General features: G+C 43.4%; 49 protein-coding genes and 3 tRNA genes (1 of these 52 running past the window's edge). 12 read left to right on the plus strand and 40 right to left on the minus strand.

All coding sequences use genetic code 11. From position 1 onward, the window contains the following. Positions 1–151: 151 nt before the first annotated feature. The 20 genes from ACYVGZ_RS00005 to ACYVGZ_RS00100 all read right to left on the minus strand — a co-directional run bounded on the left by ACYVGZ_RS00005 (position 152) and on the right by ACYVGZ_RS00100 (position 15,186). Positions 152–1,126 carry an IS110 family RNA-guided transposase gene (locus ACYVGZ_RS00005; RefSeq protein ID WP_460749402.1) on the minus strand — a complete coding sequence of 325 codons (975 nt, stop codon included), beginning with the start codon at positions 1,124–1,126 and terminating at the stop codon, positions 152–154. A 381-nt stretch (positions 1,127–1,507) separates the two neighbouring features. Continuing rightward, complete coding sequence (locus ACYVGZ_RS00010; protein WP_460749633.1) at positions 1,508–1,924, minus strand: VOC family protein; 417 nt, start codon at positions 1,922–1,924, stop codon at positions 1,508–1,510. Positions 1,925–2,014: 90 nt separating this feature from the next. Next, a complete protein-coding gene (locus ACYVGZ_RS00015) occupies positions 2,015–2,341 on the minus strand; it encodes a hypothetical protein (RefSeq protein ID WP_460749405.1) in 327 nt (108 codons plus the stop codon). A gap of 66 nt (positions 2,342–2,407) precedes the next feature. Continuing rightward, positions 2,408–3,094 carry a helix-turn-helix transcriptional regulator gene (locus ACYVGZ_RS00020; RefSeq protein ID WP_460749407.1) on the minus strand — a complete coding sequence of 229 codons (687 nt, stop codon included), beginning with the start codon at positions 3,092–3,094 and terminating at the stop codon, positions 2,408–2,410. Positions 3,095–3,521: 427 nt separating this feature from the next. Beyond that, positions 3,522–3,609, minus strand: a tRNA-Ser gene (locus ACYVGZ_RS00025). Positions 3,610–3,693: 84 nt separating this feature from the next. Then, positions 3,694–4,260, minus strand: coding sequence for a nitroreductase family protein (locus tag ACYVGZ_RS00030; protein WP_460749410.1), 567 nt, complete (start codon positions 4,258–4,260; stop codon positions 3,694–3,696). A gap of 58 nt (positions 4,261–4,318) precedes the next feature. After that, positions 4,319–5,362: a quinolinate synthase NadA gene (gene nadA / locus ACYVGZ_RS00035; RefSeq protein WP_460749412.1), complete on the minus strand. Its 1,044-nt coding sequence runs from the start codon at positions 5,360–5,362 to the stop codon at positions 4,319–4,321. 37 nt (positions 5,363–5,399) lie between these two features. Continuing rightward, positions 5,400–5,475: transfer RNA gene (locus ACYVGZ_RS00040), tRNA-Lys, on the minus strand. 22 nt (positions 5,476–5,497) lie between these two features. Beyond that, positions 5,498–5,573, minus strand: a tRNA-Lys gene (locus ACYVGZ_RS00045). A 41-nt stretch (positions 5,574–5,614) separates the two neighbouring features. Beyond that, on the minus strand, positions 5,615–6,475 hold the full coding sequence (gene ybgF / locus ACYVGZ_RS00050) for a tol-pal system protein YbgF (protein WP_460749415.1): 861 nt from the start codon (positions 6,473–6,475) through the stop codon (positions 5,615–5,617). Then, positions 6,436–7,032, minus strand: a complete 597-nt coding sequence (gene pal, locus ACYVGZ_RS00055) for a peptidoglycan-associated lipoprotein Pal (protein ID WP_460749417.1) — start codon at positions 7,030–7,032, stop codon at positions 6,436–6,438. Before pal ends, ybgF begins: the two co-directional genes overlap by 40 nt. A 17-nt stretch (positions 7,033–7,049) precedes the next feature. Continuing rightward, positions 7,050–8,345: a Tol-Pal system beta propeller repeat protein TolB gene (gene tolB, locus ACYVGZ_RS00060; protein ID WP_460749420.1), complete on the minus strand. Its 1,296-nt coding sequence runs from the start codon at positions 8,343–8,345 to the stop codon at positions 7,050–7,052. A 2-nt stretch (positions 8,346–8,347) separates the two neighbouring features. Continuing rightward, positions 8,348–9,322 carry a cell envelope integrity protein TolA gene (tolA, locus tag ACYVGZ_RS00065; RefSeq protein WP_460749423.1) on the minus strand — a complete coding sequence of 325 codons (975 nt, stop codon included), beginning with the start codon at positions 9,320–9,322 and terminating at the stop codon, positions 8,348–8,350. Next, complete coding sequence (tolR, locus tag ACYVGZ_RS00070; RefSeq protein WP_460749426.1) at positions 9,322–9,750, minus strand: protein TolR; 429 nt, start codon at positions 9,748–9,750, stop codon at positions 9,322–9,324. Before tolR ends, tolA begins: the two co-directional genes overlap by 1 nt. Continuing rightward, positions 9,750–10,430, minus strand: a complete 681-nt coding sequence (tolQ, locus tag ACYVGZ_RS00075) for a protein TolQ (RefSeq protein WP_460749428.1) — start codon at positions 10,428–10,430, stop codon at positions 9,750–9,752. The genes tolR and tolQ overlap by 1 nt, the downstream gene beginning before the upstream one ends. 9 nt (positions 10,431–10,439) lie before the next feature. Further along, positions 10,440–11,453, minus strand: coding sequence for a Holliday junction branch migration DNA helicase RuvB (gene ruvB, locus ACYVGZ_RS00080; protein ID WP_460749431.1), 1,014 nt, complete (start codon positions 11,451–11,453; stop codon positions 10,440–10,442). Then, positions 11,450–12,052 carry a Holliday junction branch migration protein RuvA gene (gene ruvA / locus ACYVGZ_RS00085; RefSeq protein WP_460749434.1) on the minus strand — a complete coding sequence of 201 codons (603 nt, stop codon included), beginning with the start codon at positions 12,050–12,052 and terminating at the stop codon, positions 11,450–11,452. Before ruvA ends, ruvB begins: the two co-directional genes overlap by 4 nt. Beyond that, positions 12,049–12,606, minus strand: a complete 558-nt coding sequence (gene ruvC / locus ACYVGZ_RS00090; protein ID WP_460749437.1) for a crossover junction endodeoxyribonuclease RuvC — start codon at positions 12,604–12,606, stop codon at positions 12,049–12,051. The genes ruvA and ruvC overlap by 4 nt, the downstream gene beginning before the upstream one ends. A gap of 161 nt (positions 12,607–12,767) precedes the next feature. Then, on the minus strand, positions 12,768–14,537 hold the full coding sequence (gene aspS / locus ACYVGZ_RS00095) for an aspartate--tRNA ligase (RefSeq protein ID WP_460749439.1): 1,770 nt from the start codon (positions 14,535–14,537) through the stop codon (positions 12,768–12,770). A gap of 154 nt (positions 14,538–14,691) precedes the next feature. Then, on the minus strand, positions 14,692–15,186 hold the full coding sequence (locus ACYVGZ_RS00100) for a hypothetical protein (RefSeq protein ID WP_460749442.1): 495 nt from the start codon (positions 15,184–15,186) through the stop codon (positions 14,692–14,694). A 274-nt stretch (positions 15,187–15,460) separates the two neighbouring features. On the opposite strand from ACYVGZ_RS00100, the gene ACYVGZ_RS00105 reads away from it, so the two are divergent. Next, positions 15,461–16,198 carry a siderophore-interacting protein gene (locus ACYVGZ_RS00105; protein ID WP_460749444.1) on the plus strand — a complete coding sequence of 246 codons (738 nt, stop codon included), beginning with the start codon at positions 15,461–15,463 and terminating at the stop codon, positions 16,196–16,198. Between the two features lie 70 nt (positions 16,199–16,268). On the opposite strand, the gene cysN is transcribed toward ACYVGZ_RS00105, so the two are convergent. The 3 genes from cysN to ACYVGZ_RS00120 all read right to left on the minus strand — a co-directional run bounded on the left by cysN (position 16,269) and on the right by ACYVGZ_RS00120 (position 19,942). Then, positions 16,269–17,879, minus strand: a complete 1,611-nt coding sequence (gene cysN, locus ACYVGZ_RS00110; RefSeq protein WP_460749447.1) for a sulfate adenylyltransferase subunit CysN — start codon at positions 17,877–17,879, stop codon at positions 16,269–16,271. Positions 17,880–17,897: 18 nt separating this feature from the next. Further along, entirely contained in the window at positions 17,898–18,803 is a 906-nt protein-coding gene (gene cysD / locus ACYVGZ_RS00115) for a sulfate adenylyltransferase subunit CysD (protein WP_460749450.1), read from the minus strand. Between the two features lie 194 nt (positions 18,804–18,997). Continuing rightward, a complete protein-coding gene (locus ACYVGZ_RS00120; RefSeq protein ID WP_460749453.1) occupies positions 18,998–19,942 on the minus strand; it encodes a hypothetical protein in 945 nt (314 codons plus the stop codon). A gap of 159 nt (positions 19,943–20,101) precedes the next feature. On the opposite strand from ACYVGZ_RS00120, the gene ACYVGZ_RS00125 reads away from it, so the two are divergent. Continuing rightward, on the plus strand, positions 20,102–20,686 hold the full coding sequence (locus ACYVGZ_RS00125; protein WP_460749455.1) for a superoxide dismutase: 585 nt from the start codon (positions 20,102–20,104) through the stop codon (positions 20,684–20,686). 58 nt (positions 20,687–20,744) lie between these two features. Here the strand turns inward: ACYVGZ_RS00125 and ACYVGZ_RS00130 are convergent, their stop codons facing one another. After that, complete coding sequence (locus ACYVGZ_RS00130; protein WP_460749458.1) at positions 20,745–21,182, minus strand: tellurite resistance TerB family protein; 438 nt, start codon at positions 21,180–21,182, stop codon at positions 20,745–20,747. Further along, on the minus strand, positions 21,183–21,653 hold the full coding sequence (locus ACYVGZ_RS00135) for a DUF6942 family protein (RefSeq protein WP_460749460.1): 471 nt from the start codon (positions 21,651–21,653) through the stop codon (positions 21,183–21,185). A 120-nt stretch (positions 21,654–21,773) separates the two neighbouring features. Between ACYVGZ_RS00135 and ACYVGZ_RS00140 the strand changes: the two genes are divergently transcribed. Continuing rightward, positions 21,774–22,607 (plus strand): MOSC domain-containing protein, encoded by an 834-nt coding sequence (locus ACYVGZ_RS00140; protein WP_460749463.1) that lies wholly within the window; start codon positions 21,774–21,776, stop codon positions 22,605–22,607. 29 nt (positions 22,608–22,636) lie between these two features. Here the strand turns inward: ACYVGZ_RS00140 and ACYVGZ_RS00145 are convergent, their stop codons facing one another. Then, positions 22,637–24,223 carry an ABC-F family ATPase gene (locus tag ACYVGZ_RS00145; protein WP_460749466.1) on the minus strand — a complete coding sequence of 529 codons (1,587 nt, stop codon included), beginning with the start codon at positions 24,221–24,223 and terminating at the stop codon, positions 22,637–22,639. A gap of 243 nt (positions 24,224–24,466) precedes the next feature. Here ACYVGZ_RS00145 and ACYVGZ_RS00150 point away from each other — a divergent pair, with 243 nt between their 5' ends. Next, a complete protein-coding gene (locus ACYVGZ_RS00150; protein WP_460749468.1) occupies positions 24,467–24,958 on the plus strand; it encodes a cyclic nucleotide-binding domain-containing protein in 492 nt (163 codons plus the stop codon). Positions 24,959–24,990: 32 nt separating this feature from the next. On the opposite strand, the gene ACYVGZ_RS00155 is transcribed toward ACYVGZ_RS00150, so the two are convergent. The 10 genes from ACYVGZ_RS00155 to ACYVGZ_RS00200 form a co-directional block, all read right to left on the minus strand. After that, positions 24,991–25,341 (minus strand): RidA family protein, encoded by a 351-nt coding sequence (locus ACYVGZ_RS00155; protein WP_460749471.1) that lies wholly within the window; start codon positions 25,339–25,341, stop codon positions 24,991–24,993. Between the two features lie 105 nt (positions 25,342–25,446). Next, positions 25,447–26,055 carry a cob(I)yrinic acid a,c-diamide adenosyltransferase gene (gene cobO, locus ACYVGZ_RS00160; RefSeq protein ID WP_460749474.1) on the minus strand — a complete coding sequence of 203 codons (609 nt, stop codon included), beginning with the start codon at positions 26,053–26,055 and terminating at the stop codon, positions 25,447–25,449. Between the two features lie 16 nt (positions 26,056–26,071). Beyond that, positions 26,072–29,806, minus strand: a complete 3,735-nt coding sequence (gene metH / locus ACYVGZ_RS00165; protein ID WP_460749476.1) for a methionine synthase — start codon at positions 29,804–29,806, stop codon at positions 26,072–26,074. 104 nt (positions 29,807–29,910) lie between these two features. Beyond that, positions 29,911–31,599 (minus strand): hypothetical protein, encoded by a 1,689-nt coding sequence (locus tag ACYVGZ_RS00170; RefSeq protein ID WP_460749479.1) that lies wholly within the window; start codon positions 31,597–31,599, stop codon positions 29,911–29,913. 108 nt (positions 31,600–31,707) lie between these two features. Next, complete coding sequence (pepN, locus tag ACYVGZ_RS00175; RefSeq protein ID WP_460749482.1) at positions 31,708–34,341, minus strand: aminopeptidase N; 2,634 nt, start codon at positions 34,339–34,341, stop codon at positions 31,708–31,710. 3 nt (positions 34,342–34,344) lie between these two features. Further along, positions 34,345–35,178 (minus strand): DUF2797 domain-containing protein, encoded by an 834-nt coding sequence (locus ACYVGZ_RS00180; RefSeq protein ID WP_460749485.1) that lies wholly within the window; start codon positions 35,176–35,178, stop codon positions 34,345–34,347. Continuing rightward, a complete protein-coding gene (locus ACYVGZ_RS00185; RefSeq protein WP_460749487.1) occupies positions 35,178–35,456 on the minus strand; it encodes a YeaC family protein in 279 nt (92 codons plus the stop codon). Before ACYVGZ_RS00185 ends, ACYVGZ_RS00180 begins: the two co-directional genes overlap by 1 nt. A gap of 21 nt (positions 35,457–35,477) precedes the next feature. Beyond that, complete coding sequence (locus tag ACYVGZ_RS00190) at positions 35,478–36,341, minus strand: rhomboid family intramembrane serine protease (protein WP_460749490.1); 864 nt, start codon at positions 36,339–36,341, stop codon at positions 35,478–35,480. Positions 36,342–36,370: 29 nt separating this feature from the next. Further along, positions 36,371–37,252: an NAD(+) kinase gene (locus tag ACYVGZ_RS00195; protein WP_460749493.1), complete on the minus strand. Its 882-nt coding sequence runs from the start codon at positions 37,250–37,252 to the stop codon at positions 36,371–36,373. 133 nt (positions 37,253–37,385) lie between these two features. Further along, the gene (locus ACYVGZ_RS00200) at positions 37,386–38,324 is read right to left on the minus strand and encodes a 1-aminocyclopropane-1-carboxylate deaminase/D-cysteine desulfhydrase (protein ID WP_460749496.1); all 939 of its coding nucleotides are present in this window, start codon (positions 38,322–38,324) and stop codon (positions 37,386–37,388) included. A 168-nt stretch (positions 38,325–38,492) separates the two neighbouring features. On the opposite strand from ACYVGZ_RS00200, the gene ydiJ reads away from it, so the two are divergent. The 4 genes from ydiJ to ACYVGZ_RS00220 all read left to right on the plus strand — a co-directional run bounded on the left by ydiJ (position 38,493) and on the right by ACYVGZ_RS00220 (position 43,912). Further along, entirely contained in the window at positions 38,493–41,573 is a 3,081-nt protein-coding gene (gene ydiJ / locus ACYVGZ_RS00205; RefSeq protein ID WP_460749499.1) for a D-2-hydroxyglutarate dehydrogenase YdiJ, read from the plus strand. 86 nt (positions 41,574–41,659) lie between these two features. Continuing rightward, positions 41,660–42,403, plus strand: coding sequence for a spermidine synthase (locus ACYVGZ_RS00210; RefSeq protein WP_460749502.1), 744 nt, complete (start codon positions 41,660–41,662; stop codon positions 42,401–42,403). Positions 42,404–42,531: 128 nt separating this feature from the next. Continuing rightward, positions 42,532–43,677: a Na/Pi symporter gene (locus ACYVGZ_RS00215; RefSeq protein WP_460749505.1), complete on the plus strand. Its 1,146-nt coding sequence runs from the start codon at positions 42,532–42,534 to the stop codon at positions 43,675–43,677. A 13-nt stretch (positions 43,678–43,690) separates the two neighbouring features. Beyond that, positions 43,691–43,912 (plus strand): hypothetical protein, encoded by a 222-nt coding sequence (locus tag ACYVGZ_RS00220; RefSeq protein ID WP_460749509.1) that lies wholly within the window; start codon positions 43,691–43,693, stop codon positions 43,910–43,912. A gap of 58 nt (positions 43,913–43,970) precedes the next feature. Here ACYVGZ_RS00220 and pgm read toward each other — a convergent pair whose 3' ends face one another. Further along, the gene (gene pgm, locus ACYVGZ_RS00225) at positions 43,971–45,608 is read right to left on the minus strand and encodes a phosphoglucomutase (alpha-D-glucose-1,6-bisphosphate-dependent) (RefSeq protein WP_460749512.1); all 1,638 of its coding nucleotides are present in this window, start codon (positions 45,606–45,608) and stop codon (positions 43,971–43,973) included. A 78-nt stretch (positions 45,609–45,686) separates the two neighbouring features. Beyond that, on the minus strand, positions 45,687–46,814 hold the full coding sequence (locus tag ACYVGZ_RS00230) for a beta-ketoacyl-ACP synthase III (protein WP_460749515.1): 1,128 nt from the start codon (positions 46,812–46,814) through the stop codon (positions 45,687–45,689). Positions 46,815–47,088: 274 nt separating this feature from the next. On the opposite strand from ACYVGZ_RS00230, the gene ACYVGZ_RS00235 reads away from it, so the two are divergent. Next, complete coding sequence (locus ACYVGZ_RS00235; protein ID WP_460749518.1) at positions 47,089–48,231, plus strand: patatin-like phospholipase family protein; 1,143 nt, start codon at positions 47,089–47,091, stop codon at positions 48,229–48,231. A gap of 74 nt (positions 48,232–48,305) precedes the next feature. Here ACYVGZ_RS00235 and aceF read toward each other — a convergent pair whose 3' ends face one another. Beyond that, on the minus strand, positions 48,306–50,192 hold the full coding sequence (gene aceF, locus ACYVGZ_RS00240; RefSeq protein ID WP_460749520.1) for a pyruvate dehydrogenase complex dihydrolipoyllysine-residue acetyltransferase: 1,887 nt from the start codon (positions 50,190–50,192) through the stop codon (positions 48,306–48,308). Positions 50,193–50,280: 88 nt separating this feature from the next. Beyond that, positions 50,281–52,947 carry a pyruvate dehydrogenase (acetyl-transferring), homodimeric type gene (aceE, locus tag ACYVGZ_RS00245; protein ID WP_460749523.1) on the minus strand — a complete coding sequence of 889 codons (2,667 nt, stop codon included), beginning with the start codon at positions 52,945–52,947 and terminating at the stop codon, positions 50,281–50,283. An 804-nt stretch (positions 52,948–53,751) separates the two neighbouring features. Between aceE and nadC the strand changes: the two genes are divergently transcribed. The 3 genes in view from nadC to pta are tightly spaced (at most 26 nt apart) and all read left to right on the plus strand, a layout consistent with a single transcriptional unit that may run on beyond the window. Continuing rightward, positions 53,752–54,606 (plus strand): carboxylating nicotinate-nucleotide diphosphorylase, encoded by an 855-nt coding sequence (nadC, locus tag ACYVGZ_RS00250; protein WP_460749526.1) that lies wholly within the window; start codon positions 53,752–53,754, stop codon positions 54,604–54,606. Further along, positions 54,603–55,793, plus strand: a complete 1,191-nt coding sequence (locus ACYVGZ_RS00255; RefSeq protein WP_460749529.1) for an acetate/propionate family kinase — start codon at positions 54,603–54,605, stop codon at positions 55,791–55,793. The genes nadC and ACYVGZ_RS00255 overlap by 4 nt, the downstream gene beginning before the upstream one ends. Positions 55,794–55,819: 26 nt before the next feature. Further along, positions 55,820–57,671, plus strand: partial view of a phosphate acetyltransferase gene (pta, locus tag ACYVGZ_RS00260; RefSeq protein WP_460749531.1) — the 5' portion only. It continues 245 nt past the right edge of the window; the window shows 1,852 of its 2,097 coding nt (coding positions 1–1,852); it begins with the start codon at positions 55,820–55,822; its stop codon lies off the right edge, out of view.

The following is a 57,671-nucleotide window of genomic DNA, read 5'->3' on the forward strand; positions in this document are numbered from 1 at the left end:
TTGCCTTTATCCCTGATGAACTTCGCCGACTTGGTTCTAATCATTTTAGCGTTTTCAACGAAACGATGTTAGTCCCAGAATTTCCAAGTCACGGTCTTACCTATCTTGTCATCACTCTTCTTTTACCAAGCAAAACTTGGTGTATCATTTTTTAAACCATTTCAGCTTTATACTTTTGATCTCGTGCAAGTACTGCCCAAACAATCCTTACTAATTTATTTGCCAGTGCAACAATCACTTTGTTCCTATGCATTCTTGATTGCAAACTCATAACCCATTCGTAAAAAGGTTTACCCGGTTTCAAGTGCCTTATTACCGCTCTTGCTCCATGAATAAACATACGCCTCAGGTAAGAGTCTCCACGCTTACTTATTCCTAATAAAAGCGACTTTCCACCACTTGAATGTTGGCTTGGCACCAAACCTAACCATGCTGATAATTGACGACCTGATGTGAACTCTTTTGCATCACCAACACTCGCTACTAAAGCTGATGATGTTAATCTCCCAACACCTGGAATTTCTCTAATTGCTTGGCATTCGCTACTTTCTTGACTCACCCCATCAATGTAGTCATCCAAACTTTCAATGTAGCTTTCTAAATCAATCAACCGTAATTGCATCGATTTAACATGATGACACAACGCCTTAGGTAAATTTTCTTCGATTAGAGAAAAATCTTCTCTAAACCATATCCGTAAACGGTATCTCCCTGAAGGAATACTCACACCAAATTCTTGTAAACTCGCTCTGATTCTATTGATCAGAGCCGTTCTTTCTTTAACCACCCCATCACGTTCTCGATGGAGTAAAAGTAAAGCTTGTTGTTCTTCACTTTTAACTGACACGAAGCGCATATTTGGCCGACTTACCGCTTCACAGATTGCTTCCGCATCTGCGGCATCGTTCTTATTCGTTTTAACATAAGGTTTTACATACTGTGGCGGCATTAATTTTACAGTATGGCCTAATTTCTTTATTTCTCTTGCCCAATAATGAGAACTGCCACACGCCTCCATTCCTATCAAACAAGGCTCAAGATTACTTAAAAAACGAAGTACTTGGTTTCTACGTAACACCCTATTAATAATCTTTTTACCTGCTTTATCAGTGATATCCCGAGCCATGATAACAAAGGCAGAGGATTATTATTTAACAAGACAGCCATGCTTACAAGGGCCTATTGGCGGGAGCTGGCGTGTTCGTACACTTTATGGGAACTGCGTTCCCAGCGGTGCATTACGGCCTTCGGCCTAACAGCCCCCTACGGTTTGGCGTGTATTACTTTTTCGGTTTTAACAAGACAGCCATATTTACCGGTTTTAACAAGACAGCCATATTTACAATGACCAAATGGAGGGAACTGAGTTTTTCGCACATCTCATGGGAACTACGTTCCCTGAAGCAAAAAATGACATCGGCTGGAGGAGTATATTGCGCGATTATGATTCATTTTTACCTAAATGAGAGCGCCAGCATTGTAAATAACGCTTAAATTTCTTGTTACGCTACCTTTTTGCCATTGGATGGTCAGGGTTTAGTTGGAGCAGATCCCATAGGTTTCCATAGAGATCTTCAAATACGGCAACTGTTCCATAGTCTTGCTCTGATGGCTCACGAACGAAATTAATACCAATGGATTTCATGCGCTTAAAGTCACGCCAGAAATCGTCGGTATTTAAAAACAAAAACACTCGGCCACCGGTTTGGTTTCCAATAAAATCCCGCTGCTCAGGTTTAGATGCTTTGGCAAGCAATAGACTAACACCATGAGAATTAGGCGGAGCAACAACCACCCAACGTTTATCTTGCTCGGCTTGGTAGGTATCTTCAATAAGTTCAAATTTGAGTTTATTTATGTAAAAGTCTATTGCTTCGTCGTAGTCTTTTACAACCAAGGCTATATGGACAATATTCTGTTTCATCATATTCCTTATTGAAGGTTCGGGGCATAGCATAACGCCGCCAGCAGTGGGAAGCCTTGCGGCATCCCCCTGACTGGCCCTGTTCGATTTTTACTTAACTCTCTCCCAGAAAGACATGTTTACTGATTCTGGGTCGATAAACTCAATGTATTTCATTGTGTATTCATTCTGCATCCACTTGCCACACACTTCTTCAGCTTTTTCTTGGGTGGTAGCAAAAGCCACATCGGCATAGAGCCCATCCTTGCCTCGTAATACAACATGGCCTAAAAAGCCTTCTTCTTTTGACAGAAACATCTCATCTGCTGCTTGTGCAGCTTTCAACATCTCCAGTTCCGATACACCCTCTTTGAGTTTGAACATGCCAAACTCCATACCAGCAAACCCCTGAACTTTGGTTAATGCTTCTAAATTCATTCTGCTTACCTCAATTATTGTTAATGAAAGGTAGCAGTGTAAACACCTCTTACTGACAGCGTACTGTCAGCTAACATGAGCTTTTTTCAATCGATGCAATGCAGCCTCTAAATTGACTACATCAGTCGTTTCATATGTTTTTTTAGTTACAATATTTTCCATAATTCTATCTAGCCTGAAATCACGATAATCCTTCCTCAAGGAGCACCAACAGGCTAACGTCCATTTCCCACCCCAGTAAAATAAACCTAAAGGGAATATCTTTCTATCTGTTAGGTTACCATCAGGCGCTCGATAACGAATTTCCAATACACACTTGTTCTTTATTGCTTCGTAGCATTGCCCCCAAATTTCTCTTTCACTTTCTCGTATGGATAAATCAGGTGCGTAGACCACAGGGAAATGTTCATTTCTGACCTGCATTGGTAATACTGATTCAATTTTATTTGCAAGCGAACGCGCGCCTTCTGACAATGAGTCACCTGTCCAGGTACTGACCATTTTTATACCAAGGACTAAAGCATCAATTTCCTTTTCAGTTAGATTAAGAGGAGGTAATTCATAACTTTCATGAAGTTGATAACCTACACCTTTTGTTCCATAAATTGGGATTCCACTTACTGATAGATCATCTATGTATCTGTAAACTGAGCGTACTGACACTCCGAGTTCATGCGCAATGTCATCAGCGGTGATTGGTTGTTTTACGCGAATCAAATTGGTTAAGCGAAATAGTCTATCAGCTTTTCTCATATCTTTTTTTTCCCCTAGCGAGCGTAGCGAGAGTTAATGCGTTTGTTAGCAGTAATATTTCACTGTAATTTGTTTTTGACAAGTTGAATTCTAGTCAGCTACCTCAATAATTCTAACGCTCAACCTGTTCCATATTGACAGAAAGATAGTAGATCAGTTCTGTGGGGGGAGATGATGTATTTGGTGACTTTATGGGAACTGCGTTCCCAGAGGTGCATTACGGCCTTCGGCCTAACAGCCCCCTACGTTTGGTGTTTCTTATTTTCGTCAGTAAAATTAACAAGACAGGCGTGTTTAGGTATTTAAAAGGTGTATATTTTGGGCATAAAAAAACCGAATAGAGGTGATTCTATTCGGTTTCTATTGATGTACTTTTGAATGTACAAATTCTAAAATCACTCTGTAGCCCTTGATTTTAGAGGAATAATGGCGGTGAGCAAGAGATTCGAACTCTTGATGCCTTTCGACATACACACTTTCCAGGCGTGCTCCTTCGGCCACTCGGACAGCTCACCATATACGCATTGCGTAATTTGTGCGCGTATTCTAATGATGCTATAAGTTGTTTGCAACCTTTTTAAAGAGTTTTTCTTTAAAAATTAATCCCTTACCCATTCTATTCTTTCTTTCACGCCTGTGTCGTCGACAACTCGTTTAGAGCTAGTTGGAGTACCGACATATATTAGTCCTACCACTTGCTCGTCATCTTTAAGGGACAGGATGTTTTTAGCTTGTTGAGTGAAGCAGGCAGGGCCAGTGCGCCAAATACCGCCAAAGCCAAGTGACTCAATCCCTAATAAGACTTGCTGTGCAGCGGCAGCAACCGCCATGAGTTGTTCAAACTCCGGCACTTTAGGATGTTCTTGAATTTTGGCGTATACCAATAGCACTTGTGGAGCCCGTAACGCTTTATTGAGGAAAGATTCTTTCTTTTCTATTGGCAGTTCAGGTACCTCTGATAAGGCATGTTGCCAGTACAGCTCACCTAGTTGTAAGCGCCCTTCTCCTTCATAAATACGAAAACGCCAGGGTTTAAGTGCACCGTGATCTGCCGCGCGGCTGGCTGCATCTAATATGTTGAACCATTGCTCTTCATTGGGTGCTGGTGCTTCTACCTTTGGAGAAGAGCAACGCTGGCGCATAAAGTCTAATATTGAATGGGACATGGTTCTCCTTAATAAACGGCAGAACAAAATAAGCCGCTAAAAAGCGGCTTATTAAGAGTTAAACTTTAAAATCTAACATACGTTGTAATGGAATCAGTGCTTTTTGTCGGGTGTCTTCGGGCACATGAATTTCGCCACTGGTATTAAGCAAAGAGTCTCTGAGCATTTCAAGGCTGTTTAATGCCATCCAAGGGCAATGGGCACAACTACGGCAGTTAGCACCAGACCCCGCTGTTGGGGCTTCAACAAAGCGCTTCTCAGGAGAGGCCTGTTTCATTTTATAGAAAATGCCGCGGTCGGTCGCAACGATAAAAGTATCGTTAAGCATTTTCTTAGATGCATTGAGTAGCTGTGATGTTGAGCCAACCACATCTGCCACCTCAACCACTGACTCAGGGGATTCTGGGTGCACCAATACTCCTGCATCTGGATAAACTTGTTTAAGGTCTAGAATGCCTTTCGCTTTAAATTCTTCATGAACAATACAAGCACCGTCCCAAAGGATCATGTCGGCGCCTGTTTCACGTTGTATGTAGCCGCCCAAATGTTGGTCTGGAGCCCAGATGATTTTCTCACCCTGCTCTTTTAGATGTTCAACCACTTCCAATGCAATGCTAGATGTTACCACCCAATCAGCACGAGCTTTTACCGCGGCAGACGTATTGGCATATACCACGACTTTTCGGTCTGGGTGTTGGTCACAAAAAGCTGAAAACTCATCAATAGGGCAACCAATGTCTAAAGAACAAGTGGCTTCTAAAGTTGGCATTAGAATGGTTTTTTCTGGCGAAAGGATTTTCGCCGTTTCGCCCATAAACTTAACCCCGGCAACCACTAGAGTTTCAGCTTCATGTTGAGCGCCAAAGCGAGCCATTTCTAACGAATCAGCAATAACACCGCCCGTTTCTTCAGCCAGCTCTTGAATTGCGTCTTCCGTGTAGTAATGCGCAACTAGCACCGCGTTCTTCTCTTTAAGCAGGGCTTTTATTTCTGCTCGTAATTCAGCGGTATCTTGTGAGGTGTTTTTTAGGGTATCTTCTGCAGCAGCTAGATGCTTTTGAACCGTGTCCCTAAGTGCTACTTTGTCATAAACTTCAGGCATTGATGAACTCCTAAGAAACACAGAGTATAAGCAAATATGGTGGGTCGTACTGGATTCGAACCAGTGACCAATTGATTAAAAGTCAACTGCTCTACCAACTGAGCTAACGACCCATAGATACTAAAATTGTGGAGTTGGTGGGTCGTACTGGATTCGAACCAGTGACCAATTGATTAAAAGTCAACTGCTCTACCAACTGAGCTAACGACCCAACGGGTTGCGTATATTACAGCCCCCGTTGAGAAATGCAAGCTATTTGATAGTGCTTAGGTAATTTGTCGCTAATTTTGCAGATTTCGCATTAGGATAGCGCTGAATAACGTCTTGTAGGTAGGTTTTCGCTTGGCTATCTTGACCCTGTTGATGACTAACAATTCCTAGTTTATACAAGGCATCTGCTTCTTTATCGTGCCCTGGAAATTTTTTAATAACAGAACTGAAGTCTGCAATCGCCGCATCGGGTCGAGCTAATACTAGGTTTAATTCCCCAAGCCAATAGTAACCATTGCCAGTTAATTTAATATTTGGGTAGTCCACTATAAATTGCGAGAAAGCATCGTGAGCTTCTTCGTACTTTTTATCGCGAATGAGACTGTAGGCACTGGTGTAAGCTTGTTGTGCTTCAGGCGTATTAGGAGCCAATTTAATGGGGGCTACCAGTGGTGTATTCGTAGATACGACTGGGGTTGGCGCAGGTGCTGTGGTAACCGGTGTAGGGTTAGCAAACGCTGGTCCATTCACTTGGCTATTACTAGGCGCTGTCACTACAGGCTGTGAACTCGCCTGACTCGCTTTCGCCTGTTCAGCCATTACTAAAGAAATACGTTTATCTAAATCGATATAACGATCTCTTTGTTGTTGTTTGATCTTACTGAGTTCGTGTTGCTGCTCTTCAAGCTGGCCACGCAAACTTTGCACTTCTTGTTGTAAAGTTTCTAATTGAAACAATAGCTCTGCAGCGGCGTTCGGAGAAAGTGCGCTCGACGGCTGAGGCAGAGTATCAGCCATTGCAAATGGCGCTGAAAAAGTCAGCGCCATTGCAATAGAACGTAATCTCATCTTATGGATAAGCATTACTCGTAACGTACTTCCACGCGACGGTTTAGTTGCCATGCAGCAGAATCATGACCGAACGCTACAGGCACTTCTTCACCAAAGCTTACTGTTTCGATTTGAGAAGCAGCTACACCTTGAATAGTTAGGTAACGGCTAATCGCTTTAGCACGACGCTCACCCAATGCCATGTTGTATTCACGAGTACCACGCTCGTCAGCATGACCTTCAAGCACGATGCGTGCTTCTGGGTTAGCCACTAGGTATTGAGCATGAATTGCTAGAGACTCACGAGACTCAGGGCGAACGATAGACTTATCAAAGTCGAAGTAGAAAACAGTATCAGCAGAAGCTAATAGATCCATAGCTGCTTGCTTAGCGTCTGCTTCAGCTTGTGCCGCCGCAGCTTCTTCATCAACAATAACGCTTGTCAAAGAGCCATCAGAACCAGCGCCATAAGCAGCATCTGAGTTACCTGCTGCTTCTTCTGCTTGTTCAACAGCTGCTTCTTCTGCAGATGTTGAACTATCAGTTTCTGAAGCAGTTGTACTACAACCTACGATCCACGCTGCAGATAGACCAACTACAGCTAGTTTACCTAATTTATGTGCACTCATTATTTACTCCTGTTTATTTATTTGAAATACGGTGACCAAGCTGGCTCGCGTACATCGCCATCAGCTGATGGTAACCTATATTTAACCAAACCATCAACGGAAACAACGGCTAATATGCCCTTTCCTTGATAAGTTGTAGCATACATTACCATACTTCCGTTTGGCGCGATTGTTGGAGATTCATCCAAGTAAGTCTCCGTTAAGGTCTGTACACGACCGGTTTTCATATCCTGAAGGGCTACTTGGTAACGTCCGTCTAGCTTTTGAACCGTTACCAAATAACGACCATCAGGTGTCATTCTTGCTCTTGTGTTCAAATCACCTTCAAAGGTAATTCGTTCAACTTTTTTACTGTTTACGTCTAAGCGGTAGATTTGTGGGTTACCACCACGGTCCGACGTAAACACAATACCTTTACCATCTGGTTCCCAACTTGGCTCAGTATCAATCGCGTAGTGGTTGGTCATACGCTCAAGCTTTTGAGTCGCTATATCTAACGTGTAAATCTCTGGGTTATTGTCTTTTGATAAAACCAGGGCCAATTTTTTACCATCTGGAGACCAGGCTGGGGCACCATTCAAACCTCTAAATTGAGCAATTTGCTGGCGTTTTCCAGATGCCAATTCTTGTATAAAAATGTTAGGACGACGATTTCGAAACATTACATACGCAATATTACGGCCATCACTACTCCAAGATGGCGACAAAATAGGCTCATTAGATGTCACAACCACAATGGGTCTGTATCCATCTGCATCTGCCACTTGCAGCTTATATACTGGCGCATTTTTGTCCCCTTCTGCTGTAACATACAGAATACGCGTACTAAACGCACCCTTAATACCAGTAAGCAATTCGTAAACTTTATCACTAATATAGTGAGCCGCATCACGGAAATTGTTCGCACTTACATCTAGCGATGCATGTTTCTCAACCGCTTTTTGACCTAATACATTAAGTAATTCAAAGTTAATACGAAACTTACCATTAGTAAGTTTTTGTACATTACCAATCACAACGTAATCACTCTTTAACAAACGCCAATCGCGATAGAACACGTCTGCTTCTTTCGAAGGGCGACTTAACATGCTAGAGCGCGGTATCGCTTGAAACAAACCACTTCGTACAAGGTCATCTTGAACGATTTGAGCAATGTCTTCAGGAAGAGCATCGGTGCCTTGATAACCAAAGGGCACAACGGCAATCGGCAACAATTGATCTGAGCCACTGTTAATTTCAATAACTAATTGAGCCTGCGCAGTACTGGCAAACGTTAGTGTTAGAAATAAAATTGAAATCCACTTTTTTATCATGATTAATTTCTCAAATCGGTTGGGTTAAACAATAGCTCTACTTGTCTAAAGTTACGCTCAAAAACATATGAGTCCACTTCTTGTAATTCTTCTATCTGACCCACACGATTAACGGCATCCACTGCCCGCTGGTCAAATAAGTCATCACCACTGCGCTTAATAACTTCTACATTCAGCACTTCACCCGATGGCAGGAAAAATATTCTTAGAAGCGTTTGCATACCGTTTCTGGCATTGGCTGGGCGATTCCAGGCATTGACGATACGATTATTGATTATGCCACTAATCGATTGGACCATTTGTGCTTCTGCGGCTTGGCGTTGCCTTTGCTCTGCTTCCGCTGCGGCTTGTATTTCAGCTTGGCGCTGTTGCTCTGCTCGACGTTTCTCTTCGGCTTCTTGAGCGAGGCGTTGACGTTCAGCTTCACGCTCCCTCGCCTCTTGTTCACGTCTTTGCTGGGCGGCTTTTTCCGCAGCTGCTTTTTGTTTCGCTTCTTCTTGGCGTTTTTTCTCAGCTTCTTGCTGTTTGCGTTTTTCAGCAGCCGCTCGTTCAGCGTCTTTTTTCTTTTGTGCGGCTATTTTAGCCTGCCTTTCTTGTTCCGCCTTTTGCTCTGCTTTACGCTTTGCTTCTTGCTGCTTTTTTACCGCTGCTGCTTTTTCTTTCTTGGCCTGAGCTAGCTTGCGCTTTTGCTCTGCAAGGGCTTTTTTGTCAGCTTCTCGTTTTGCTGCTTGCTGCTGCTTACGCTTTTCTTCGGCTGCCGCAGCCGCTTGCTGGGCTTGCTGCTGCGCTTCACGTTTACCAATTATCGTTTGTGAAATGTCTAAGATCTTTGCATTCACAACCGGCGGGTGCTTAGGTGCGGGCTTTTTTTCATCCGAAAAGTCCACCGCAAAAGCCGCAACCGCTACTATGCCTAGGTGCAAACCTAAAGCTAAGGTAACTGGTAAACTGTAACTTTCAGGTTTAAGCCACTTCATTAGTTATCACTCGGCTCAGTAACTAGGCCAACATTCGGTACTCCTGCCCCTTGTAAAGCGACCATAAGACCAATAACTTCACCATAAGATACGTTCTGATCACCGCGCACTAACACAGAAATCTTCGGGTTCTGAGTAAAGACTTTACGCACTCTGTCTTGCAGCTCGGTTAAGCTAATGGCCGCTTGTTCGCCACCAAAATCTAAAAAGTATTGGCCTGATGCATCGATTGACGCCACCATGACATCCTCTTCAGTATCCTGAATTGGGGAAGCATTTGCACTAGGCAATTCAACATCCACTCCTTGAGTCAACATAGGGGCCGTGATCATAAAGATCACCAAGAGCACCAACATAACGTCGATATAAGGCACGACGTTAATTTCTGCCATTGGTTTGCGTTTGTTTCTTCGTTTGGAGCGAGCCACTATGCTACGCCTCCCTCTCTAACGTGAACTTTACGGTGTAAAATGCTACTAAACTCATCGGAAAAGTTTTCGTAGCTAGCACCTAAAGATTCAGCCACAGCTGAAAAACGGTTATAAGCAACAACAGCAGGAATAGCCGCAGCCAAACCAATGGCAGTAGCAATAAGGGCCTCTGCAATGCCTGGGGCAACGGTTGCCAATGTTGCTTGTTGAACTTCCGCCAAACCAATAAAGGAATGCATTATCCCCCACACGGTACCAAACAAACCTATGTAAGGGCTGGTTGATCCCACGGTCGCTAAAAAGGGCAAATGCTGCTCTAACTTTTCTTCTTCCTTATATAAGGCCACTCGCATTGCCCTCTCAACCCCTTCCATTACTGCATCAGGGTCGACATTTTGGCTTTGGCGTAAACGAGTAAACTCTTTAATGCCGGCGGTAAAAATATGCTCAACGCCTTTTACTGAGCGCCCTTCAAGAGTTAACTTACGGTATAGCTGGCTTAAATCGATACCTGACCAAAACTGCTCTTCAAATTGCTCTCGCGTTTTTTTAGCGACTTTTAGCACTCTGACTCGCTGAAAAATCACCACCCAAGATAATATGGATGCTGCCAACAGTGTTAGCATAACCAGTTGCACCACAATACTTGCACTGGCAATCAGTCCCCAAATTGACATTGTTAACCTCTATTTTAAATCTGACGGTAATTGGTAATTAAAATGTTCATAAGCACGCTTAGTTACCTGACGACCCCTTGGGGTGCGGATAATAAAGCCTTGCTGTATTAAATATGGCTCGATTACGTCTTCAATTGTGTCTTTGTCTTCTCCAACGGCGGCTGAAACACTGTCTAAGCCCACCGGACGCCCATCGAATTTCTCTATCATAGTCAATAACATACGTCGGTCAAGGTGATCAAAACCTTGGTTATCCACGCTCAGCATGTCTAAAGCCTTACGAGCGATGTCTTGACCTACTAATTCAACCCCTTCCACCTGAGCCACGTCACGAACTCGACGTAACAAACGATTGGCAATTCGTGGAGTACCACGAGAGCGCCTAGCGACCTCAAAACTGCCACCTTGGTCTAGCTGCATGTGCATTTTCCCAGCAGAGCGACTCACAATGGTGGTTAACGATTCAACATCGTAAAACTCCAATCGTTGCACTATGCCAAAGCGATCCCTCAAAGGAGAAGTTAACAACCCCGCTCTAGTAGTGGCTCCGACCAAGGTAAAGGGCGGAAGTTCAATTTTAATGGATCTTGCCGCTGGCCCTTCCCCAATCATGATGTCTAATTGATAGTCTTCCATAGCTGGGTACAGCACTTCTTCAATCGCTGGGTTCAAGCGATGAATTTCGTCGATAAACAGTATATCGCCATCTGACAAATTGGTTAGCAGTGCTGCCAAATCCCCAGCTCTTTCCAGAACAGGTCCAGAAGTGGTTTTCACTTCCGCCCCCATTTCATTACCAATAATGTTGGCAAGGGTTGTTTTACCCAAACCTGGAGGCCCAAAAATCAGCGTGTGATCTAAAGGCTCTTCACGTTGGCGAGCCGCTTGGATAAAAATCTCCATTTGCTCACGAACAACAGGCTGACCAATATAATCTTGTAAACTTTGTGGCCTTATAGCTCTATCGACCTGTCGATCATTTCCTTTAAGCTCTGGCGAAATAATACGATCTGACTCTATCATTTATTCAACATACCCTTTAGCGCCGCTTTAATAACCTCTTCGCTGGATGCACTGTCTATTGGCACTTTAGCAATGGCTTTGGCCGCCTCTTGCGGCTTATAGCCTAGTGCAATAAGAGCCGCTTCAGCTTCTTGACGAGGATCTGCTTTTACTTGTTTGAGCACTGCAGGTGCGGAGAAAAGATCTTGCTTGGCCGCTTGACCGAGTTTATCCCTTAACTCAATAATTAAACGTTCTGCGGTTTTCTTACCGACACCTGGAATTTTAGTGAGCGCGGTTACGTCTGAGTCTTGCACATAAGCAATGAGCTCTTCAGACGACATACTAGACAACACGGCCAGGGCCATTTTTGGGCCAATACCGTTTACTTTGATTAAAACGCGAAATAGCGCTCGTTCTGAACGATCAATGAAACCATAAAGGCTATGAGCGTCTTCTTTTACTTGTAAATGGGTATAGAGCACTACTTGTTGGCCAATGGCAGGCAATTCGTAAATGGTGCTCATAGAAGCACTCAGTTCGTACCCTACGCCTGCTACATCAACCAATAACTCTGGTGGTGATTTTTCTATTAGCTCACCAACAATACGTCCTATCACAGGGCCTTCCTTACATCTAATTCGCTCCAACGCTTAGCACTTCGTCCTGCACGTTTGCCTACGCCATACTCCAAGCCCTGGGAAGTGCGACTGTTAGCATGACAAATAGCAATGGCTAGAGCATCCGCCGCGTCCGCCTGTGGCGTCGAGGCTAAATTTAATAACATTTTAACCATGACCTGCACTTGAGCTTTATCTGCCCCACCTGAGCCAACAACCGATTGCTTAACTCGACGAGCGGCATACTCATTAACAGGTAAATCATGGGTGGCAGCAGCAACAATTGCCGCTCCTCTAGCTTGGCCTAGTTTCAAGGCCGAATTAGCATTTTTAGCCAAAAACACTTCTTCTATAGCAAATTCTTGAGGCTGATATTCCGCCAACAAATGGGAGACATTTTCAAAAATGGTTTTTAGTCTGACGGATAAGGCACCATCAGGAAGACGTATGCAACCACTGGTCACATAATGAATTTTGCCATTTATGATATCGATAATGCCAAAGCCGGTAATTCGAGAACCAGGGTCTATGGCCAACACTCTTGTTTTACTCACCAAATGTCCGCTTATTCATTTCATTACTGTACATTTCAACAGTCATTACAACAGTATGCAATATTAAAAATAAAAAAGGCCGCTATTAAGCGACCTTTTTACGGATATTTTTCAATCCCTTAACATTAGAAGCCGATATTTAGCTCCTTTTTGAACCAAGCTTATTCGGTAACAGGTTTTCTTACGCGGATGCTCAACTCTTTAAGTTGCTTCTCACTTACTTCACCAGGAGCTTGTGTTAACAAACACGTAGCACTTTGGGTTTTAGGGAAAGCAATAACATCACGGATCGATGCAGAATCAGTCATCAACATAACCAAACGATCAAGACCGAACGCTAGGCCGCCATGTGGTGGCGCACCAAATTTAAGCGCGTCTAGCAGGAAGCCAAACTTCTCTTCTTGCTCTTCTTGGCTAATCTTAAGCAGTTCAAATACGGTTTCTTGCATATCTGATTGGTGAATACGGATGGAACCGCCACCTAGCTCTGTACCATTCAATACCATGTCGTAGGCCTGAGACAAAGCACCAAGTGGGTTAGCTTTTAGTTCTTCAGGAGAGCAAGACGGTGCAGTGAATGGGTGGTGAATCGCAGTGATACCGCCGTCAGAAGTTTCTTCAAACATTGGGAAATCAACAACCCAAAGTGGCGCCCATTCGCAAGTGTAAAGATTCATATCTTCACCTAATTTACAACGCAATGCACCTAACGCTTCGTTTACAACTTTAACGTTATCTGATCCGAAGAAAATTAGGTCGCCGTCTTGAGCATCTAAACGCTCAAGCAATGCTGCACGCACTTCGACAGGTAAGAATTTAACAATCGGAGACTGTAGGCCTTCATTTAAGTCAGACTTGTCGTTCACTTTAATGTAAGCCAAACCTTTGGCACCATAGATACCAACGAATTTCGTGTACTCGTCGATCTGTTTGCGAGTCAGCGCGTTGCCACCTGGTACTTTAAGGGCTGCAACACGACCTTTAGGATCAACCGCAGGGCCGGAGAAGACTTTAAAGTCTACGTCTGCCATTAGGTCAGAGACAGTTTCGATGGTCAAAGGAATACGTAAATCCGGTTTATCGCTACCGTATTTTTCCATTGCTTCGCTGTATGGCATTCTTGGGAAAGAGCCAAGATCCACATTCAACAAATCTTTGAACAGACCCACGATCATTTCTTCCGTCATGGACATAATTTGCTCTTCAGACATGAACGACGTTTCAATGTCCACTTGAGTAAATTCTGGCTGACGGTCAGCACGCAAATCTTCGTCACGGAAACACTTAGCAATTTGATAGTAACGATCGTAACCAGACACCATTAGCAATTGTTTAAACAGCTGTGGTGATTGAGGTAGAGCAAAAAAGCTACCTTGCTGAGTACGACTTGGCACCAAGTAATCACGAGCACCCTCTGGTGTTGCACGCGTTAAAATAGGAGTCTCGATGTCCAAGAAACCATTGTCGTCAAAGTAACGACGTAACACAGAAGTCACTTTTGAACGAAAACGCATTTTTTGCTGAACTTCTGGGCGACGCAAATCAATAAAACGGTTTTTCAGGCGAATGTCTTCGCCAACCGCTTGGTGCTCGTCTAGTTGGAATGGCGGCGTTTGAGCAGCGTTAAGCACTTCTAATTGGGTACCTAAAACTTCAATTTCACCGGTGGCCATATTTGGGTTCACCGTCCCTTCTGGGCGAGCGCGAACAAGGCCAGTAAGCTTAATTACAAATTCATTACGCACACTGTCTGCAAGAGCAAAACTGTCAGCTCTGTCTGGATCAAAAACAACTTGGGTAATACCCTCACGATCACGAACATCTAAGAAGATAACGCCACCATGATCTCGACGTCTGTGAACCCAACCGCATAGGGTTATTTCTTGTGAAATATTTGAAGCATTTAACTCGCCGCAATAATGGCTGCGCATAATTTGTATCCTGTTACTCTAATTCGTAAAAGTGATCTTTTTTAATAATTGCTTGATGAGATCAAGCAATCGAAAATTTTAAGGCACGACATTATATGCGAACAAAACGTTCGTCACTAGGGTTAGTGTTAAAATTGTCTCTAAGTCCCTAAAATTAACAAAAATCCTCAATGTAATAGTCGCCTTCTTTGCCAGCAAAGGTCATGGCACATTCGTCCCCTCGCTCTCGCCCTATGAGTTTTTTTGCCACTGGGCTTTCAGGACTAATGAGCAAAACCGTAATTTGATCAAGTTCAATGCGCAGGCCACCAGCCCAAGGACAAATGAATAAATAACGCGATTGCTCGGGTAACTGGTTAGGCTCAATAGCAACCAGTGCCCCGCTGGTAATATGTTGATTTTGGGAAAGGTCGCCTACTTGCCACCCTCTGAACTCCTGACTATCAAGCTCAGCCTGCTGAACTCGAGCAGATTGACCATGAGCTAAATAAGAGGCTTCAAGGCCAAACGTATCATATTTGTTTTCAGCAATACTTTCCGTATTGGTAGCCGCTGCATGGGCCTGTAACGCTGCTTTTCTGGCCGTTAGCACTTGATCATCAAGGCACGACTGTATTTTGTTAAGGAGATTGGATTTCCATTCTAACACTGTTTATTTATCTCTATTTAATTTTATTAACATGCTATTGCTTGTATATAAACTAACACTCAATAAAAGTTGACATTATCAACTAAATAGCATAATTTATGATAATCATTTGCATTGTGTTATTCACAGTAATATTTTTATACAAGATGACGCCATTTCAACCAACAAAAGCAACCCGTATTAGCTGCTTTTTAAGCGCCCAATTGAGCTCCATCTTGATGCAGAAATGAACAACACCTCTATACATACACTTTAAATTCCATAGGTATCTTGCATGAACGCCCCAAAGACTCGCCAACTGATTGTTATAGACAAAGCTCAAATCACACCAAATATGATAAGAGTGACTCTAGGAGGGGATGAAATAAGCTCCCTACCAAGCAATCAAGAAGGCGGATACATCAAGCTGATTTTTCCAACGGATGGCAGTCGCATTATGCGCACTTACACCATACGCAGTCAAAGCCCAGACTCAATAGACGTAGACTTTGTCGTTCATAACGAAGCAGGCCCAGCCAGCAGTTGGGCCGCAAATTGCAAAGCAGGTGACAGCATCATAGTGGGAGGACCTGGCCCAGCTAAGCTGAACAACCCTGAAGCAGACTGGCACCTGTTAGTGGGCGACATGACCGCCCTACCTGCTATCAGTGTGAACTTAGAAGCTCTGCCCGATAACGCCAAAGGCTATGCACTTATCGAAATAATGACTGAGCAAGACATACAAACCATTAAGCATCCTGTGGGTGTCGAGGTTAAGTGGCTGATCAACCCCACTCCTGGCATTGATAGCCAATTTTTATTGAATAACGTCAAACAACTTAACTGGTTAGAAGGTCAGGCAAGTGTATGGGCTGCTTGTGAATTTAGCAGCATGAAGGCATTGCGCCCTTATTTCAAGCAAGAGAAACAAATCTCAAAAGACTATTTCTACCTTTCGAGCTATTGGAAATTGGGCATTAACGAGGAAGAGCACAAAACCGTTAAACGTATTGATGCCGAGCAATTCGCTTAATTAAAAAAGGGGCTCAACCGAATGGCTGAGCCCCTTTGCTTTTTACATTTGCATTTACTTAGTCAGGATATTAAAGGCGTACCTGCTCAACAATCAGCTCAACCGCTTCTTCAACACTGCCAGCCGAAATAACAGAGTCTGCAACATCGTCATTCGAACAAATTAAAGTGACACCTGTTGCTCTAATTAAATCAGCCTCATGCTGGGTAGCTTCTTTCGCCAAAGCCACTACACCTTGACTTAATAATAAGCGCTCTAATTTTTCTGACTGTTTTAACAGCTCCGAAGGCAAGGCTAATACTGCTGGCTTTTGACCAAGGCGAGCCGCGCGCTCTTCTGCACTTACCGGTGAATCCACAACTAGATCCGCCAGTGCCTCTTCAACCATTCCGGCACCCACCGTCACATTGGTCAAACGATCGATGACGATCAAAGCCCCTGTAAGGCGTACCTTTTGGTATTCGTCAAATGCTACTGGAGCGTCTAGCTGAACAACACAATCCGCAATACCATTCAACTCAAGTTCATTGATGGTGCTCTTTTCCAAAGTATTTACATCTACTTTGTGGTTAAAGTGGTGTACTTTACCTGGTACCGTTTGAGTACCAATCTTGAAGTCATAAAGCTTACCCGGTACTAAAGCCTGATCAGCCATCCAAACGACAGAGGTACGCAATGTACTAGCAATCAGTGGTACGTTATTTGGGTGCGCCAACATGTCACCACGACTTACGTCAATTTCATCTTCGAGGGTAATAGTTACCGCCTCACCCGCACCAGCCACAGACAGATCACCATCATAAGTAACAATACTTGCTACCTTAGACGCCTTACCCGAAGGTAACGCAATGACATCATCACCTGGTTTTACCTTACCTGCTGCAATCGTGCCCGAAAAACCACGGAAGTCTAGGTTAGGTCTATTTACATATTGCACTGGAAATCTAAAGCCGTCGTGCTTTACATCACGATCGATCTGCACCGACTCTAAGATCCCCATTAAAGGCTGACCCTGATACCAAGGAGTGTTATCAGACGCATTTACCACGTTGTCACCTAACAAAGCTGACATAGGAACAAACTGAATATCACCAGGGGCTCGCTCACCCAATTGTTCAACAAAGTTAAGATAATCTTGTTGGATTTCATTGAACTTGGCTTCGGAGTAACCCATCAAGTCCATTTTATTGATTGCCACAACAACATGCTTAATACCTAGCAAAGCAGAAATATAAGTATGACGCTTGGTTTGAGTTTGCACGCCGTAGCGAGCATCAATCAAAATAATCGCCAAGTCACAGGTTGAAGCGCCAGTGGCCATATTGCGGGTATACTGCTCATGTCCCGGGGTGTCAGCAATAATGAATTTGCGTTTTTCTGTAGAGAAGTAGCGATACGCTACATCTATGGTAATGCCTTGCTCACGTTCCGCTTGCAGGCCATCCACTAATAAGGCTAGATCAACCTCTTCCCCTTGTGTTCCAGACTTTTTACTGTCTCTTTTCACGGCATCCAAATGATCTTCATAAATCAATTTGGAATCATGCAATAAACGTCCGATCAGGGTACTTTTACCGTCATCTACGTTACCGCAAGTTAGCAGCCGCATTAAGTCTTTTTCTTCATGCTGTTTTAGGTAGCCAAGAATGTCTTGGCTAATCAATTCAGATTGGTGTGACATTGTCTCTTCGCTCCTAATTTAGAAATAACCTTGTTTTTTCTTTTCTTCCATTGACCCTGATGAATCATGGTCAATCATTCGACCTTGACGCTCAGAGCTCTTGGTTAACAGCATTTCTTGAATAATTTCTGGCAAGGTTGCCGCTTCTGATTCAACGGCACCCGTTAACGGATAACAACCCAAAGTACGGAAACGAACAGATTTCATCGCTGGCGTTTCACCATTTAATGGCATACGTTCGTCGTCAACCATGATCAAGGTGCCATCTCGCTCCACTACTGGTCGCGGCTGAGAGAAGTACAAAGGCACAATTGGAATACTTTCTAAATAAATGTATTGCCAGATATCTAGCTCTGTCCAGTTAGACAAAGGGAAGACACGTATGCTTTCGCCCTTATTTACTTTACCGTTATAAATATTCCATAACTCAGGGCGTTGGTTTTTCGGGTCCCAGCGGTGCTGCTTATCACGGAAGGAGTACACACGCTCTTTCGCTCGTGATTTTTCTTCATCACGACGCGCGCCACCAAAGGCAGCATCAAAACCATACTTATCCAGCGCTTGCTTTAATGCTTGGGTTTTCATGATGTCTGTGTGTTTAGAACTACCATGGGTAAAAGGTCCAACCCCCTGATCTAAACCTTCTTGGTTTTGATGAACAATAAGGTCCAGACCTAACTTGGCTACCATTTCATCACGAAATGAAATCATTTCTTTGAATTTCCAGCCGGTATCCACGTGCATCAATGGAAACGGCAGCTTACCTGGGTGGAAAGCTTTCATTGCCAAATGCAACATAACGGCAGAGTCTTTACCAATAGAGTAAAGCATAACTGGGTTATCGAATTCAGCGGCCACCTCACGAATGATGTGAATACTTTCCGCTTCCAATTGTTTCAAATGAGTTAGTCTTGCCTGGTTCATAATTCCCCATCTCTCTTTAAAGGCTTAGGCATTTTTAAATATCATATCATGCCTTTTCGATCTAAAAACTAAATTTGATAAACTTTTATGGCATATAGATATTAAGTATTAGCCTCAATAGCGGTCTTTTAGGCACAAAAAAGCCGACTCTCAAGTCGGCTCTTTTAATCTCAGTATACTAATCCGTTAACCAATTAACCTTCAGAACTTAGCTGTTGTTGGAGCATCAGTTGATTAGCCTGTTGGCGCAGTCGATTAATTTCTGCATTGATTTGCACCCGAAAAGCATCACTAGATTCAATTGCTTCTTGATGGGAGTCTAGTTGTTTTTGAATGGCAGCAAGCTCTTGAGGGTCAGATCCTTGTGGCTGATTCTGCAGAGCGTCTATTTGCACTTTAAAGTTGGCAATATCCTGCAGAATAGACTCCAAATTTAATTGCTGAGCTTCTATTCGCCCAGACTGAGATGCCAACTGGTTCTGTTGATCTTGCAGGGTACTGGTATTGGCAGACACCAAATTTTGAGCACTGGCTAATTGTTCAGAAAACTCACCAACTTTACTTTCAACCGTCGCAACCGAAGGAACCAATTTGTTGTAGTCTTCTTCAATATCACTAAATGCACTTTCTTGTACCGCCAAGCGCTTAGTCACGGTAGCCAATGAATCACGAGTCGCAGCCAAACGAGATTCTAGCTCTTTAATAGTTTCAGCATTGGCAGCAATGGCTTTGCGATTGCGATCGTAGGCAACCCCCCATAATTTGCGAATCTCGCTATCATGGGTCTTAAGAGTTTCTTCTAAGGTTGCACCTTGCTGATTGGCTGAAACATCTGCAGCCAATAACTGATGATCTAAATTTTGGATTTCAGACTTAGCACCATACAACTCGTCTCTTAATTGCTGATTCTGCTGCCACAACCAAAATACCGCACCTGCACAAGCCGCCAAAATTAGGATAAGTAAAAAGTACACCCCAAAAAGGCTCGGTTTTTTAACTGCAACCTGATTAGCCTGCACAGGTCGTGCGGGGGCCGGATTCAACTTGCGAGTAGGCTTAGCATTGCTAGGTCGACGCTCACTAACTTCATCTTGGTCTAACACTAAGCTTGGAATTTCTACATCATCATCTCTTTGCATTGGACACTAATACATCTTATAAATTGAAAAATTATAAGGAACTATGGGTTCCCAGTGTTTGAAATAATATTATCTTATAAAGTTCGATGCTATCATAGATACACCATTAACTGCTTGATAATAAGCATTATTAAGTAAATAAAAGCAAGGAGAACCTAAATGTCTTTTGAATTACCAGCTCTTCCTTATGCTAAAGACGCATTAGAGCCGCACATGTCTGTTGAGACATTAGAATTCCATCATGGCAAACACCACAACACTTACGTTGTGAAGCTAAATGGTTTAGTACCTGGTACAGAATTCGAAAACAAGTCTTTAGAAGAAATCATCGCCACTGCACCAGCTGGCCCTGTTTTCAATAATGCAGCTCAAATCTGGAACCACACCTTCTTCTGGAATAGCCTAAGCCCTAATGGTGGTGGTGAGCCTACTGGTGCACTAGCAGATGCCATTAACGCAACCTGGGGGTCTTTCGAAAAATTCCAAGAAGCGTTTAACGATAAAGCAGTCAACAACTTTGGCTCAAGCTGGACTTGGTTGGTTAAAAATGCAGACGGTTCTCTTGAAATCGTGAACACAAGCAACGCTGGCACGCCTGCTACAAACGGCCAAACAGCATTGATTACTGTTGACCTATGGGAACATGCATACTACATCGATTACCGCAACGTTCGCCCTGATTACCTAAAAGGTTTCTGGGCACTTGCAAACTGGGAATTTGCAGCAGCGAACTTTGCCGCATAATTAACCCTACAAAGACCAGTCAGTCTTTTGAAAGGTGCGCTAACACAGCGCACTTTTTTTATTGGTCTTGCTGAGCAGCCAGCTTGGCCTGAATAAACTCTGAATGAGGCATAAACAAAAGCTCACTAATACGGCGAATTCTGTGATCCTCATAGGAATCTACATGCCCATCAGACATAGCAACCAACCAGAGCCCTTTTAATAGGCGAAATTTCTGCTCGTGATCCGCCTGCTCATTAACTACCTTGGTAAATTGATATAGATCGTTTGCCTCGTCCACGCCCTGCTTCGCGCTCTCTATAAGGGCGTCTATATTTGCTCCTAGCTCAGTCACTTCTTTCAGTAACCGCTTAATTTGCAGCAACTCATTTTCATCTATTTGATGATCCGCCATCATCACTTCTACTAACAAAGCGGCAACCGCTTCTTGATAGCTTAATATTTGCTCTTGTGTCTGCCCTTCTGTGGCAAACAGCTTTTTCAACACTTCAAGCATTTATACTCCTGATAAAGCCATTTTGCTTTTTATTAAATCAATTAATGCATTAGGAAATTGCCGATAATCCAAATAAGGACACCAAAGTGCATTTTGGGTCGCCCAAGCATCACGCCTCGTACATATGGCACTTGCATGCTCAGGGACAGGCACAACACTGCGCACCTGCTTTCCGACAAAAAATGTCATTACCTGATCATTAAGACTAAGTTTCTGCATTAACTCAGCATCATTGATAAATAAGATACAAACATTATTAAATAAATTGTTTTCTTTATGTTCACGCCAATCCGCGCTCCCACAAGTCAACTTCGCCATTATAGTGAGTATCTTACGCCAATGATTACCATTTCTAGCTTCAATTTCTTTTACAAAGTCTGCATTACTCATGCCCAGGCAGTCGCCAATCTCTGGCGCAGTAGGCAAGACAAAAACGCATTTTGCAACGTGAACAGAACAACCAAGTAGCATATTTCCTCTTTAAGACATATTAACCAATGAAGCCTTGGAAATCCTGCCCAGCCCCCTTTAAAATAAGTAAATTAATGAAAAGACTCTCTCCAGATTCTCTCAACACATGGAAGCCAATATATGACTCAAGTTAGCGAACTTCATATCTACCCAATTAAATCAGTTGCTGGCATTTCACTTAATGAAGCCCAGGTTAACTTGAGTGGCTTACTCAATGACAGGCGCTTTATGCTCATTGACGAAAGCGGCACAGCCGTAACAGCCAGAAAACACCCTCAACTTAGCTTAACTAAGACTAAAATGATAGGCACTGATACGTGGCAGTTAACTCACCCAAACATGAGTAACCAATGCCAGATTACACCTGCAGACTTCAGCCAATATACTATTGACGGAACGGTCTGGGGTGACACAGTATCAGGACAACACTGTCATGAAGACATAGACAACTGGTTCAGCGAATTACTCGATCTGCCGGTTAAGCTACTCTTCTTTGGTGAACAAGCACAGCGCTTCACCAGCAAAAAGCCCGATAAACCTGTTGCCTTTGCAGACGGATACCCATTCTTACTCACTAACCAAGCATCACTCGATGAACTCAATCAAAGCTGCCCAGAAACCATTCAAATGGCGCAATTTAGAGCCAACATTGTGGTTTCTGGAGAAAAAGCGTTTGTCGAAGACAGCTGGAAGATCATTCGGATCGGTGAAGTCAAATTTGAGAATGTGAGCCCCTGCGTACGCTGCATTTTCACCACATTAAACCCAAACGACGCTAGCAGAAGCAAGAAAGGTGAACCCCTTAAAACCCTTGGTAAATTTAGAAAATTAGCGGGTAAAGGCATTACTTTTGGTGTCAATCTTGTCGCCCTTAACGAAGGCTCTATTAAATTAACAGACGAAGTTGAAATACTGGAATACAAAACACCTGAAAGCTACCGAGACATTCGATAAAAAAGGGAGGCCAAAGCCTCCCTTTTGTTTTAGCTATCTTGCTTGGCTAGATACTCATCGTAAGTACCGTGGAAGTCCACAATACCATTTTGCGTCACCTCTACGATACGTGTTGCCAAAGAAGAAACAAACTCCCTATCGTGACTGACGAAAATCAAGGTTCCAGCGTAGTGATCAAGCGCTAAGTTTAGAGACTCAATAGACTCCATATCCATGTGGTTTGTTGGCTCATCCATAATAAGTACATTCGGCTTTTGCAGCATCAACTTACCAAACAACATTCTACCTTGCTCACCACCAGACAGCACTTTAACAGATTTTTTGATGTCATTTTGTGAGAACAACAGTCTTCCTAAGGTGCCACGAATAACCTGCTCGTCGTCTCCTTCTTGCCCCCACTGCCCCATCCATTCAATAAGGTCTTGGTCTTTTTCGAACTCATGAGCATGGTCCTGAGCATAATAGCCAATATTCGCATTATCAGACCATTTTACTTCGCCTTTAGTCAGCTCAGTATCACCTACAAGACATTTTAACAGCGTCGTTTTACCAATACCGTTAGGCCCTATGACAGCAATCCGCTCACCCACTTCCACCATCATGTTTAAATCATTAAACAATTCTTCATCATAAGACTTAGCAACGTCTTCAATTTGCAAAGCCAAACGGTGCAGTTTTTTCTCTTGCTCGAAACGAATAAAAGGATTTTGACGGCTAGAAGGTTTTACTTCTTCCAGCTGTATTTTGTCGATTTGTTTAGCACGAGAAGTCGCTTGTTTTGATTTAGAAGCGTTTGCAGAGAATCGACTCACAAACGACTTAAGCTCATTAATTTGCGCTTTTTTCTTTGCATTATCAGCTAATAGACGTTCACGAGCTTGAGTCGCTGCAGTCATATACTCATCGTAGTTGCCAGAGAACAAGCGCAACTCACCATAATCCAAGTCTGCCATATTAGTACAAACAGAATTAAGGAAGTGACGGTCGTGCGAAATGATAATCATGGTGCAGGACTTTTCTACCAACACACCTTCCAACCAACGGATTGTATTGATATCCAAGTTGTTGGTTGGCTCGTCAAGCAACAGAATATCAGGGTCAGAAAACAAGGCCTGAGCAAGCAATACTCGAAGCTTTAAACCTGGTGCAACCTCACTCATAAGGCCGTAATGCTGCTCGGTTGGGATACCTACTCCTAGCAACAACTCCCCAGCACGAGCCTCCGCCGTGTAGCCATCCATTTCTGCAAACTCAGCTTCCAGATCCCCTGCTCGCAAGCCATCTGCTTCACTCATTTCTGCCTGAGCATAAATAGCGTCTTTTTCAGATTTGATTGCCCACAGTTCAGTATGCCCCATGATGACGGTATCCACCACTGAGTATTCTTCGTAAGCAAACTGGTCTTGCTTTAGCTTACCTAAGCGCTCGTTAGGGTCTTTAGAAACATTGCCAGAACTTGGCTCAAGGTCACCACCTAGAATTTTCATAAAGGTGGATTTACCACACCCATTTGCACCGATTAAGCCATAGCGCTTACCTTCAGCAAATTTAACAGAGACATTTTCAAAAAGAGGTTTGGCACCAAACTGCATGGTGATGTTTGCGGTAACTAACAATGGACACTTCCAACAATAATTAAGCGTGATTAAATTTAAGCTTTATTATCTCATATTTTTTCTTGGTAAATCTCATACTCATAAAAAAAACTGACATGAAGCTTTAATGTCTGCATTTCACAACAAAGAAACACCAATAAACACACTTGAAATCCACAAAAGAGCTAAAATAATGTAATAAGAACGTGTGTTTAGATGTCTAATGCTCATTGATTGACGCTGTTTAGGCAGCAGGAGGGCAAGATGAACACCATGACAGCTGATAAACAGGGTTATGACTTAAGCCTTACCAATCTTAAGAAAGGCTCGGTATTTGGCGCGCTTTCCAGTGAAGCCATTGAATTTCTTTTAGCGCAAGGTAAGTTAATCGAAATACAAGAAAACGACATGGTCTTTCAACACAACGAAAAAGGGGACAATTTTTTTATTGTGTTGCAGAGCCAAATTGACTATTACAAGCAACACAAAAACCACCAAGCATACACGCGCAGCATTTATTTTGGTGAAGCCATTGGGTTTGTTTCAATGATTGCGCTACATGACCGAGTAGGCAATGCAATCGCTAAAGAAAAAAGCCTGCTTTTAGCAATAGATAGTCGGCTCTTCAGTGATTTCCACGACAAATTCTCATTTGATTTTGGCATACTGCTTTTGAATTTATCACGCGAGATGGCAAGAGCCGTAAGAACGCTTGGCAACGCTTTGGTAATCAGCTCTTTGGACAAACAAGAATAGCCATTACGTGGCTATTCTTGCTGTTTGTGGAGTTACTTTTCTGCAGCAACCACTGAAATTTCTACTAACAGCTCAGGTCTTGCCATACGAGCCTCAACACAAGCTCGCGCTGGTGCAAAACCTTCTGGCACCCAAGCATCCCATACGGCATTCATAGCGGAAAAGTCTTTCATGTCACGCACATAAATGGTCGCTGATAAAATGTGCTCTTTGTCTGAACCTGCTTGGTCAAGCAAAGCTTCTACTTTAGCCAGCATAGTGCTTGTTTGCTCTTCAATGCCTGCATTAGCGTCTGCTGCAACCTGACCACATAAATAAATGGTGCCATTATGCTTAACAATACGACTCATACGCTGACCCACTTCTAAACGCTCAATTGCCATTACTTTTGCCTCTTTAGGGATTAATTTGGATAAAATAATAACAAACTTAAAAAAGCATTAAGCACTATTATGAAATGAATTTAAAGCATATAAAACCAAAAACGGTTAAAATTCCAGTCCTTTCTGAGCTTTCACCCCTTGCTTAAAAGCATGTTTGACTTCTTTTACTTCACTCACTGTATCAGCCAGCGCAATCAGCTCATCCGATGCCCCACGCCCTGTCACCACCAAGTGCTGACCTTCTGGACGCTCCATCAAGGTGGTCAGAACCTGGTCCTCATTGAGGTACTCATAATGCAGCAGATAAGTCAGCTCATCTAATACAACAAGGTCATAGTCAGAGTTCGTTAATAAACCTTTTGCCTGAGCCCATGCCAGCTCAGAAGACGCTAAATCTTGGGTTCTATCTTGGGTGTCCCAGGTAAAACCTGACGACATGATGTGCCAAGTCACATTGGGATGGGACTGAAAGAAACGAATTTCCCCTGTATCCCAATCCCCCTTTAGGAATTGCACAACACCTACTTTTAAGTCATGCCCAAGCGCCCGAGCAATCATGCCTAAAGCCGAACTGGATTTGCCTTTGCCGTTACCCGTTAGCAACACCATGGTGCCACGATCTTCTTGTGCTTTAGCGATACGGCGATCAACATGTTTTTTGATCGCTTGCATACGCACCTTATGCTGCTCGGGGTCTTTTATCACTTTCGCCATTTAGTTAGCCCCCAGATTAGATACGATCGTCTTCTGGATCATAACCGAGATTCGGTGCTAGCCAGCGCTCTGCTTCGTCCTTGGTCATACCGGTACGCTCTGCGTAGCTATCTACTTGGTCTGGACCAATTTTACCAATACCGAAATAGTTGGCATCTGGGTGCGCAAAATACCAACCACTTACAGCAGCTGTGGGCAGCATGGCGTAGCTCTCGGTAATTTCCATACCAATACGCTCTTTCACATCCAACAACTGCCATAATTTGGACTTTTCAGTATGATCTGGACAGGCAGGGTAACCTGGCGCAGGACGAATACCAGCGTACTTTTCTTTTATAAGCTCGGCATTGGTTAATGACTCATCGCTGGCGTAACCCCAAAGGTCTTTACGGACTCTCTCATGAAGGTATTCTGCAGTTGCCTCCGCTAAACGGTCAGCCACTGCTTTAATCATAATGGAGTTATAATCATCATGATCTGCTTCATACTGAGCAACTATATGGTCAATTCCAAAGCCAGCAGCACAAGCAAATGCCCCCATGTAATCCGCTACACCTGAGTCTTTCGGTGCAACAAAATCCGCCAAGCTTTGATTGTATTTACCTGGCGCAGTCAACTCATTTTGAATCCGCAAGAAAGACAGAGTTTCCACTACCTCAGCGCGGTCTTCATCTCGATAAATCTCAATATCATCATGGTTCACCTGGTTAGCAGGGAATAAACCGACAACAGCTCTTGCATCAAGAACCGCATTATCAATTACATAGTCCAGCATCTTAAGGGCATCTTCATACACTCGTGTTGCTTCTTCACCTACCACGTCATCGGTTAAGATTCGTGGGTAAGCGCCGGCTAGCTCCCAAGTTTGGAAGAAAGGCGTCCAATCAATGTAATTACGAACGCATTTAAAATCGATATCTTGATCTTGTAGAACGGTGATACCAAGTTGGTTTGGCTTGCTTATTTGATCTTTGAAATCAATCGGCGTTTTGTTTGCGCGAGCTTTTTCTAAAGAGACTCGACGGCCTGCTTTTGCTCTGTCTTTGTATCGTTTGCGAGTTTTTTCGTAGTCCAGTTGAATTTCATCAATGAAAGCTTGGCGCTTTGCTTTATCGTCACTTAATAAGGTGCTGGCAACACCAACACTTCGCGATGCATTTGTAACATGAACCACCTGATTACGCTTGTAGTTTTGTTCTATTTTAACGGCGGTATGGGCCTTGGACGTCGTTGCGCCACCAATTAGCACAGGGAGATCAAACCCTTGTCGCTCCATTTCTTTTGCCACATGAACCATTTCATCTAACGACGGTGTAATCAAACCAGACAAGCCTATCATGTCTGCACCTTCTTCTTTGGCCGTACGCAAAATAGTTTCAGCAGGCACCATGACACCAAGGTCAACCACTTCAAAGTTATTACACTGTAAAACGACCCCAACAATATTTTTACCAATATCATGGACATCACCTTTTACCGTCGCCATGATGATTTTGCCATTGCTAGACGAGACTGTGTCCATATTGCGGGCTTTTTCTTCTTCAATGTAGGGCATCAAATAGGCTACAGCCTTTTTCATTACTCGTGCCGACTTCACCACTTGCGGCAAGAACATCTTACCTGACCCAAACAGGTCACCCACTATGCCCATACCATCCATTAGCGGCCCTTCAATCACCTCCAAAGGACGGTCAAAAGCCAAACGCGCTTCTTCAGTATCTTCGTCAATAAATTCTGTAATACCTTTCACTAAGGCATGACTTAGGCGTTCAGCAACCGGTAAACCACGCCACTCCTGAGTCTCTTTTTCGGCAACCTGACCAGTACCCGCAAATTCGCCAGCAATGGCCAATAGGTTATCAGTGGCATCCGCTGTTCTATTTAGTACCGCGTCTTCAACGGCATCTCGCAATTTCGTCGGAATGTCTTCATACAATGCCAACTGACCGGCATTAACGATACCCATGGTCATACCTTGCTTGATAGCATGGTATAAAAACACCGCATGTATCGCCTCACGAACAGGGTTATTGCCCCTAAAAGAAAAAGAAACGTTCGATACACCACCTGAAACTTTGGCGTAAGGAAGTTCACGGGTGATGTCACCTGTTGCCTCGATAAAGTCAAGAGCATAACGGTTGTGCTCTTCAATACCGGTTGCAATGGCAAAAATGTTAGGGTCAAAAATAATGTCTTCCGGCGCAAAGCCTACTTTATTAACCAAAACGTTATAAGAGCGTCGACATATCTCAATTTTTCTTTCTCGGGTATCTGCTTGCCCCACTTCATCAAACGCCATAACAATAACAGCAGCACCGTATTTCATTAACTTACGAGCTTGCTCTACAAACTTTTCTTCCCCTTCTTTTAGGGAAATAGAATTCACGACGCCTTTACCTTGAATCCATTTCAGCCCTGCTTCTAAAATCTCCCACTTAGAAGAGTCCAGCATGATAGGCACACGGGATATATCAGGTTCTGAGGCAATCAACTTTAAGAAGCGCTCCATAGCCGCTTGAGAGTCCAGCATGCCCTCATCCATGTTGATATCAATGATCTGAGCACCATTCTCAACTTGTTGTCTGGCCACATCCAAAGCGGTATCAAAATCCCCTTCTTTAATAAGCCTTTTAAACATGGCAGAACCGGTCACGTTGGTTCTTTCTCCCACGTTCACAAACAAACTGCTTTCGTCGATATTAAATGGCTCTAACCCTGACAAACGACAGGCTTTCTCGATCGCGGGAATTTCCCGCGGCTGGGAGTCCGCAAAGGCATCAGCAAACGCTTTGATATGCTCAGGAGCCGTACCACAACAACCACCAATCACATTGATAAAGCCCGACTCTACCCAGCCTTTAATCTCTTCGAGCATTTCTTCTGGGGACTCATCATACTCACCAAAGGCATTAGGTAAACCGGCATTAGGGTGCGCAGAGACATAAGTATCTGCAATGCGAGAGATTTCTTCTACATATTGACGCAGCTCTTTAGGCCCAAGCGCACAGTTCAAACCAATAGTTAGCGGCTTAGCATGGGCGACTGAGTTCCAAAAAGCTTCGGTTGTTTGGCCTGATAAGGTTCGACCTGAGGCATCGGTAATCGTGCCGGAAATCATGATGGGATAACGCACGCCGGTTTTTTCAAAATAGTCCAGCACAGCGTAAATAGCGGCTTTAGCGTTTAAGGTATCAAAAATGGTTTCTATTAAAAGCAGGTCCACGCCCCCTTTGATCAAGCCATCAATGGCAACCGTATAGGCGCTTACTAACTCATCAAAATGGATGTTTCGAAAACCGGGGTCGTTGACATCTGGAGAAATCGTACAGGTACGACTAGTCGGCCCTATGGCACCGGCAACAAAGCGAGGTTTATCAGGATTTTTTAGAGTAAATTCATCCGCCGCCTCTCGTGCTAGGCGAGCTGACTCAAAGTTCAACTCATAGCACAGTGACTCCATGTTGTAATCCAACATAGAAATATCATTAGCGTTAAAGGTATTAGTTTCTATGATATCCGCACCAGCGTCTAGATAACTGGCATAGATTTCTTTGATTATGGTGGGTTGAGTAAGTGATAAAAGGTCATTGTTACCTTTCAGATCGCTTTCCCACTGAGCAAAACGTTCACCCCGATAATCCTCTTCCTCAAGTTTATAAGCTTGAATCATGGTGCCCATTGCACCGTCTAGGATTAGCACGTTTTCTGCTAAGCGTTTTTCAATAATCGAATAGGAATCTGACTTTACCACTTGAAACACCACCATAAAAAATAATATGCAGGCTAACTATACAGAAAAGCACGCGCAATGGTGTTGAAATTTAGTAATGCAAAGTTGAAGGATTCAGTAACTTCCTAGCTGTTCTTTGATTTATTCACTCTACCCACTAAGAAACCACCAAGTAACCCTGCAAGTATGGCCGCAATCCAATAGCCATATTTACTCACTAGGTCATCGTTGGTTAGGGTAAGTGCTTTTTTATCTTGATAAACCAATCTAGCAATGGACTGCTCTTGGTAAGACATATTCTGAACAACAAACAAGTTCATTTGCGCATTGGGCTTTTCATTCAGCCCCGATAAACGCCAGCGCCATTGCAAACGCCCTTCGTCCACAACGGATTCCACTTGCTCAGCACTGATCATGTTTATGTCGCTGTCTGTAAGAAGTTGTGCTTGGTAAGTTTGACCCGCAACAGGCGAGTTCAAGCTTGCTGTCACGATCACCTCGAAGGTATCGTTCAAAGACATTTGACTTGGCACTTGCCAAACAACTTCTTTTATTTCGGTATTAAGCTGACCTTGAAAGCCCGCCATTTGAGCTCTGACTGAAATGGCCTCATTTTCTTGGTCTTTATTAATTTTTTGCAGTTGCGCTAAGGCGCTTTCCACTTCTGATAAGTGAGCGGTCATTGCTTGCAACTTGGTTTGGGTAGCCAGTAGATCGTCAGTGGCCTGCTCCAGTTGCGCACGAGTTGCTTTGTTTTCTTCTTCGAGCAGCTCTCTTTTAGCATTCAAAGCGGTCAGTTCAATCTCATACACTTCTTGTTTATCGAGAAAGTCTTGTTGCATTCGGGCAAATTCTTGCTGAATACTTTGCACTTCTTGATTTCGAATTTTCTGCTGCTCTTTCATAAAGGCCAATCTTGCCGATAAACCTTCAACTTGTGATTCTAATTCTGTGTTTTTACTATCAAGGGCCGCAATCAAGTCTCGCTGATCCTGATCGTTTACAACAGGAGTAGTATTGGCAACCGTTTGCTCTGTGTTTGGCTGTGATTGGGTTGTTTGCAAGCCTTGTTGGTTAAACGCTTGAATCTTGTCCCATAACACCTGATGCTGGGCACGTACATCTGATAGCGCCCCGCCAAGGCGTAAATTCTCCGCCTTTAAATCACGAATGGTGCGCTCATTTTCAGTGTTTTCGGTTTTAAGGGCATCATATTGATCTTGCAAACGTGCATTTTCCCCTAGTAACGACTGATACTTCTTATTGAGCACGAAGTGGGCAGAATCTAAGCGCTGGAAACTATCATTTAACTGCAAAAATTCACGGTTAATGACGCTGTCTTGCTCAGCAGAATCCATATCGGCTTGACGATTCTGAGTCAGTTGACTGGTTTGCTCTAAACGTGCAATTTCATCTTTGAGTTTAGTATTCTCAAGCTTAAGCGCTGAGTACTTTTCTTCAAGCTCACTACGAAGTTGCTTCTCAATGGTAAGTTGATTCAGTAATTCAGCATTGGCTTCTTGCTGCTGCATGGAATAGATAATTTGATCTTTTTCATCAAGCGCTTTATGCAAAGAGGCCAATTCCTGATTGTTTTCCAGCAAGGCTTGTTCTAGCTCTGTGATCTTTGCGGCCTGGGACGCTAGCCTGTGTTCATCTTGAGTTGGCTGAGAGGAGTCTTGGGCAGAGGCTTGGGACTCATTAGCTTGAGCTTCTCCAAGTACTGTATTCTGAGTCTGTTGGTTGGTTGTGGAACAGGCCGTTGTCAAAAGCCCAAGGGTAAAAGGAATAAGTAAAGCCTTGCTCTTGTTCATTTTCAACGCCACCCCAACTTAACATTTTAATTTGTAAGTATTTATGACAGATTTAGTAAGATAATGCAAAGTCTGAGAAGCTACAGCCTCTCAGACTTTGATCAAACACTAAGCCAGACTTTTAGAAACAACCTCAAAGACATCTGTCGATAAAGGCCCTTCCATCACCCTTTCCAATTGCTGTTTCATTTTTTCACTCAAATCCGGACGCATTTTTCGCCAGCGAGTCAGTGGTGTACATAAACGAGAAGCAATCTGCGGATTACGCTTATCTAATAAAATGATCTGATCTGCTAAGAAACCATAACCAGAACCATCTAGCTGGTGGAAACCATTTACACTTTGCGCAAAGCCACCTAAAACGGAGCGCAGCTTATTTGGGTTTTTAATGTCAAAGGCTGGGTGTTCCATTAAGGCTTGGACCGTCTCTAACTGCTGATCTTTCTCTTGGCTGGCCTTAAGCATCAGCCACTTATTTACCACCAATGGCTCATTTTGCCACTGCTGATAAAAAGATTCCAAAAGATCATCCGCCACTGACAGTTGCGCTTTAACGGCAATGGACAAAGCAGCAAACTGATCCGTCATGTTATCGGCATCATGATATTGCTTCACTAATGCCTGCGTTGCTAGCTCACTCTTGGTTAATGCCCAATAGGATAAAGCGGTATTTTTCAAACTACGTAAGGCGATATTTTCTGCTGTCGCTTGATAAGCACCACTGCGTTGGTTGGCTTGATATACCTTGGCAAAGGGTTCTTGCAAGGCGGTGCCAATGGTGAGCATAAGGTGATTTCGAGCGTGTTTTATAGCATGTGGGTCGATTTCGAGAGCAATTTCAGATAAGTAGGCTTGGCTTGGTAACGCAAGTATCAGGGCAACCATGGCTGGGTCTAAGCTTTCGTCATTAAGCAGTTTTCTGAAACCCTCAATAAGTTGGGAGTCACTGTTCAGCTGCTCCCCCTGTTTAACCTGTTCGATCAGTAGGTTCAGTTCATTCACAGCCAGTTGCTGGGCAGCATTCCAGCGGTTAAAACCGTCTGAATCAGACGACAGCATCAACAACAGTTGCTCTGGGCTGTAGTCGTAATGCAACTTAACTGGAGCAGAGAAGCCTCTTAATAAAGAAGGTACTGGCTTACTAGAGACATTTTCAAAAGTAAATACTTGATCTGCTTCCGTCAGCTCTAAAACATGTTGCGTGGTTTGTTTTCCTTGATAGTCAGCACTTAGTTCAGAGCCATTCTCGGCCAACAGCCCAACTTTAACCGGAATGTGCAATGGCAGTTTGGTTGGTTGATTTGGCGTCGCTGGCGTTGTTTGAGACAAGGTCAGCTGATAGCGTTTTGATTTTTCGTCATAGTCATCTTCAACACGAACTTGAGGCGTACCAGCTTGGGCGTACCAACGAGCAAATTGACTCAAGTCTATGCCTGAAGCATCTTGCATTGCAGCGACAAAATCATCACAGGTTACAGCTTGTCCATCATGTCGCTCAAAATACAGATCAGACCCTTTACGGAATAATTCGTCACCTAATAAGGTGTGAATCATGCGGACAATTTCTGAGCCCTTTTCATAAATGGTTAAAGTGTAAAAGTTAGAAATTTCAATAAATGAAGCCGGGCGCACAGGATGAGCCATTGGCCCTGCATCTTCCGCAAATTGAGCGGTACGCAAGAAGGACACATCCTCAACTCGTTTCACCGTGTCAGAGTGCATGTCAGCAGAAAAAGTCTGATCCCTAAATACGGTAAAACCTTCTTTTAAGCTTAATTGAAACCAGTCACGACAGGTGACTCGATTACCCGACCAGTTATGAAAGTATTCATGCGCCACCACAGCTTCAACTCGCAAATAGGCATCGTCTGTGGTGACTTTTGGGCTCGCCAATAAACAAGAAGAGTTAAAGATATTTAGCCCTTTGTTTTCCATTGCCCCCATGTTGAAGTCATCAACAGCGACAATCATGAATATATCAAGGTCATATTCACGACCATACTTTTCTTCATCCCATTTCATGGAACGCTTAAGCGCCCCCATGGCGTAATCTACTTTGTCAATGTTATGAGCTTCAGTGAATATTTGTAGCTTTACCTCACGACCCGACATGGTTGTGAAAGTATCATTGAGCACGCTCAAATCACCCGCAACTAGTGCAAACAAATAGGCAGGTTTTGGAAATGGGTCGTGCCAGACAACATAGCTTTTACCCTCTTCTGTTTCACCACGTTCTATCTCATTACCATTCGATAACAAAATGGGGTATCGGTTGCTATCAGCAATGATTTTAGTGGTGAATACGGACATTACATCAGGACGATCTAGGTAATAGGTAATGTGACGAAAACCTTCTGCTTCACATTGCGTGCAAAACATTGACGATGAGCGATACAGGCCTTCCAAGCGAGTATTGTTTTGGGGCTCAATCAAGGTTTCACAAGTTAATATAAAGGCGTCCGCAGTAGCGGTAATAATAAGCTCATTATCTACTAGCTGATATTCTTCTTGAGGTAATTGATAGTCGTCCATAGCGACGGCTACTAATTTCATATCAGGGCCACCAGACAACACTAATGGCTGTGTTGACGTACCAGCTTCAGGATTACGCCTCATATGCAGCCTGGAGGTGACCACTGTGACCGCTTCATCTAAATCAAATGTTAGTTCTGTTTTATCAATTAGATAAGCTGGTACTTGATAATCTTTAAGATATATTGGTGCTGGTTGACTGTCTTTCATAATTTATTCCTGAAGCATGAAATTTGCTTGATAGCCGGTGTACTTACGCAGGTTAATCACGCCCGTATCAAGAATCAGATACTGGCCTTTTATTCCCATCAGACACCCTTCAATCATGGGGGTTTTCTCTGCATTAATGCTAGTAACCTTGGTTGGATACTCTAAAACCGGGTATTCAAATTGATGTGTTTCATTACAATCAGATAAATCAACGATGGACTGAATACCAAACTCAGCTTGCAACGCATCTAACCCCTCATAAACGCGATCGATCAGACGTTCTTGTTCTACTTCCAAATCCATTGGACCGCCCAAGCCTTTGAGCATGTTTCGCCAATTGGTTTTATCTGCCACATGCTCTTTAAATAAGGTTTCAACCAAACCAGACATACGTCGATTCGTTACCTTAAAAATGGCTCTTCCTTGAGTTGCTCCTTGATCAAGCCATCGAGTAGGCAGTTGATCACCACGGGTTATACCAACTTTTAAAGCTGAGGAATTGGCCAGATAAACATAATGACTTTGCATGCAGAACTGTTCAGCCCAATCTGGCTGACGGCAAGTACCCAAATGGTAATGACACTTTTCTGGGCTCATAATACAAGTATCGCAAGAGGCCAGTTTTCTAAAACAGTTAAAGCAATGACCTTGGGCGAAGGATTTCTTAGTCACTTTATGACAGTGAGTACAATGAATGACGCCTGTAAAGTTGAGACCAATTTTTTTGCCAATTTGATCATTCATATTAATGCTGTCATCACCTAGCGACAGCTGATAGGAAACTTTTCCCTGCTCTGCACTGGCGGTCATTTTGCGTATGTCACCCATTAATGACATTAATTTTGCCCCTTGCTGTTATCAATCCATTTTATCGTTTCATGCTCAGCGGTGTCCGTTTTACTGTCACATCCAGTATGCACTTGGGTGTCAATAAAACCGACCCGTTCCTGCTCAGATTTAAATTGATAATCGTAAGTAATAACAGCTTGTAAGCAGAGCTCTTGCTGCTCTTGAGTTAATCGTACGCCATTAGGCCACTTACCCAATTCAACCGCCAGTTTCAAACTCTCATAGACTTCGGGTGACATATTGTCGATCATTTCTTTAAAGTTCATATTTTCTCTCTTTACCACGACTTAGCGAGTTCGCAACTTCATAAATAAAAAATACAGTACAGACAGCATACAACCGCTCACCAAGCCAATTAAATGGGCCGTGTTGGCAATGTTTCCAAGGCCAATGGATTCAGGAATCGGGCTATAACCGACTAATAGCCAAATCGTAAAAAATGCCATTAAAGGTTTGCTAATCAGCCTTGGCCACTTTGCCAAGAGCATAGGCATGAGCCAAGCGAAGCCCACTAGACCATAAACCACACCAGACAAACCACCAAACAGAGGGTAACCTTCCCAGCTAAACTGCATTAAATTACTAGCAACCCCAATGGTCAAAAAGCCCAACAACCAGCCTAGTTTTCCCACCAGCAATTCGATCTTCCGACCCAACTCCCAAACCCAAAGCAAGTTAAAGATCAAATGCAAAACACTAAAATGCAAAAAACTGGGGGTAAGGAATCGCCACCACTGGCCATCAGACACCACTTGAGAAAGAGTCTGAAAATGAATTCGGTTACCGTAAATATCAAAAGGCACTATCGACAAATAACCAATCACATCTAAATTTTCACCCAGTTGTGTGATAAAGGCCACGATGGCGGTAACAGCGAGGATAAGACAGGTCAAAGGGGTATGCGCAATAAACCAAGCAATGGATTGGCCTTGTAAATTTGATTTTGGCCTAATGACTTCATCCACAATGAAAGCTGGATCATGCCATTGGCGGATCAAGCTTTGCACATAATCAAGATCACTGGCGCGATTGAGCCATAAGGCTTCACCTTCTTGATCAGAAACAATTTGGTGTGGGATTTTCTCTTCCCAAAGGCGCTTAGCCAAGGAAGCAGGATCTTCGTTCGCTTGGAAACGATAAATCAATATCATGGTGAAGCCGCTACCTTATGAAAAATACATTATGAACCAAAACCGGATTGCCAACCTAATTTATCACGACATACATCGTAGAAATCATGGTTTTTAGGGTGGATAAGGCGTATGCCACCTGTTTTTTTCGTGATGTGAATTTCATCACCTGGAGCGGCAGTAATATTCAATTGGCCGTCACAACTGACACTTGGATAAGTTAAGTTGGAGTCACAAACGACAATGCGAATTTTTGCACTGGCGTCGATCACAATTGGGCGATTACTTAAGGTATGGGGGTGCATGGGAACCAAAACAATAGCGTCAAGCTTAGGTAACATTATTGGACCACCAGCAGATAAAGCGTAAGCAGTGGAACCCGTTGGGGTTGCGACAATCAAACCATCCGATTTTTGGCTCATGACGAATTGGTCATCTATGAACAAATCAAACTGTATCATTCGAGCCGATTTTCCTGGGTGAAGCACTAAATCATTTAAGGCAATACCTTCACCACGGGCCTGATTTTGGCGCTTCACTTTAGCCTGAATCATAAAACGCTTTTCTTCGTGATATTCGCCAGCAAAAATGGGATCAAGCTCTTCTTTTAACGCGTTTGGGGAAATGTCCGTTAAGAAACCTAACGTACCGCGGTTAACACCAAGTACTGGGATATCGTAACCTGAAATAGCTCGAGCAGCGCCTAAGAAACTTCCATCGCCACCCACCACAATGGCAAGATCACAGTAATCACCTAACTCTTTTACAGGAGCAGATTCTACTTTCACACCTGGCATCATGGTTGCTAGGTCCGACTCTAGCACTGCCACGGCGCCTTTTTCCTGCAAATATTCCATTAACTTTTTTACAGTGTCTAAGATTTGCGGTTTATCCAAGCGGGCAATAATCCCAACGCGAGAAAAAAGACTCATTAAATATTCTCTATTTGTCGAATAGTGGTCATCATCTGCCACGGCAGAAAAAATAATAATGTGCGAACTTTATCACGAAGCTTTCAAGTTTTGGAAGTTATCCCCCCTTGTTAGCTCAATACCTTTGCATGGCTTAAATATTTCTATAGGGATTTTGAGCCTCTCTCACTCCTCGCCACCCCTGTAGACCACCGGTATGTATAAAGAGTGTTTTGCGATAGGGCCATGTTTGCCTTTTCATTCGCGCCATCACCCCATGTAATGCTTTTGCTGTATAGACCGGATCAAGATGCAGGTTTGGATTAGCTAGATTTACATCAAATAAAAAGTCCGCCAACTCTTTAGGGTATTTTGCGTAGCCGCCAAAATGACTATCAGTATTAAAGACGAATTTTTGATCTAAGGTTTGGCTCACCACATCAGAGCTAGACAGGCTCATCGCCAGCTCTAGGATCTCATTTCTTTGTTGTGCCATACCTTTTAATGCACTGAACACTTGAATTTCTGGCGTCACTTTATGAGCGAGCAAACCTGCAGCAGTCGTTCCCGTTCCTGCCGCCAGGACCCATGTATCAAATTGAGGTGCGTTCGACAAAATGTCATTGGCCCAGTCGACACACCCTAATGCGCCTAATGGCCCACCGCCACCTTCTGGTATCCAATAAACATTGGCATTGACTTGGTTAATGTCATTAACCCTTTGCGAATTCATACCTAAGGCATAGTCTTTACGAGTTGACGGCCACAACTCAACATTATGTTTGGCGAGATCGGTCAACATTGGAGTGAGTTGAGGTTGTAATTCCCCTCTAACTATCGCTACCTTCTTAAAACCAGGCGCCACTTGAGGGTGACCAAAAGCATGCAAATGATTGGAGTACGGGCCTCCAAACGTTGCCAACGTCTTAGCGCCCTGCTGTTGCGCAGCCTTCAGATGATGCTGCAACTTATGCCATTTGTTTCCTGGTGCACACGGATGCTCTCGCTCACCATGGTAGACATACAATTCGTAGCCAGCAGAGTTATCACCTACCAAGGTTGAAGGCAAAACAACGTTCGTCAATAAACTCATCAAATCTCTATAATTGTTAAAAGAACTGAATTCTAACATTCATTCAACACCCTAGTCTTAAATGAATTTTTTTAATGACCAAGCTAATTAATTTCTTATTGATAGCCCATCTATTAGAGCTTACTTTTTGCTACTATATGCTGCTCTTATTTGTTGTGGAGCAAAAAGATGATACCAAGGCTTGCTGAAGTCTCACTTACCCAGTCAAAATATTTAACATTCTTAGAACGACTTAAAGCCACAGGTTTTAGTGGCGATATTAGCCATGACTACGCAAACCGAGTGGTTCTTTCTACTGACAACTCAATTTATCAAGTACTGCCACAAGGCATTCTATACCCTAAATCCACCCAAGATATCCAGCACATCACTAAGCTTAGCAACCTTGAGGAGTTTCACGACATTGTGCTTAGCCCAAGAGGTGGTGGTACAGGAACGAATGGCCAATCTTTAACAGATGGTCTTGTCGTGGACCTCTCGCGACATATGAATAAAGTGCTTGAAATAAATGCACAAGAAGGCTGGGCCAGAGTGCAAACAGGGGTGGTTAAAGATCAACTTAATAAAGCCATCAAACCCCATGGATTATTTTTTGCTCCAGAACTATCCACCAGTAATCGCGCCACCATTGGCGGCATGATTAACACAGACGCTAGTGGCCAAGGTTCTGTCATGTACGGGAAAACTCGTGACCATGTTTTAGAGCTAGAAACCGTTTTATTAGATGGCACAGTGCTGCAGTCCAAACCATTACTTGATGATGAACTGGAGCTGGCCAAACAAGCAGACAGCCGCAGTGCTGAGATCTACAAAACATTAGATCACATTCAACAAACTCAACAAGACACTATTGCCAGCACCTTTCCACCCTTAAACCGTTGTTTAACAGGTTATGATCTTGCCCACCTAAGAACCGAAGACAAGCGTTTTGACCTCAATGCAGTGTTATGCGGCTCTGAAGGCACTTTAGGCTTTATTGTTGAAGCCAAGGTAAATTTGTTAACCATTCCAACATTTGCTGCACTGGTAAACATTCGTTATGACAGCTTTGAAGGCTCTTTACGTCATGCTAAAGAGCTGCTTTTAGCAGAACCTACGTCCATTGAAACCGTTGACTCTAAAGTCTTAAACCTGGCTAAGAATGATATTATTTGGCAATCCGTTGCTGACTTTTTCCCTGCCACTCCTAATGAAGATATTCAAGGCATTAACCTAGTCGAATATACGGGTGATAGTGAAGAAGAAGTGCGCCAAAAGATTCGTGTATTAACGGATCGACTTGACCAGTTAGCCGACACCAAAGATACCAGTGCTCTTGGTTATACTATTGCCTTGGGCCATGAAAACGTGAATAAAATATGGGCTATGCGTAAGAAGTCCGTTGGCCTATTAGGTAACGCCAAAGGTGAAAAGCGCCCCATTCCATTTGTTGAAGACACCGCCGTCCCTCCCGAAAACCTTGCCGATTTTATTATGGAGTTTCGTGAGGTACTTGATTCTTATGAGGTTGCCTATGGCATGTTTGGCCACGTAGACGCGGGGGTGTTACATGTACGCCCAGCCTTAGACCTTAAAGACGACACCCAAGAGCCAATGATTCGCGCCATTACTGACAAAGTGGTTGCACTAACACAAAAGTATAACGGCTTACTATGGGGAGAGCATGGCAAAGGGGTTCGCTCAGAATACGCACCAAAATTTTTCGGTGAGCTTTATCCTTTCATTCAGCAAGTTAAAGCGGCTTTTGATCCTCGCAACCAGCTCAATCCTGGCAAAATTGCCACCCCCTATGAACATGACTCACAACTCTTAAAGATCGATGCCGTTCCACTGCGTGGGCAATATGACAGACAGATCCCTTTGACCAATCGTGATCAGTTCAAAGAAGGCATGTATTGTAATGGCAATGGTGCCTGTTACAACTTTGACCCTAATGATGCTATGTGCCCTTCTTGGAAAGGCACTAGAGACAGACGCCACTCCCCAAAAGGTCGCGCCTCATTAATGCGCGAGTGGCTTCGTGGCATGAGCCAACAGGGTGTCAACACTGAACAAGAGACTAACAAGATCAGGCAACAGAATGGCTTGTTGAGTATTTTACCAAGACTTAAAAACACTCTTGCTAAACGACGTGGTGAATATGATTTCTCCCATGAAGTACACGATGCCATGATCGGCTGTTTGGCCTGTAAGTCTTGTGTTGGTCAGTGCCCAATTAAGGTGGATGTACCCGAGTTTCGTGCCAAGTTCTTAGAGCTATACTACAGCCGCTACCTACGACCAGTAAAAGATTACCTTATTGGCTCACTGGAGTTTTTCCTACCGACCCTATCACTTTCTGCTCGACCATATAACTGGCTCGTTGAACGTCGCGTTATGAAGTTCCTAAGTTACAAGTATTTAGGGCTTGCAGACAACCCAAGGTTCAGTCCCTATAACTTAAAACGCGAAATGGCAAAAAGAGGTATACGTCTTGCCACTCCACTAGCCATTGAAAGTTTGAGCCCTAAAGATAGAAAACGCGCTGTTATCCTAGTACAGGATGCCTTTACCAGTTATTTCGAAACCGAGCTGGTATTAGATACCATGGAAATGTTAAGCCGCCTGGGCTTTCAAGCTTATATAGCGCCATACATGCCAAACGGCAAACCACTCCATGTACATGGTTTTATGCGCTCATTCCAGAAAACGGCCAGAAAGAATTTGGATATGTTACAGAGTCTGTCTTTTTATGGATTACCCTTTATAGGTATTGACCCGTCAATGACCCTGACCTACCGCTCTGAATACAGCAAAACGTTTGGGCAAAGTCGCCAGGTCCCAAACATACAACTGATGCAGGAATGGCTAGTACAAAAAACAGACTACCTAAGTAAGCAGCCTTTGCATTGCCATTCGAAGACGCCGTATCACTTATTGACACACTGTACTGAAAAAACCAACGCTGCCGCTTCTATTAAACAATGGCAGCAGGTATATGAAGCCCTTGGCTTGACGTTAAAAGTAGAAAATGTGGGTTGTTGTGGCATGGCGGGCACATATGGCCATGAGGTTGCCAATCAAGACACATCGAAAAGTATTTATGAGCTATCTTGGCAAGAGAAAGTCAATGAGCCTGACCTAACAGGTAAATTGGTTGCGACAGGCTATTCTTGTCGTAGCCAGGTAAAGCGTTTTGACGATGTCAAAATCCCCCACCCAGCCCAGATATTACTTAAACACTTAAAGCAATCACAGCTCAAGCATTAACGAAGCAAGAAACTCACTTAGCAAGTGAATGATGCCCACCTTATGGTGGGCACTTTACAATGAAACAATTACCTTAATAGGATCATATGGAAAACCACTCTTTACTGCATAGGGCTGAGGATGAATTTGGCGAAATACGGCTTTTTGATGACGGCCAATACCGCGTACTGTCGTTTGCAGATGGAGACGAACAAAGCAGGTTAAAAACTAAGGCCCCCCATTTATTGCAACACGAATACACCCAAGCCATGCTAATACCTTTGCTTTACAGTCAACCAAAACGCGTTGCGATTCTAGGCTTAGGTGGAGGCGCTCTTATCCATGCTTTATGGCATTACATACCCAAAATACATATTGATGCAGTGGAACTTAGACCCATTGTTTTAGAGACTGCCAAAGACTATTTTAAATTGCCGATGTCTAAGCGTGTAAATTATCATCAGGCCAATGCGGTACAATTCATTGCCAATCCAAGTATTAAGAAAGTCGACTTTTTAATGGTAGATATCTATGACAGCATTGGAATGGATGAGAATGTCCTGTCAGAGGACTTTATTCATAACTGCAGTCAAAACCTCAAACAACATGGCTGGCTGATACTGAACTGCTGGATAGATAATAAGGATAACATCCAGCTACATGAGAACCTTAACAGACGTTTTCAGAATATTTTTGCTCTAGATACAGGCAGCGGCAATTGGGTAATATTTGCTAGTAATATGAGTATTCAAGAAACGGCAAAAGAGCTTAAAACCCGGGCTCAAAAGCTCTCGAACCAATACGAGTTTTCTTTTACTAAATGGCTAAGCCGATTACAAAGTATTAGCTAATAAGCCACTCACCTAGCTTAGATAAACGCCTTACTATTAATCACACAAAACCAGCCGAAACCGTCATATTTTTGTAATTAAACCCAGCTACTATTCGATTACTTTTTTAATCCTCTTAGGTGATCGATATGGAAAACCAAGCAACACTGCCTACTAGCAGTGATAATCAGAAGTACATGCAATGGGCATTTGTTGCCCTATTGGTTTATTTGCTTATTTGTGCGGTTGGCATGATAGGCGGTGGGTTTAAAATGGCATCCGCTGGTCATGCTGGTGAATTGTTTGCCTTTGCGAGCAACCCATTTGCAGGCTTAGTTGTGGGTATTGTAGCCACAGCCTTAATTCAATCTTCATCTACGGTCACCTCAATCATTGTCGGCTTAGTGGCTGGTGGTTTGCCTGTTGAGTTGGCCGTGCCTATGGTCATGGGTGCGAACGTTGGTACATCCATTACGAACACAATTGTGTCTTTAGGTCATGTTAGAGCCAAAGAAGAGTTTAAACGTGCTTTTTCCGCAGCCACTGTACACGACTTTTTCAATCTATTATCGGTTGTTATTTTCTTGCCATTAGAAATTGCCTTCGGTTTATTAGAAAAAATGGGGGCTTGGTTAACCACTATATTTTATGGTTCAGGCGATTCATCCATTAAGAGCCTAAACTTTGTTAAAGCGGCTACTGCACCAGTTGTTGACTCAATAAAAGGTGTCACTAAGACCATGGGCGATCAAGTCGGCGGTATCGCTTTGATTTTGATTGGTATCGTCTTAATTTTTGTTTCAATCACCTTAGTCGGAAAGCTATTGAAAAAACTGATGGTTGGCAAAGCGAAGGACATTATGCATACCGCAATTGGTCGCGGCCCTATTTCAGGAATTAGCTCGGGCACTATCGTTACCATCCTTGTGCAATCGTCATCGACAACTACTTCTCTAATGGTTCCACTGGCGGGCTCTGGTGCGTTTAAGCTTAAAGATATTTATCCATTCACATTAGGGGCCAACATAGGTACTTGTGTCACTGCGGTTCTTGCAGCTACAGCGGTCACGGGTAATGCTCAAGCGGCTTTACAAATTGCCTTTATACACCTTACTTACAACATCTTAGGCGTCGTGTTTATTTATGGTATTCCTGCCCTTAGAGGTTTACCGGTAAAAGCAGCTGAGGCGTTAGGACAACTCGCTTCTGAAAATAAATCAGCAGCACTAGGTTATATTCTAGGTGTATTCTTCGTCTTCCCTGCACTTTGTCTTGGTATTAGCAGCGCTATTTAAGGAGTATATGATTATGGAAAACCTACAAGTTTTAACAAGTGAAAGACTGTACAAATTAATAGATGAGACGCAACAAACACTGATTGAACTAAAGGAAGAAGTGAGCCGACGCGAACATTTGAAACAAGAACATGAAATTTTAAATCTTGATGATCATTTAAAAAGTGCGGAACTTAACATTACAGGACTTAAAAACTTTATAAGCTACTTACTCGAAGAAGCAAAGAAAAGATAAAAGCCTGTATTAATCAACCGCCATTTCACTGAGTGTGAAATGGCGGTTTTTTTTAGCTTTAGCTCAATACTGAATTAACCAACTCTTTCGCTTCTTTCTCTAGCAAGGCTAAATGCTCTTCCCCAAGAAAACTCTCCAAGTAGATTTTATACACATTTTCCGTACCTGAAGGACGAGCAGCAAACCAACCATTTTGTGTCGTTACTTTCAATCCGCCAATGGCTGCCCCATTGCCAGACGCATGGGTAATCACTTCTTTAATGCCTTCACCGGCTAAGTGGGTCTGATTAAGGCTATTGGCGTCCAGTTTAGACAGAATGGCTTTTTGCTGCAGCGTAGCTGCCACATCAATACGCTTATAATGTGGTGTACCATAACGCTCAACTTGCTCGTTATAGAGTGTTTGCGGGTCTTTTCCTGTTTTTGCAATGATTTCCGCAGCTAATAAGGCAAGTATGAAACCGTCCTTGTCGGTAGTCCAAACTTCCCCATTACTTCTCAAGAAAGAAGCCCCAGCACTTTCTTCACCACCAAAAGCTAGTTCGCCAGAATATAAGCCATCCACATACCATTTAAATCCAACAGGGACTTCGCAAAGTTGGCGCCCCATTCCCTGTACTACACGGTCAATCATAGCACTTGATACTAGCGTTTTTCCTAATAGCGCATCTTGCTTCCAGGCAGGACGATGAGTCGCTAGGTATTCTATTGCCACCGCCAAATATGCATTGGGGTTCATCAAACCAAACTGGCGACAGACGATACCGTGACGATCAAAATCTGGGTCGTTGGCCACGGCCACATCAAAGTCATCTTTCATGGCCAATAAGCCATTCATTGCAAAGGGGGAAGAACAATCCATACGTATTTTGCCATCTTTATCTAATGGCACAAATCGGAAAGTCGGATCTACTTCTTGGTTAACTATGGTAATGTCTAAATTGTATTTCTCCGCAATGGGTTGCCAATAATCAATACCAGAGCCCCCAAGAGGGTCCACGCCAATTTTTACTTTGGCTTTAGCTATAGCTTCCATATCAATCACATTTTCTAGGTCGTTCACATAATGTGAAATGTAATCAAAGGGCTCAACATAATCGGATTGTTTTGCTTGCTGAACCGACATGCTCTTAACACCTTGCAAGTCATTGGCTAGCAGCTCGTTAGCGCGTTGGGCTATCCAGTCTGTTATTTCTTTATCTGCTGGACCACCTTTAATGGAGTTATACTTTATTCCACCATCTGTAGGCGGATTATGGGATGGGGTAATCACCACCCCATCGCTCAACTCTTTGGCGTTCAGGTTATGAGTTAAAATAGCATGAGAAATAACAGGAGTTGGTGTATAGCCCCAATCAGATTGAACTCGGACATTGACCCCATTGGCCGCCAATACCGACAAAGCAGTTTGAAACGCTGACTCAGACAAAGCGTGGGTATCTTTACCTAAATACAATGGACCTGAGATGTTTTCCTTATGACGGTATTCTGCAATTGCTTGGCTAATCGCCAATATATGAGATTCATTAAAGCTGGTTAGCAGTGCGTTTCCACGATGACCAGATGTTCCGAAGCTGACTTTTTGTTCTTCCTGATTAACATCGGGTTTATTCAAAAAATACGCCGACATCAGTTGTGGAATATTAGCTAGGTTTTGAATTGCACTGAGCTTACCTGCCTGAGGGTGAATTGCCATATAGAAGAGCCTCTAAATATTCGTTGAATACTTAAAGTCTCCCCCAAATAACACATTTTTTCAATGACTTAAAAAGCCTTAAGCACGCTTTCTAAGAATTAAACTACCAATAGAGTAGCCAGCACCAAAAGAACAGATGACACCGTAATCACCAGCCATCAAGTCTTCATGATATTTACTAAAAGCAATGATGGATCCCGCTGATGCGGTATTAGCGTATTCATCCAGCACTATGGGGGCCTCTTCAAGGCTGGCATCCCGACCCAATAGCCTCTTACTAATGAGTAAATTCATATTAATGTTCGCTTGGTGCAACCACCAGCGCTTAAGATTATGAACGCTAAGATTATTTTCTTGTAAATGCTGTTCAATATGATCTGCAGCCATCGGGCAGACCTCTTTAAAAACCTTACGTCCATTTTGATGAAACAACATATCTGCATCATAAGGATTCTCATCCGTTACCCTTGAGGTATAGCCAAAATTTGAACGGATATTATTAGAATACGAGGTAACACACTTCACGCCTAATATATCGTAACAATGACTGGAACTTGCTTGATCTGCCGTCTCAACAATCAAAGCCGTAGCTACGTCCCCAAATATAAAGTGAGAGTCACGATCTTGGTAGTTTACTTGTGGAGATGTGAGCTCTGGATTGATCACTAACACAGCTCTTGCTGAGCCAGATCGAACGGCATCATAAGCTCTTTGTAAACCAAAGGTAGCAGCGGAGCAAGCTACTAACATATCAAACGCCGAACCATTGATACCCAACGCGGCTTGAACTTCAATCGCAATGGCTGGGTAAGAGCGCTGAGTGTAAGCGCAGGCAACAATCACAATATCAATGTCGTGGGCTTGTTTATTGGCGCTTTTAAGCGCGAGTTGTGCCGCATAAATGGCCATCTCGGCTTGGTGAGAAACAGCGCTGTCAGGGCGGGCCTGAAGTTTAGGACGCATGCGATTAATGTCTAAAACACCGTCTTTTTGGTAAACATATCTTTGTTTAATGCCTGATGCTTTTTCAATGAAAGCTGCACTTGAGAGTGGCTTCTCAGCCAATTCACCTGCTGTAATCGCCGCAGCATTTTCATGGTTAAATTGATTTGCCCAACGGTTATAACTATCAACTAATTCGTCATTGGTGATGGTGTACGGTGGCGTCCATAAACCGACGCCAGATAAAACTGCCTGATTACTCATACTTCAGCCTTTATTATTATGGTGACATTAGATAGCGTACTAAACATAATTGCTTGATTTTTAATCTACCGTTAAAAAATCAAGTATTTCTAATTAGTTATAGACTGCATATACTGTTATTAATAGTAATTATATCAAGCCTGCTAGATAATCGCCATTATCTGAAATTCAATTGGTTGTAGGCTATTCCCCCTCATTAGGGGTAACATAGATTCTTAACCACTATATTTGGTGTCTTGTTCTTAATATGTACACCTAAAATGGGAATTAGTATATGGATAAGAACTCAGCTCTTATTTTATCGGGTGGTGGTGCTAGGGCAGCCTATCAAGTCGGTGTGCTTTCTGCCATTGGCCGACTCACTCCTCGCAACACCCCTCTACCATTTGATACGTTATGCGGCACATCTGCCGGAGCGCTTAACGCCACTATGATAGCGACAAATGCACACAATTTTAGTAAAGCCGTTTCCACCCTTTCATTTGTCTGGCGGCATTTAACACCTGATCAAATATTCAAGCTTGGACGCTGGCCCGTCACAATCTCTGTGACTAAAACACTCCTATCTATGTTCCACCAGCAAAAACAGCAAGAAGCCATTTCATTAATGGACAATACCCCATTACAAGAGCTTCTTAATGGCCAATTAGATTTTTCAAAGATCGATCAACACCTACAAAAAGGCTATTTTCGATCCTTAGCCATAACAGCAATGAATTACACCAGTGGTGAATCTACGACCTTCTTTCAAAGCTCAAACCCACATACTAACTGGCATGAAGAGCGGCGTATCGGTATTGCAAAAGAAATTAACATTGAACATTTACTCGCCTCGAGCGCCATTCCTGGCATGTTTCCAGCCCTGAAAATTCAAAACCACTATTTTGGTGATGGTGCAATCCGACAAAAGTCTGCCATTGATCCTGCCCTACGACTCGGGGCCAACAAGTTATTCATTATTGGCGTTAGCGCAAATCGCAGCCCCAAACCTTGGGGCGAACAATTTGCTGAACAGAATATAGAAACTAGCCCACCCGGCATTGCTCAAATATTAGGACAACTACTTAATAGTGCCTTTGTAGATAACTTGGAAGATGATTTAAAGCATCTTGAAGCACGCAATAAAATGCTGTTAGACATTCCAGAGTGCAAACAACACCTGCACCCTCCATACGTTGAGTCATTGATTATTTCTCCATCGCAAGAGATCAATGATATTGCGGCTGAGCATTTAAATACTCTACCCAAGCATATTCGCACCTTTTTAAAAGCCGCTGGCGGGACTTCCGCCCAAAGCGCCAGCACGGCAGCAAGCTACTTACTTTTTACCCCGGAATATTGCCGAGCCTTGATCGAATTAGGCTATCAAGATGCCATGTGGGAAAAAGATAAAATTTTATCATTCTTTAATGATTAAAGGCACCTTTAGACAAACATAAAAAAGGCCACCTAATAGGTGGCCTTTTACTGTCTTGCGAGTGCCTCTAGTTCTTACAAAGTAAGACGACGGAGATCACTTAACAGACTATTCAGGTAAGTCATGAAACGACCTGCATCACCACCATTGATCGCTCTATGGTCATAAGAAAGACACAATGGCAACATGGTACGAGGTTCAAACTCTTTACCATTCCAACGAGGTTCTACGTCTGCTTTAGACACACCTAGAATTCCCACTTCAGGACAGTTAACAATTGGAGTGAAACCTGTACCACCAATTGCACCTAAGCTAGAAATAGTAAAACAACCGCCCTGCATATCAGAAGGCTTAAGCTGCTTATCAAGGGCTTTCTTGATCAGCTCCCCGGCTTCTTTGGCAATCTGTACAACCGATTTTTTGTCAGCATCACGCAGTACAGGAACAACCAAACCAACAGGTGAATCTACCGCAATACCAATGTTCACATATTTCTTCTGAACATAGCTTTCACCGTCTGCCATTAGGGAAACATTAAAGCTTGGGTTAGCAACCATAGCTTGCGCCACCGCCTTAATTAGGAATGGTAGTGGTGTTAGTTTAACACCCTGTTTTTCCATCTCAGGCTTAAGCCCCTTACGGAAAGCTTCAAGGTCAGTGATATCGGCTTTATCAAATTGAGTAACTTGAGGAACAACCAAAGAATTACGCACCATATTCTGTGCAGTAAGCTTTTGGATCTTACTCATTTTAACTACTTCAATTTCACCGAATTGGCTGAAGTCTTGATCAGGCACAGTTGGCAAACCCGCACCTGAAGCAGCACCTGCTGCTGGTGCTGAAGTGGCTTGTTTAACCGCAGCTTTTACATACTCATGCAGATCTTCTTTTAGAATACGGTTGCGAGGACCTGTAGGACGAACCAAAGACAGATCAACACCAAGCTCACGAGCCAACATGCGCACCGCAGGACCTGCATGAACCTTTTTAGAAGGCTCAGACAATACTGCGGATTGGCTAGCCGGTGCAGTCGGAATTGCCTTAGCTGGTGCACTTACAGGTGCAGAAGCTTCTGGCTGCGGCGCTTTAGCCGCTGCAGCTGAAGGTGCTTCACCAGCAACCTCCAATTCAAGAATGGCATCCCCTTCAGAAACCGTATCGCCTTCTTTAATCGCAAGTGATTTGATTACACCCGCTTTAGGAGAAGGGATCTCCATTGAGGCTTTATCTGTTTCCAGCACGATGACAGAGTCACCTTCTGCGACGCTATCACCAACACTAACAGCCACTTCAATAACATCAACGCCCTCAGCACCACCAATGTCTGGTACGTTAACAACCTCTACGCTTGAAGTTGCAGCTTGAGGCGCTGGTGCTGACTCAGCTTGTGCAGGTGCTGGTTCAGCTGATGAAGAAGCCGATTCAGTAAGCAGTGACAAAATAGCCGCACCTTCTGAAACAGTATCACCAACAGAAATCGCAATTTTTCCAACGGTACCAGTAAATGGTGACGGGATGTCCATAGAAGCTTTATCAGTTTCTAGAACAATTAGTGAATCCCCTTCCGAGATGGCATCGCCTTCAGCCACACAAATTTCTATGACTTCAACGTCTGTTGCACCACCAATGTCTGGCACAACAACATTTTCTTCAGCGCTGGCTTTGGCTGCAGCAGATGCAGGAGCGGCTTCTGAAGTTGCTTCTGGTGCAGACTCTTTTACACCCGCCACTTCAAGAACCAATACTTCTGAACCTTCAGAAACCGTGTCACCCTCTTTTACGCTTATGCTTACAACTTTACCTGCAAGAGGTGAAGGAACGTCCATCGAGGCTTTATCAGTCTCAAGAACTACAATTGATTGATCAACTTCAACTTGATCACCAACCTGAATGCTGATTTCAATTACTTCAACATCAGTCGCACCGCCGATATCCGGTACTAGAATGATTTCAGTACTCACAGAAATCTCCTTTGTCTTATTAGACGCATCGTATCTTAAACATATCTAGCCTACTGAGTAGCAGGCTAGATTCATTGCTGCTTATCGATTAGCAAATAACTGGGTTTGGCTTCTCAGGATCAAGACCAAACTTAGCAATTGCTTCAGTCACAACAGAGGCTTCGATTTCACCATCTTTCACCAATGCATTAAGCGCCGAAACCACTACCCAGTAACGGTTGATCTCAAAGAAATGACGTAGTTTTTCACGCGTGTCACTACGCCCGAAACCATCTGTACCCAACACATTGTAGGTCGACTTGATAAATGGACGAATCTGATCAGCAAACAATTTAACGTGGTCAGTAGAAGCAATGACTGGGCCTTTGCCATCTAAACACGTTTCCACGTAGCTTTGACGAGCTTCCGCTTCTGGATGCAACATGTTCCAGCGACTTGCGTCTAGGCCTTCACGACGTAATTCATTGAAAGAAGTCACACTCCAAACATCAGAGTTCACGCCGTAATCTTCAAATAGAATCTTAGCGGCTGCTTCAACTTCACGCAGAATGACACCCGAACCAAGTAACTGAACCTGTTTCTTGTTGGCTTTCTTCTCATTAGTTTGAAGTTTGTACATACCTTTAATGATGCCTTCTTCTACGCCTTCAGGCATATCTTCATGGCTGTAGTTTTCGTTCATCACGGTTAGGTAGTAGAAAACACTTTCTTTTTCTTCGTACATACGGCGAAGACCGTCTTGTACGATAACTGCAACTTCGTATGAGTAAGTCGGATCATAAGAAACACAGTTAGGAATGGTGCCTGCCAAAATATGCGAATGACCGTCTTCGTGCTGTAGGCCTTCACCGTTCAGGGTAGTACGGCCGGCTGTTGCACCGATCAAGAAACCACGAGCTTGTGAGTCACCTGCTGCCCATGCCAAGTCACCAATACGTTGGAAACCAAACATAGAGTAGTAAATGTACACAGGAATCATAGGTAGATTGCTGTTACTGTAAGACGTTGCAAGGGCTAACCATGAAGAGAATGCACCCGCTTCGTTGATACCTTCTTGAAGGATCTGACCGTCTTTAGACTCTTTATAGTACATAACCTGAGTGTGATCATGTGGTGTGTAGCGTTGCCCTTCACAGCTATAGATACCCAGCTGACGGAACATACCTTCCATACCAAATGTACGTGCTTCATCAGCCAAAATAGGCACAACACGCTCACCAATTTTCTTGTCTTTTACCATTACATTCAATGCGCGAACAAATGCCATAGTCGTCGAAATTTCACGACCTTTAGTACCTGCAATTTGTGCTTTAAATGCTTCTAGAGACGGAACTTCTAGAGCTTCACAGTCGCGGCGGCGCACGGGGAAGTCACCGTGCAACTCTTTACGCTTAGAGCGCAGGTATTGCATTTCTGGGCTGTCTTCTGCTGGACGATAGTAAGGAAGATCTTTTAGCTCTTCATCACTGATAGGAATGCCAAACTTATCACGGAACTGAGCCAATGACTCTTCATCCAATTTCTTAGTTTGGTGGGCGGTGTTTTGTGCTTCAGCCGCCTTAAACATGCCATAACCTTTAACGGTTTGTGCAAGGATAACAGTAGGCTGGCCTTTATGGGCAGTGGCTTCTGCATAAGCTGCATAAACCTTGTATGGGTCGTGACCACCACGGTTTAAGTTCATGATCTCATCATCCGTCATGTCCTTAACCATTTCTAGTAGCTCAGGGTACTTGCCGAAGAAATGTTCGCGGGTATAAGCACCGCCGTTGGCTTTGTAGTTTTGCAACTCACCATCACACACTTCGTTCATACGCTTAACAAGTAAGCCTTTGGTGTCTTTTTCAAATAGTGGATCCCAATGACGGCCCCAAAGACACTTAACCACGTTCCAACCGGCACCGCGGAATACACCTTCCAACTCTTGAACAATTTTACTGTTACCACGAACAGGTCCGTCCAGACGTTGCAAGTTACAGTTGATCACGAAGATCAAGTTATCAAGCTTCTCACGACCAGCAAGAGCAATGGCACCAAGAGATTCAGGCTCATCACACTCACCGTCTCCTAGGAAAGCCCAAACCTTACGGTCACCTTGATCAATCAAGCCACGGCTGTGCTGATACTTCATTACATGCGCTTGGTAAATAGCTTGTAATGGACCAAGTCCCATAGAAACGGTCGGGAACTGCCAGTAATCAGGCATCAACCAAGGGTGTGGGTATGAAGAGATACCTTTGCCATCAACTTCACGACGGAAGTTGTCAAGCTGTTCTTCAGTCAAACGACCTTCAATGAAAGAACGTGCATAAATACCAGGCGAAATATGTCCTTGGAAGAACACCATATCTGCTTCTTGCTTACCATCACCACCACGGAAGAAGTGGTTAAAGCCGATGTCATAAAGCGTTGCTGCAGATGAGAAGCTGGTAATGTGTCCACCTAGAGTGGAATCATTACGATTGGCCTTCATTACCATTGCTAGAGCATTCCAGCGGATTATTGAGCGAATTTTGCGCTCCATAAAGATATCACCAGGAAGCTGTTTTTCATCTTCTGGTGCAATGGTATTACAGTAAGGTGTAGTAATCGATGATGGTAATGAAGTACCTACTTTTGAGGCTTCACTTGATAAACGATTTAAAATATATTGCGCGCGATCAGGGCCTTCTTCACGAAGGACAGACTCAAGCGCATCAACCCACTCTTTCGTTTCAATTGGATCAATGTCTTCGAGAATATGCTGCTCAGTCATTGTATTAATAACTCCCGCTATTAGAACAGTACTTAACCGTCATGATTTTTGGTAATGTAATCACTCAAGCTACTTGAACGAACCGTCGATAAATGATTTTTCATTCACCTATCAGTCGATAATGATGTACCTGAAGTCTTTCTTCCGGTACATCATTATCATTTTAATGGCGCTTTTTTATTGTTATTAATTGACTGCCACCGAATTGACCGCCTGAACTAGGTCGGTTCGCTTCCTATGAGGTTTGGTTATCAAACCTCTTTGACAGCTAAATATGAATGCAAGCCGTTTTGCCACTTACTCACATAAGCCAGTTTTTTTATAACCGTGCACTTACTCGACATAAGCACACTTTTAACACCCAAGTTTTTGATGCTTTTTTGTACAAAAACCGTCAAATAAACCGCTATTGAGCGGATATTCGGCAGTAAGACTAACATCTAATTTTCATTTCTCCTAGCAAGAGATGATCACATTATGAAAAATGCCTTTACTTGATTTACACTTCTTGCCCATATAAATTCACATCAATCTGATTTAATACATCTAAAATATTGGCTCATATAGTTAGTAAAAGCTAACATGAGAATATCTTCCTGATAGAGCCTAACAACCTATCCAAAGCACCCCAAAGAGCGTAAAAACACCGCCCAACTGATTATTTATCATACAATTATGTTTTTCGAATCGGTTCCGACTCATAAAGTGAGCTAAATCTTCAATTAACAAACATCCTCACCTGACGAATCTTGAATATAAGGCTACAATAGCCTTCTTAAGTTCATGATCAATTAAGGTAAAAAAATGACTCTGCTGAATAAGCAAGCTTGTGAGGACATGAAGTCCCACGTTTCTACTGCATTAAAAGAAGACATTGGTGATCTTGATATCACAGCCCAGCTTATTTCTGCTGACCACTATATTAGAGCAGATGTTATTAGTCGTGAGTCAGCGATTCTTTGTGGCCAAGATTGGGTAAATGAGGTTTTTGCGCAACTTGACCCAAACGTGACCCTGCAATGGTTTGCTGACGAAGGTGATCAGATTGAGGCTAACAAGGTATTTTTGACATTATCAGGTAACGCCAGAAGCATCCTAACTGGTGAGCGTTGCGCTCTTAACTATTTACAAACGTTATCAGCGACCGCTACCCTCACCTCACAATATGTACAAATAGTTAAAGATTACCCATTAACGATTTTAGACACCCGTAAAACCATACCAGGCCTTAGAACGGCACAAAAGTACGCTGTGACAGTGGGTGGAGGTCAAAACCATCGGATTGGCCTCTATGATGCTTTTTTAATAAAAGAAAACCATATTTTTTCAGCTGGCTCGATCGCAAACGCTGTCGCAATGGCACAGCAAGTTGCCCCTGGCAAAAACATTGAAGTGGAAGTGGAATCTCTGCAAGAGGTAGAACAAGCTGTTAAAGCTGGCGCTGACATCATCATGTTAGATAATTTTTCATATGAAGACATGGCTAAGGCAGTACAAACCTATAAAGGGCAAGTTAAATTTGAAGCTTCTGGCAATATGGACGAGTCCAAACTCGTAGAAGTTGCTAAGACTGGAGTGGATTTTGTTTCTATTGGCGCATTGACCAAACATGTAAAAGCCATCGATTTGTCCCTAAGAGTTAGAGAGGAAAACTCATGAAAGATAGCATTTTAGTGATTAACTGTGGCAGTTCTTCTTTAAAATTTGCCGTATTAAGCCACGCCGGTGAAGTGCTTGAATTAGAAGGGATAGCAGAACTACTCAATACACCTCAGAGCAGGATTAGCTTTAAATTTGCTGGTCAAAAACAGATTGAGAATTTACCTAACGCAAGCCATCAACAGGCTGTGGAGCAGATTAAGAACTGGCTTATTCAGCATCCACAAATTCAAAATAATTTGGTCGGCATTGGCCATAGAATTGTCCATGGCGGTGAAACCTTTTCTGAATCAGTATTAATCACCCCGGACGTACTACAAGGCATTGCCGATTGCGCTAAATTCGCCCCCCTTCATAATCCAGCACACGTTATTGGTGTTGAAGTAGCCATGGCACTTTTCCCAGGCCTGCCACAAGTCGCGGTATTTGACTCTGCCTTCCACCAAACATTGGATCAAGAACAGTACCTTTACCCTATCCCCATGTCCCTTTATAAAGAGCATGGTTTACGAAAATTTGGTTTCCACGGCACCAGTTATCGTTATATTAGCCAACAGTTGGCTAAACTCTCTCCCAACAGTGATAAACAAGGTATTTTGGTTGCCCATCTGGGTAATGGAGCAAGTACGTGTGCTATTAACAAGGGACTGTCTTCCGATACCAGCATGGGCATCACCCCCCTTGAAGGTCTCATGATGGGGACTCGTTGTGGAAGCCTTGATCCTAGTTTGGTCGCTTTCATTAGTCAGGTTCGCAACATTGATACCGATGAAGCACTTAACCTACTTAACAAAGAAAGTGGTTTATTAGGTGTGTCTGAGTTATCCAACGATTGTCGTACCCTTGAAGAGGCGATGTCTGCAGGTGACGAACGAGCCACGTTGGCATTAGAGATGTTCGCATCACGTACGGCTAAATTCTTAGCCAGCACAGCGACCACCCTAGACAGCATAGACCACATTGTCTTTACTGGCGGCATTGGCGAAAACTCGTCGTACTTGAGGTCAGAAACAATAAAAAGACTCGCTGCTTTTAATATTAAACTAGACGCTGAGTTAAACAACACAGCACCAAGAGGTGAAGTCTCTCAAATTCAGGCTGATGATAGCGGTGCAAAGATTTGGATTATCCCCACTAATGAAGAGTTAATGATCGCTCTTGATACGATTTCATTAATAGCCGACTAACCTGAAAATTTATAGGACACCGAACTATGTCAATCAATGTGCTTATGACCGTCCCAACAGGCCCAGGAGTTGGTCTCACTTCTGTTTCAGTCGGCCTAGTCAGAGCGTTAGAGCAACAAGGCCTTAAAGCGAGTTTTTTCAAGCCCATCGCGCAACCACAACCGGGTGATGATGGCCCAGATAAATCGACTGCCATGGTCGCACAGGGATCAACCCTTACACCTTCTGAACCTATTTCACTTCAAGAAGCTGAACGTTTTTTATATAACGACAACATCGACGAGCTAATGGAAGAAGTAGTTGGCCGTTTCCAAGCCTGTATTGAGCCCGATTCGACCGTGATTGTAGAAGGTCTGGCGCAAATTCCGGGTCACCCGTATGCCACCCGTTTGAATAAAGCCATTGCACGAACACTTGACGCTGGACTGGTACTTGTAACAGCACCAAAAGATATGCGTGTTAACGAACTTGAGCATCATGTTGAAATTGCAGCGGGCTCGTACGGTGGAATCAAAGATGCAGATGTCATTGGCTGTATTCTAAATAAAACAACACCTGGCTCATTAGGCGTGAAATCCTACGGTGACTTATTCGCTCAACGCCCTATTTTTAAACGAAATTTCAGTTTGCTGGGGCAAATTCCGTCGTCAATAGAACTCACCTACCCGCGAGTCAAAGACGTAGCCGATTTTCTTGGCGCAAAAGTCATTAACGCCGGTGAAATGGAAAAACGCCGAGTGCAGTCTTATACCTTGTGTGCACGAGGTGTCGAAAACATGCTCGAAGCGCTCAAACCTGGCGTGCTTGTTTTTACTCCCGGAGATAGAACAGACATCATCATGGCAACCGCAATTGCCGCATTGAACGACACCAAAATTTCAGCTCTTGTTCTTACGGGTAATTACCAACCAAGCGAAGCGTTAATGGCTTTGTGCGGTAAAGCCATGGCAAAAGGTCTACCTATTTTATCGGTGGAGTCCAACAGTTGGGATACCGCCATCAATATGCAATCTTTCAACCAAGAAATCCCTCTGGATGATAAAGAGCGGATATTAATGGTAAAAGAGCACATCGCACGTTGTATTGATCACGACTGGATCAATTCTTTTGCTCTTAACCAAGATGAACGTAAGCTTTCACCACCTGCATTCCGCTATCGTCTAATTGAACAAGCCCGCGTGTTAAATAAACGCATCGTACTACCAGAAGGTGAAGAGCTGCGAACTATTGAGGCCGCTTCAATTTGCGCTGAACGTGGTATCGCTCGCTGTACACTTTTGGGCAACCAAGACGAAATTTTCCGCATTGCTCAAAATAATGGTATTGAACTACACCCCAGCGTTGAAATCATTGAACCAAGTAGCATACGTGAACGTTACGTGGCCCCTATGGTTGACCTACGAAAACACCGTGGATTAACCGAAGTGGTGGCTTATGAGCAACTGGAAGACAATGTTGTATTAGGCACCATGATGCTTCAAACCGATGACGTTGATGGTCTTGTTTCAGGAGCCATTCACACTACCGCCAATACCATTAGACCGGCACTTCAGTTAGTCAAAACCTCTGACAATGCTTCTCTGGTTTCATCGGTATTTTTCATGTGCTTACCTGACCAAGTCTTGGTATATGGTGATTGCGCAATCAATCCTGATCCTAGTGCAGAACAGCTTGCAGAAATTGCCATTCAAAGTGCTGATTCAGCGGCTGCCTTCGGCATTGCCCCCAAAGTCGCAATGATCAGTTACAGCACAGGCGGCTCTGGTTCAGGTAACGATGTAGATAAAGTGCGTGAAGCAACAAATATCGCTCAGAAGTTGCGTCCAGACTTATTGATCGATGGACCACTTCAATACGATGCGGCCATCATGGAAAAAG

The sequence above is a fragment of the Marinomonas epiphytica genome, assembly GCF_054780655.1.

What these genes read in the sequence shown, in the direction of transcription:
- ACYVGZ_RS00005 (WP_460749402.1), bottom strand. Translation starts at nt 1,126, where the DNA reads ATGGCTCGGGATATCACTGATAAAGCAGGTAAAAAGATTATTAATAGG.
- ACYVGZ_RS00010 (WP_460749633.1), bottom strand. Translation starts at nt 1,924, where the DNA reads ATGAAACAGAATATTGTCCATATAGCCTTGGTTGTAAAAGACTACGAC.
- ACYVGZ_RS00015 (WP_460749405.1), bottom strand. Translation starts at nt 2,341, where the DNA reads ATGAATTTAGAAGCATTAACCAAAGTTCAGGGGTTTGCTGGTATGGAG.
- ACYVGZ_RS00020 (WP_460749407.1), bottom strand. Translation starts at nt 3,094, where the DNA reads ATGAGAAAAGCTGATAGACTATTTCGCTTAACCAATTTGATTCGCGTA.
- ACYVGZ_RS00030 (WP_460749410.1), bottom strand. Translation starts at nt 4,260, where the DNA reads ATGTCCCATTCAATATTAGACTTTATGCGCCAGCGTTGCTCTTCTCCA.
- nadA (WP_460749412.1), bottom strand. Translation starts at nt 5,362, where the DNA reads ATGCCTGAAGTTTATGACAAAGTAGCACTTAGGGACACGGTTCAAAAG.
- ybgF (WP_460749415.1), bottom strand. Translation starts at nt 6,475, where the DNA reads ATGGCAACTAAACCGTCGCGTGGAAGTACGTTACGAGTAATGCTTATC.
- pal (WP_460749417.1), bottom strand. Translation starts at nt 7,032, where the DNA reads ATGAGTGCACATAAATTAGGTAAACTAGCTGTAGTTGGTCTATCTGCA.
- tolB (WP_460749420.1), bottom strand. Translation starts at nt 8,345, where the DNA reads ATGATAAAAAAGTGGATTTCAATTTTATTTCTAACACTAACGTTTGCC.
- tolA (WP_460749423.1), bottom strand. Translation starts at nt 9,322, where the DNA reads ATGAAGTGGCTTAAACCTGAAAGTTACAGTTTACCAGTTACCTTAGCT.
- tolQ (WP_460749428.1), bottom strand. Translation starts at nt 10,430, where the DNA reads ATGTCAATTTGGGGACTGATTGCCAGTGCAAGTATTGTGGTGCAACTG.
- ruvB (WP_460749431.1), bottom strand. Translation starts at nt 11,453, where the DNA reads ATGATAGAGTCAGATCGTATTATTTCGCCAGAGCTTAAAGGAAATGAT.
- aspS (WP_460749439.1), bottom strand. Translation starts at nt 14,537, where the DNA reads ATGCGCAGCCATTATTGCGGCGAGTTAAATGCTTCAAATATTTCACAA.
- ACYVGZ_RS00105 (WP_460749444.1), top strand. Translation starts at nt 15,461, where the DNA reads ATGAACGCCCCAAAGACTCGCCAACTGATTGTTATAGACAAAGCTCAA.
- cysN (WP_460749447.1), bottom strand. Translation starts at nt 17,879, where the DNA reads ATGTCACACCAATCTGAATTGATTAGCCAAGACATTCTTGGCTACCTA.
- cysD (WP_460749450.1), bottom strand. Translation starts at nt 18,803, where the DNA reads ATGAACCAGGCAAGACTAACTCATTTGAAACAATTGGAAGCGGAAAGT.
- ACYVGZ_RS00120 (WP_460749453.1), bottom strand. Translation starts at nt 19,942, where the DNA reads ATGCAAAGAGATGATGATGTAGAAATTCCAAGCTTAGTGTTAGACCAA.
- ACYVGZ_RS00125 (WP_460749455.1), top strand. Translation starts at nt 20,102, where the DNA reads ATGTCTTTTGAATTACCAGCTCTTCCTTATGCTAAAGACGCATTAGAG.
- ACYVGZ_RS00130 (WP_460749458.1), bottom strand. Translation starts at nt 21,182, where the DNA reads ATGCTTGAAGTGTTGAAAAAGCTGTTTGCCACAGAAGGGCAGACACAA.
- ACYVGZ_RS00135 (WP_460749460.1), bottom strand. Translation starts at nt 21,653, where the DNA reads ATGCTACTTGGTTGTTCTGTTCACGTTGCAAAATGCGTTTTTGTCTTG.
- ACYVGZ_RS00140 (WP_460749463.1), top strand. Translation starts at nt 21,774, where the DNA reads ATGACTCAAGTTAGCGAACTTCATATCTACCCAATTAAATCAGTTGCT.
- ACYVGZ_RS00150 (WP_460749468.1), top strand. Translation starts at nt 24,467, where the DNA reads ATGAACACCATGACAGCTGATAAACAGGGTTATGACTTAAGCCTTACC.
- ACYVGZ_RS00155 (WP_460749471.1), bottom strand. Translation starts at nt 25,341, where the DNA reads ATGGCAATTGAGCGTTTAGAAGTGGGTCAGCGTATGAGTCGTATTGTT.
- cobO (WP_460749474.1), bottom strand. Translation starts at nt 26,055, where the DNA reads ATGGCGAAAGTGATAAAAGACCCCGAGCAGCATAAGGTGCGTATGCAA.
- ACYVGZ_RS00170 (WP_460749479.1), bottom strand. Translation starts at nt 31,599, where the DNA reads ATGAACAAGAGCAAGGCTTTACTTATTCCTTTTACCCTTGGGCTTTTG.
- pepN (WP_460749482.1), bottom strand. Translation starts at nt 34,341, where the DNA reads ATGAAAGACAGTCAACCAGCACCAATATATCTTAAAGATTATCAAGTA.
- ACYVGZ_RS00180 (WP_460749485.1), bottom strand. Translation starts at nt 35,178, where the DNA reads ATGTCATTAATGGGTGACATACGCAAAATGACCGCCAGTGCAGAGCAG.
- ACYVGZ_RS00185 (WP_460749487.1), bottom strand. Translation starts at nt 35,456, where the DNA reads ATGAACTTTAAAGAAATGATCGACAATATGTCACCCGAAGTCTATGAG.
- ACYVGZ_RS00190 (WP_460749490.1), bottom strand. Translation starts at nt 36,341, where the DNA reads ATGATATTGATTTATCGTTTCCAAGCGAACGAAGATCCTGCTTCCTTG.
- ACYVGZ_RS00195 (WP_460749493.1), bottom strand. Translation starts at nt 37,252, where the DNA reads ATGAGTCTTTTTTCTCGCGTTGGGATTATTGCCCGCTTGGATAAACCG.
- ACYVGZ_RS00200 (WP_460749496.1), bottom strand. Translation starts at nt 38,324, where the DNA reads ATGAGTTTATTGACGAACGTTGTTTTGCCTTCAACCTTGGTAGGTGAT.
- ydiJ (WP_460749499.1), top strand. Translation starts at nt 38,493, where the DNA reads ATGATACCAAGGCTTGCTGAAGTCTCACTTACCCAGTCAAAATATTTA.
- ACYVGZ_RS00210 (WP_460749502.1), top strand. Translation starts at nt 41,660, where the DNA reads ATGGAAAACCACTCTTTACTGCATAGGGCTGAGGATGAATTTGGCGAA.
- ACYVGZ_RS00215 (WP_460749505.1), top strand. Translation starts at nt 42,532, where the DNA reads ATGGAAAACCAAGCAACACTGCCTACTAGCAGTGATAATCAGAAGTAC.
- ACYVGZ_RS00220 (WP_460749509.1), top strand. Translation starts at nt 43,691, where the DNA reads ATGGAAAACCTACAAGTTTTAACAAGTGAAAGACTGTACAAATTAATA.
- pgm (WP_460749512.1), bottom strand. Translation starts at nt 45,608, where the DNA reads ATGGCAATTCACCCTCAGGCAGGTAAGCTCAGTGCAATTCAAAACCTA.
- ACYVGZ_RS00230 (WP_460749515.1), bottom strand. Translation starts at nt 46,814, where the DNA reads ATGAGTAATCAGGCAGTTTTATCTGGCGTCGGTTTATGGACGCCACCG.
- ACYVGZ_RS00235 (WP_460749518.1), top strand. Translation starts at nt 47,089, where the DNA reads ATGGATAAGAACTCAGCTCTTATTTTATCGGGTGGTGGTGCTAGGGCA.
- aceE (WP_460749523.1), bottom strand. Translation starts at nt 52,947, where the DNA reads ATGACTGAGCAGCATATTCTCGAAGACATTGATCCAATTGAAACGAAA.
- nadC (WP_460749526.1), top strand. Translation starts at nt 53,752, where the DNA reads ATGACTCTGCTGAATAAGCAAGCTTGTGAGGACATGAAGTCCCACGTT.
- ACYVGZ_RS00255 (WP_460749529.1), top strand. Translation starts at nt 54,603, where the DNA reads ATGAAAGATAGCATTTTAGTGATTAACTGTGGCAGTTCTTCTTTAAAA.